45 protein-coding genes (1 of these 45 running past the window's edge) are annotated in these 57671 nt (G+C 34.9%); 25 read left to right on the plus strand and 20 right to left on the minus strand.

Annotated elements, in window-relative coordinates; all coding sequences use genetic code 11:
• Positions 1 to 16 precede the first annotated feature (16 nt).
• A complete protein-coding gene (locus ASE40_RS22140; protein WP_057118316.1) occupies positions 17 to 568 on the minus strand; it encodes a hypothetical protein in 552 nt (183 codons plus the stop codon).
• Between the two features lie 338 nt (positions 569 to 906).
• On the opposite strand from ASE40_RS22140, the gene ASE40_RS16970 reads away from it, so the two are divergent.
• Both ASE40_RS16970 and ASE40_RS16975 read left to right on the plus strand, forming a co-directional pair.
• Positions 907 to 1665, plus strand: a complete 759-nt coding sequence (locus ASE40_RS16970; protein WP_057118317.1) for a helix-turn-helix domain-containing protein — start codon at positions 907 to 909, stop codon at positions 1663 to 1665.
• Positions 1666 to 1696: 31 nt separating this feature from the next.
• Entirely contained in the window at positions 1697 to 2896 is a 1200-nt protein-coding gene (locus tag ASE40_RS16975) for an FAD-dependent oxidoreductase (RefSeq protein ID WP_057118318.1), read from the plus strand.
• A gap of 45 nt (positions 2897 to 2941) precedes the next feature.
• On the opposite strand, the gene ASE40_RS16980 is transcribed toward ASE40_RS16975, so the two are convergent.
• From ASE40_RS16980 to ASE40_RS17010, 7 genes are all read right to left on the minus strand, one after another.
• The gene (locus ASE40_RS16980) at positions 2942 to 3367 is read right to left on the minus strand and encodes an MgtC/SapB family protein (RefSeq protein WP_057119823.1); all 426 of its coding nucleotides are present in this window, start codon (positions 3365 to 3367) and stop codon (positions 2942 to 2944) included.
• Between the two features lie 16 nt (positions 3368 to 3383).
• Positions 3384 to 3797 carry a 3-hydroxyacyl-ACP dehydratase FabZ family protein gene (locus ASE40_RS16985; protein WP_057118319.1) on the minus strand — a complete coding sequence of 138 codons (414 nt, stop codon included), beginning with the start codon at positions 3795 to 3797 and terminating at the stop codon, positions 3384 to 3386.
• Between the two features lie 707 nt (positions 3798 to 4504).
• Positions 4505 to 5221, minus strand: a complete 717-nt coding sequence (locus ASE40_RS16990) for a LytR/AlgR family response regulator transcription factor (protein ID WP_057118320.1) — start codon at positions 5219 to 5221, stop codon at positions 4505 to 4507.
• Positions 5221 to 6390, minus strand: a complete 1170-nt coding sequence (locus ASE40_RS16995; protein ID WP_057118321.1) for a sensor histidine kinase — start codon at positions 6388 to 6390, stop codon at positions 5221 to 5223. Before ASE40_RS16995 ends, ASE40_RS16990 begins: the two co-directional genes overlap by 1 nt.
• 29 nt (positions 6391 to 6419) lie before the next feature.
• Positions 6420 to 7157, minus strand: a complete 738-nt coding sequence (locus ASE40_RS17000) for a type II CAAX prenyl endopeptidase Rce1 family protein (protein ID WP_057118322.1) — start codon at positions 7155 to 7157, stop codon at positions 6420 to 6422.
• Between the two features lie 332 nt (positions 7158 to 7489).
• Complete coding sequence (locus ASE40_RS17005) at positions 7490 to 7876, minus strand: DoxX family protein (RefSeq protein ID WP_057118323.1); 387 nt, start codon at positions 7874 to 7876, stop codon at positions 7490 to 7492.
• A 137-nt stretch (positions 7877 to 8013) separates the two neighbouring features.
• Positions 8014 to 9027, minus strand: a complete 1014-nt coding sequence (locus ASE40_RS17010) for a zinc-binding alcohol dehydrogenase family protein (protein ID WP_057118324.1) — start codon at positions 9025 to 9027, stop codon at positions 8014 to 8016.
• Between the two features lie 197 nt (positions 9028 to 9224).
• Between ASE40_RS17010 and ASE40_RS17015 the strand changes: the two genes are divergently transcribed.
• From ASE40_RS17015 to ASE40_RS17035, 5 genes are all read left to right on the plus strand, one after another.
• Positions 9225 to 9779 (plus strand): GNAT family N-acetyltransferase, encoded by a 555-nt coding sequence (locus tag ASE40_RS17015; RefSeq protein WP_057118325.1) that lies wholly within the window; start codon positions 9225 to 9227, stop codon positions 9777 to 9779.
• Between the two features lie 152 nt (positions 9780 to 9931).
• Positions 9932 to 10366 (plus strand): DoxX family protein, encoded by a 435-nt coding sequence (locus ASE40_RS17020; protein ID WP_057118326.1) that lies wholly within the window; start codon positions 9932 to 9934, stop codon positions 10364 to 10366.
• 442 nt (positions 10367 to 10808) lie between these two features.
• Positions 10809 to 11645: a sulfite exporter TauE/SafE family protein gene (locus ASE40_RS17025; RefSeq protein WP_057118327.1), complete on the plus strand. Its 837-nt coding sequence runs from the start codon at positions 10809 to 10811 to the stop codon at positions 11643 to 11645.
• A complete protein-coding gene (locus tag ASE40_RS17030) occupies positions 11632 to 12039 on the plus strand; it encodes a DUF1634 domain-containing protein (RefSeq protein ID WP_057118328.1) in 408 nt (135 codons plus the stop codon). Before ASE40_RS17025 ends, ASE40_RS17030 begins: the two co-directional genes overlap by 14 nt.
• Positions 12040 to 12128: 89 nt before the next feature.
• Positions 12129 to 13151 (plus strand): LLM class flavin-dependent oxidoreductase, encoded by a 1023-nt coding sequence (locus tag ASE40_RS17035; protein WP_057119824.1) that lies wholly within the window; start codon positions 12129 to 12131, stop codon positions 13149 to 13151.
• 93 nt (positions 13152 to 13244) lie between these two features.
• Here the strand turns inward: ASE40_RS17035 and ASE40_RS17040 are convergent, their stop codons facing one another.
• On the minus strand, positions 13245 to 15638 hold the full coding sequence (locus ASE40_RS17040; protein WP_057118329.1) for a TonB-dependent receptor: 2394 nt from the start codon (positions 15636 to 15638) through the stop codon (positions 13245 to 13247).
• A 239-nt stretch (positions 15639 to 15877) separates the two neighbouring features.
• Here ASE40_RS17040 and ASE40_RS17045 point away from each other — a divergent pair, with 239 nt between their 5' ends.
• The 4 genes from ASE40_RS17045 (at position 15878) to ASE40_RS17060 (ending at position 23406) form a co-directional block, all read left to right on the plus strand.
• On the plus strand, positions 15878 to 17155 hold the full coding sequence (locus ASE40_RS17045; RefSeq protein ID WP_057118330.1) for an acetyl-CoA C-acetyltransferase: 1278 nt from the start codon (positions 15878 to 15880) through the stop codon (positions 17153 to 17155).
• Positions 17156 to 17544: 389 nt separating this feature from the next.
• Positions 17545 to 20463, plus strand: coding sequence for a PQQ-dependent sugar dehydrogenase (locus ASE40_RS17050; protein WP_057118331.1), 2919 nt, complete (start codon positions 17545 to 17547; stop codon positions 20461 to 20463).
• A 77-nt stretch (positions 20464 to 20540) separates the two neighbouring features.
• Entirely contained in the window at positions 20541 to 22451 is a 1911-nt protein-coding gene (locus tag ASE40_RS17055) for a fumarate reductase/succinate dehydrogenase flavoprotein subunit (protein ID WP_057118332.1), read from the plus strand.
• A gap of 208 nt (positions 22452 to 22659) precedes the next feature.
• Positions 22660 to 23406, plus strand: coding sequence for a succinate dehydrogenase/fumarate reductase iron-sulfur subunit (locus tag ASE40_RS17060; RefSeq protein ID WP_057118333.1), 747 nt, complete (start codon positions 22660 to 22662; stop codon positions 23404 to 23406).
• Positions 23407 to 23617: 211 nt separating this feature from the next.
• Here ASE40_RS17060 and ASE40_RS17065 read toward each other — a convergent pair whose 3' ends face one another.
• Positions 23618 to 24367, minus strand: a complete 750-nt coding sequence (locus ASE40_RS17065; protein ID WP_057118334.1) for a 4-hydroxy-tetrahydrodipicolinate reductase — start codon at positions 24365 to 24367, stop codon at positions 23618 to 23620.
• Between the two features lie 372 nt (positions 24368 to 24739).
• On the opposite strand from ASE40_RS17065, the gene ASE40_RS17070 reads away from it, so the two are divergent.
• From ASE40_RS17070 to ASE40_RS17125, 12 genes are all read left to right on the plus strand, one after another.
• Positions 24740 to 25174, plus strand: a complete 435-nt coding sequence (locus tag ASE40_RS17070) for a DUF1810 domain-containing protein (protein WP_057118335.1) — start codon at positions 24740 to 24742, stop codon at positions 25172 to 25174.
• A 150-nt stretch (positions 25175 to 25324) separates the two neighbouring features.
• Positions 25325 to 25675 carry a hypothetical protein gene (locus ASE40_RS17075; protein ID WP_057118336.1) on the plus strand — a complete coding sequence of 117 codons (351 nt, stop codon included), beginning with the start codon at positions 25325 to 25327 and terminating at the stop codon, positions 25673 to 25675.
• A gap of 210 nt (positions 25676 to 25885) precedes the next feature.
• Complete coding sequence (locus ASE40_RS17080; protein WP_057118337.1) at positions 25886 to 26581, plus strand: ABC transporter ATP-binding protein; 696 nt, start codon at positions 25886 to 25888, stop codon at positions 26579 to 26581.
• 30 nt (positions 26582 to 26611) lie between these two features.
• The gene (locus tag ASE40_RS17085; protein WP_057118338.1) at positions 26612 to 28909 is read left to right on the plus strand and encodes a TonB-dependent siderophore receptor; all 2298 of its coding nucleotides are present in this window, start codon (positions 26612 to 26614) and stop codon (positions 28907 to 28909) included.
• A gap of 5 nt (positions 28910 to 28914) precedes the next feature.
• Positions 28915 to 30366, plus strand: coding sequence for an ABC transporter permease (locus ASE40_RS17090; protein WP_057118339.1), 1452 nt, complete (start codon positions 28915 to 28917; stop codon positions 30364 to 30366).
• 1 nt (position 30367) lies between these two features.
• On the plus strand, positions 30368 to 31714 hold the full coding sequence (locus ASE40_RS17095) for a DUF3526 domain-containing protein (protein WP_057118340.1): 1347 nt from the start codon (positions 30368 to 30370) through the stop codon (positions 31712 to 31714).
• 431 nt (positions 31715 to 32145) lie between these two features.
• The gene (locus tag ASE40_RS17100; RefSeq protein ID WP_057118341.1) at positions 32146 to 32745 is read left to right on the plus strand and encodes an RNA polymerase sigma-70 factor; all 600 of its coding nucleotides are present in this window, start codon (positions 32146 to 32148) and stop codon (positions 32743 to 32745) included.
• A gap of 67 nt (positions 32746 to 32812) precedes the next feature.
• Positions 32813 to 33922 carry a FecR family protein gene (locus ASE40_RS17105; protein WP_057118342.1) on the plus strand — a complete coding sequence of 370 codons (1110 nt, stop codon included), beginning with the start codon at positions 32813 to 32815 and terminating at the stop codon, positions 33920 to 33922.
• 7 nt (positions 33923 to 33929) lie between these two features.
• Entirely contained in the window at positions 33930 to 37289 is a 3360-nt protein-coding gene (locus tag ASE40_RS17110; protein ID WP_057118343.1) for a SusC/RagA family TonB-linked outer membrane protein, read from the plus strand.
• Between the two features lie 4 nt (positions 37290 to 37293).
• On the plus strand, positions 37294 to 38754 hold the full coding sequence (locus ASE40_RS17115; RefSeq protein ID WP_241774388.1) for a RagB/SusD family nutrient uptake outer membrane protein: 1461 nt from the start codon (positions 37294 to 37296) through the stop codon (positions 38752 to 38754).
• Positions 38741 to 40207 (plus strand): hypothetical protein, encoded by a 1467-nt coding sequence (locus ASE40_RS17120; protein ID WP_057118345.1) that lies wholly within the window; start codon positions 38741 to 38743, stop codon positions 40205 to 40207. Before ASE40_RS17115 ends, ASE40_RS17120 begins: the two co-directional genes overlap by 14 nt.
• Before the next feature lie 219 nt (positions 40208 to 40426).
• A complete protein-coding gene (locus ASE40_RS17125; RefSeq protein WP_082586827.1) occupies positions 40427 to 41569 on the plus strand; it encodes a cytochrome-c peroxidase in 1143 nt (380 codons plus the stop codon).
• An 86-nt stretch (positions 41570 to 41655) separates the two neighbouring features.
• On the opposite strand, the gene ASE40_RS17130 is transcribed toward ASE40_RS17125, so the two are convergent.
• The 5 genes from ASE40_RS17130 to ASE40_RS17150 all read right to left on the minus strand — a co-directional run bounded on the left by ASE40_RS17130 (position 41656) and on the right by ASE40_RS17150 (position 50011).
• Positions 41656 to 43662 (minus strand): heavy metal translocating P-type ATPase, encoded by a 2007-nt coding sequence (locus tag ASE40_RS17130; protein WP_057118346.1) that lies wholly within the window; start codon positions 43660 to 43662, stop codon positions 41656 to 41658.
• Positions 43663 to 43920: 258 nt separating this feature from the next.
• Entirely contained in the window at positions 43921 to 45168 is a 1248-nt protein-coding gene (locus tag ASE40_RS17135; protein ID WP_057118347.1) for an efflux RND transporter periplasmic adaptor subunit, read from the minus strand.
• A gap of 1 nt (position 45169) precedes the next feature.
• Positions 45170 to 46417 carry a TolC family protein gene (locus ASE40_RS17140; protein ID WP_057119827.1) on the minus strand — a complete coding sequence of 416 codons (1248 nt, stop codon included), beginning with the start codon at positions 46415 to 46417 and terminating at the stop codon, positions 45170 to 45172.
• A 37-nt stretch (positions 46418 to 46454) separates the two neighbouring features.
• Positions 46455 to 49577 (minus strand): efflux RND transporter permease subunit, encoded by a 3123-nt coding sequence (locus tag ASE40_RS17145; RefSeq protein ID WP_057118348.1) that lies wholly within the window; start codon positions 49575 to 49577, stop codon positions 46455 to 46457.
• Positions 49578 to 49687: 110 nt separating this feature from the next.
• Positions 49688 to 50011, minus strand: a complete 324-nt coding sequence (locus ASE40_RS17150) for a DUF6660 family protein (protein WP_241774389.1) — start codon at positions 50009 to 50011, stop codon at positions 49688 to 49690.
• Between the two features lie 256 nt (positions 50012 to 50267).
• Here ASE40_RS17150 and ASE40_RS17155 point away from each other — a divergent pair, with 256 nt between their 5' ends.
• Positions 50268 to 51389 carry a hypothetical protein gene (locus ASE40_RS17155; RefSeq protein ID WP_057118349.1) on the plus strand — a complete coding sequence of 374 codons (1122 nt, stop codon included), beginning with the start codon at positions 50268 to 50270 and terminating at the stop codon, positions 51387 to 51389.
• Between the two features lie 9 nt (positions 51390 to 51398).
• A complete protein-coding gene (locus tag ASE40_RS17160) occupies positions 51399 to 52157 on the plus strand; it encodes a porin family protein (protein WP_057118350.1) in 759 nt (252 codons plus the stop codon).
• Here the strand turns inward: ASE40_RS17160 and ASE40_RS17165 are convergent.
• The 5 genes in view from ASE40_RS17165 to ASE40_RS17185 are tightly spaced (at most 29 nt apart) and all read right to left on the minus strand, a layout consistent with a single transcriptional unit that may run on beyond the window.
• On the minus strand, positions 52154 to 52741 hold the full coding sequence (locus tag ASE40_RS17165; RefSeq protein WP_057118351.1) for a chemotaxis protein CheB: 588 nt from the start codon (positions 52739 to 52741) through the stop codon (positions 52154 to 52156). The two genes, ASE40_RS17160 and ASE40_RS17165, sit on opposite strands and share 4 nt — an antisense overlap.
• Positions 52723 to 53532, minus strand: coding sequence for a CheR family methyltransferase (locus tag ASE40_RS17170; RefSeq protein WP_057118352.1), 810 nt, complete (start codon positions 53530 to 53532; stop codon positions 52723 to 52725). The genes ASE40_RS17165 and ASE40_RS17170 overlap by 19 nt, the downstream gene beginning before the upstream one ends.
• Positions 53533 to 53540: 8 nt before the next feature.
• Positions 53541 to 53906: a response regulator gene (locus tag ASE40_RS17175; RefSeq protein WP_057118353.1), complete on the minus strand. Its 366-nt coding sequence runs from the start codon at positions 53904 to 53906 to the stop codon at positions 53541 to 53543.
• An 18-nt stretch (positions 53907 to 53924) separates the two neighbouring features.
• Complete coding sequence (locus ASE40_RS17180; protein ID WP_057118354.1) at positions 53925 to 57494, minus strand: response regulator; 3570 nt, start codon at positions 57492 to 57494, stop codon at positions 53925 to 53927.
• A 29-nt stretch (positions 57495 to 57523) separates the two neighbouring features.
• Positions 57524 to 57671, minus strand: the 3' end of a protein-coding gene (locus ASE40_RS17185; protein WP_057118355.1) for a response regulator. The gene runs 1067 nt beyond the window's last position; 148 of the gene's 1215 nt are visible here — the last part of the coding sequence; the start codon falls outside the window, past its right edge; it ends in the stop codon at positions 57524 to 57526.

A 57671-nucleotide genomic window follows, 5' to 3' on the forward strand; every position in this document is an offset into this window, starting at 1 on the left:
CACCATTAACTCAACCCTATTTTTTCTTATTCTTTTTTGCTTTAGATCTTTTCGCTTTCTTCTTCGCGATTTTTTTCGCTTTAGCTTTATCCTTTGCTTTTTTGGCTTTGTCTTTCTTTTTAGCTTTAGCTTTTAGTTTTGCTTTTTTAGCCTTTTCTTTCTTTTTATCTTTCGCTTTTTCTTTTCTTTTAGCAACTGCTGCTTTTTTCTTTTTCAGTTTTTCTTTTTTCTCAGCTAACTGTTTTTTCTCTTTTTCTTTCATCTTTTTATTCTTCTTTTTGGTTTTAGATTTATCTCCACTTTCTTCAACTGATTCTTCATCAGTTTCTGATGATACTGCATCATCTGTTATCTCTTCTTCTTTTTTCTGTTCTTCAATGACTTCAACAGTTTGTGCTGTTTTTTTTGAAGACCTTTTAGTTTTAGTTTTTGACTCGGAATCACCTTCTGTAGAAACTGATTCATTTTCTGAATTTAGAGTGGGATTTTGCTCGTTTTCATCATTAGAGATAACTGGATTAACATCTACCTCTTGATCGACTTCATTCGTAAGTACATTTTTCGTCATTATTATCTTAATTTTTAAAATTTATTTTAATCAATTTTGAATTATACTAATTTTCAATGTTACCAAACTGTTAAATTAACATTAAAAAATAATAACCAAAGATAGATTGAAAAAGAGATTCGCCAATGTTAAGTTTTTCATCCAAACCAAAAATCAAATATAAAGAACTAATAATCAATATATTACCCAATGTTAAGTTTTTTATGTATAAATTTTAAAAGATAAACAAGCTTTTACAAGCCATTAAAAGCCTGTTCTATTTATAAAATTGAAGAACAATTTGTATAATTTCGTCTTTCGATACTAAGAAAACATCTATAATCATTGTTCTTATTACAATGCACGACAAATTAGAGTACAAATCAATTCAGCCTAAACAAGATCTTTCGTATTTTGTGGATAGCTTTTGGTGCATTCGTAATGCCTCTGATAAAACTCTGGAAACAATTGGTCTGCCCGACGGCCGTATTGATCTATCTTTGCTTCAATCTCCTGAGGAATCTTTTAGAATTATGCTTCTTGGATTAGGGACGAAACAATATGAAAAAGGAAGAATTCCTGCCAACAGCCTTACCTTTGTTATCAGCTTCAAACTTCCTGCTGTCGAATATGTTTTTCATGAATCTATTTCAGATCTTTTAAATTCTGGAAAAAAATTAGAAAACAATTTCTGGGAATTCAATGAAAATGATTTAGAAGATTTTGAATTGTTCTGTGAAAAAGCCTCTCTTAAAATTGAGTCTTTATTATTAAAAGAAATAGAAACTCGAAAACAGAAACTATTCAGCCTTATCTATCAAACACATGGCGTAATGACGGTAAAAGAATTATCTGAAAAATCCAGCTGGAGCAGCCGCCAGATTAACCGTTATTTTAATACGTATTTTGGAATTTCATTAAAAGGATTCTGCTCTATCCTTCGTTTCCGTGCTTCGCTGGAACATATTGCAAAAGGAAAACTTTTTCCCGAAGAAAACTTTTCAGACCAGACGCATTTTATTAGAGAGGTCAAAAAAATTTCTGGTTCTCTTCCTAAAGAATTATTCCAAAACAAAAATGACCGATTTATACTATTATCGGCTCTTTCTTCAAAATAATTTTGCGGTATAGATTCTAAAAAATCAAACTATGCTGTTACAAGATAAACAAGCTGCCATTATTGGCGGCGGAATGGGCGGACTATTACTTGCCCGACTTTTACAAATGAAAAATGTAGATGTAAAAGTTTACGAAAGAGATCTTAATCAAGAAGTTCGAGTGCAAGGCTCTCCTTTAGATTTACATGAAGATTCTGGATTAAAAGCCATGAAACACGCGAATTTACTAGATGAATTTTATGCCAATATTCGTCCAAACGCCAGCAAAGCTCTAATTCTTGATAAAGATTTTAAATTGCACTTTGACGAACATAATATTCAAAAAACTGCTGCAACACAAATTTTAGGTACTGGCAAAAATTCACTGCAAGACATTTCAAAACCACGTCCTGAAATAGATCGCTCAGCGCTTCGAAACGTTTTATTGAACTCTCTTCAGTCAGAAACAATTAGCTGGAACAGTCAATTTAGTTGGATGAAAAGGGAAAATGATGGATGGAGACTGCATTTCAAAAACGGAACGAGCACTTATGCCGATTTAGTCATTGCTGCGGATGGCGCCAATTCTAAAGTTCGTCAGTACCTATCTTTAGAAAAACCTATTTATTCTGGAATTACCATGATCGAAGGAACCATTTACAACGCAAAAGAAAACGCACCAAACCTTTTTGAGTTTTCTAAAGGCGGAAAAGTTCTAGCTCTCGGTAACGAACAAACAATAATGTACGGCACAAAAGGAGATGGCTCGCTTATGTTTTTATTAAGCAGTAAAATTCCTGAAAATTGGATTAAAAAAAGTGATTTAAACTTTAAAGACAATCAAAAGATTTTTGAATGGTTCAATGAAGTTTATAAAGAATGGAGTCCGAAGTGGCACGAACTTTTTAAGAGTAATGAATTGTATTTTATACCGCGTCCGCAATACTATTTCCCTTTAAATCAAGCTTGGAAAACCCAAGCAAACCTAACACTGATTGGAGATGCGGCACACCGTATGCCTCCGTTTGCCGGTAAGGGAGCCAATCTCGCCATGCTTGATGCCCTGGATCTGGCAGATTTTTTAACGAATGATGAATTTATAGATATCAAAACTGCTATTTCTAGTTTTGAAAAACGAATGCTGGAAAGAGCTGCCATAGCCACGAAAGAAACTCTAGAAAATGGAGAACAAATACACTCTAAAGAAGCTTTGGGTAAATTGGTTTCAATATTCAAAGGAGCAAATTTATAATCTCTTGTACTAATACAGACTTGAAGCTTTAATTTAATTAAAAGATCACCCTTTCCTATTTTTCAACCAATTATCTATGGGTTCAATAGCAGTATTTATCAGAATAACTAAGAGCGTGCAAATTAAAGCTTCAATAAAATAACCAGATGCAGCGGTACTACCTATAGCGGCGCTGCACCAAATTGTAGCTGCAGAATTCAAGCCATGTACATTATCACCTTCTCTAAAAATAACTCCCGCACCTAGAAAACCAACTCCCATAACCACCTGAGCAGTGATACGAGTAACATCGATGTTTGGTTCTGTTTCTGCAACTTTGATAGACAAAAGCACAAAAACTGCTGCCCCAATAGCAACAAGCGTATTTGTTTTTACTCCTGTTTCTTTGTGATGCCATTGTCTTTCAAAACCAATGGCTAATCCCGCAATTGCAGCCACCACAAGCCGTGTTAAGAATTCTGTTGTACTCAAGTTATATACTTTATAATTATTGAAGTTTAACACACATCCATTCGCCTTTTAAAATCAATTTCCCATCTGAAAACGCCTCTCCAGATTGTTTTATGATTTTTTCACTTACACGAATGTTTTTTACTACAAATTTAACGAGTTTTCCAAATTCAACACCTGCAAAAAATTCTATATGATCCATACTAACTAAACCAAAAACACCATCAGCAAGACCTAACAGCTTTACACCTGCACCTCCGCATTGTGCCATTGCCTCTATTAAAATAGTTCCAGGAACAAAATTAAAGTCTGGAAAACTCCCTTGAAGCCAGTTGTCTTTCTGGGTAAAAGTATTTAATCCGATAATTGTTTCAGGTGTGTAAGATATAATTTCATCAACAAATAAAAATGGGGCTCTGTGTGGAATTAGATCTTCAATATTTCGACTCATAATTTGTAATTTTCAACAATTTACGAATCTGATCTGAAATAGACAATTTTTTAAATTATATCTCCTTTTAATACCAGTTAAAATCGCTGGCAAAACTTCCAAAAAAAACAGAAAAATCTAATTGAATTTTAGCAGTAATTGAATTTAAATTAACAATTTTGGCACCAAAAGAGAATTAACATCAGCGTTAGCATCGGTATTTTTAATATTAAACTTTTAAATTAAATAATTATTATTTAATATTTAATAATTAGATACTTAAACAAACATTATAGATAAAATTTATAGCGGAAAATCATTTATAAAAAGTGATTTTTCTATTATAAGTTCATTTTTTGATCTTAGAAAAAGAAACTAATCTACGGCATTAATCCAAGCTATTCCCTCCCCATCATTCAGCAATAAATTACAGTAATAAATTATACAATAAACCTTCTGTCAGTTTTAAAAACCACTTCAAAACTAAAAAAATGCTTGTTTAATAATTTTTACATGCTAAAAGAATATAAACTTCGTAATCAGCTCCAATGCTAAACCTTCTATTGGCATATATTTTAAAACAAAATATCTTATTAAATTTAAAAACCAAAAATCTAATTACCAATAAATTAAATAAACTTATTTAAACAAAAACATTACAATAAATTTAATTTAGATAAATCAACATTTTTTGCGTTATGTAAGATATAAATATATGTCTAGCTGCTTTACTTTATGGTTTTAATTCCCAATAATTGATATAGATCGTCTTTTTTATTCAGAGCAGTCGAAATTGTTTTTCCGTCGATTAACTCCACTACATTTCCGTTGAGGCTTCTTACAGCTTCGAGATTTAAAATAAAAGAACGCTGTACGCGAAAGAAGGCTGGAAGCTTCAAAACGTCTTCCATTGCTTTTAATGTTCCTAAGGTGATGTAAGAAGCGCCATTAATTACAAATTTTAAATAATCGCCCTGCGCCTCTACATAAAGAATTTCATTGAGCAGAATCTTGATCAGTTTTCCTTCTGATTTTATAAAAATACGATCAGAATTGATTTGATGCACTGAGGTTGTTTTCTTTAACGAAAGATATTCTTTTGCACGATTGACCGCTTTTAAAAAACGATCAAAACGAACGGGTTTTACCAAATAATCTGCTGCGCCGGTTTCAAATCCGTCTAAAGCAAAATTGCGATGTGCCGTTATAAATATAAGGACTGGTGGATTTGTAAGCGATCGTACCAATTCTAAACCTGTGAATTTGGGCATTTCGATATCACTAAAAATAATATCAATAGTATTTTCCTCCAGATATATTAAGGCTTTAGAAGCTTCGCCAAATGAAGCCTGCAGCTCCAAAAATGGAATTTCGCTTATAAAAGATTCTATAATATCTCTCGCAATTGGTTCGTCATCAACGACAATGCATTTTAAGTTTTCCATTACTTTCTTAAAACTATTTTTAGATCGACTTTAAAAGACGAATCTTGTTTTTTAATTTCTAATTTATAATGGTTCGAATATAGGAGCTCTAATCGTTTACGGGAATTCTCTACTCCTATTCCACCAAAATTATTAACCGCAGGACTTTCTTCAAAATCATTTTCTAAAGAAAACCAAAAGGTATTGTTTTCAATTTTTATATCCAGCTTTACAAATGCCTTTTTAGTGCTTTTTAAGCCATATTTAAAAGCATTTTCAATGAAAGTAAAAGTCAAAAGCGGTGCGATAAAAAGTCCTGCTGTTTGGTCTTCTCCTTCAATATTTACCTGAATATCTTTATCATCTGCATAACGCATTTTTTCTAAAGCGATGTAATTTTTTATAAAATCCAATTCTTTTTCCAAACGAACGATATCTGTATTAGATTCATACAAAGTATAACTCATAATATCAGACAAATTCAGAATTAATTCTGGAGCGAGATTGTCTTTTCTAACTGTAAGTCCATACAAATTATTCAACGTATTAAACAAAAAATGCGGATTAAGCTGTGCTTTCAAAAAATCTTTTTCAATTTGAATATTCTGAATTTCTAAAGCTGTTTTTTCTTTCTGAATTTGAAATTTTTTATTGTAAAGCCTTGTAATTTCAACTAAAATTTTAGCAAAACAAAAAGGCGAAAGAAGCGAAATAATAATGATTGTCTGCGAAAGCATTCTTTTTAATGAAACTGCCTCCAAAAAGGTCTGTTCTGCGCTCATTTTAATTACTCCTTTTAATTCCCCAAAAGTAATTTCCAGACCTAAGGTATAATAAAACAAGGAGAAAAAGTATGTTGCTGCCATCCAGACAAAAATCGAAAGCGGAAAAAGTATTAATAAAAGAATTATAATTCTGGTTTTGTTTCCCGAAAAAATTTTGGGGAGCAGTAGATAAAATAGCATATAAAATACAATGATATTTACTGCTGCCATTCGGAAAGTTAGAAGAATGGCATCAAAATAAACCAAATGATATCCAATTACATAACTCAAAAAAAGTAAAATAGAAAACCCCAGCCACATGCAAATGTGCATTAAAACCCGATTTCTTTTAGTAAAAAACTGATCAAAGTTTAAAGACACAAGTTTGTCTAAAAAATATCCTGAAGTTGTTGTGGTATTTGGCATAATTGTAAAGCAGTTTCAAATATAACTTTTTATAAAATTCTAATAACTGCATTGATTAAATTAATTATGTTGTGGCCAAGGATTGAAAAGATTAAATTCCCTGAAAAAATCCTAAGAACTGCTAAACTAAAAGAAGAGATTAAAGTAAGATACACAATTGTAATGATGTCAAACTTTAAATGAAAATCCTGATCTAAAACCGCGCCGTGCGAAACGCCAAATAAAATGGTAATAATTATAAATGACCAGCCCAATTCGACACCACGGTAATTCCATTTTGGAGCAAAAGCCTTATTTAAAAGCCATAGCGATATTCCTCTAAGAGCAATTTCTTCTGTTAATCCAGGCATTGTCGCTTGAAAAATAAAAGTTTCTAAATCGAATGTTCCTCCTTTTGGAAACAATATCAGTTTAAAAACTATGTCAAATAATGTAAAGCCAATAAACATCAGTAAACCAAATTTTAAAGTGGTTTTTGGATTGGTTTGAGCAGTAAATCCGATTTTGATTCTTTCTTCTTTTGAAACTGAAAACAGTATAATTAAAGATAAAACTAAACTCAAAATTTTTCCTGACCAATTGAACTTTAATCCAAGGAAATCTAATGGCAACAGCTCTTTTCCGTAATGCTGCAATAGCATATCGCTAAGAAAATAAAGAACAAAAAACGCTAAGTATTTATAATTTGTTTTTTCTGTTTTGAAATGTGCAATAACAACAAAAGGAGAAATTAATAATATCCAGAGAAGCGGTGATAATGGTGACATAATTTTGATTTTTAAGGTTTTAATTTTAATCAAAAGTATATCGAGAGTATATCAACTAAAAGTCTGATCGGTAGAAATAGTACTTTTCTCCGTGAAAACATTCTTTCATACGATAAGAGATAATGGTTGATGGTTGATGGTTGGTGGTTGGTGGTTGATGGTTGGTGGTTGATGGTTGGTGGTTCGTAGTTTGGGGTTCGTAGTTTGGGGTTCGTAGTTCGTGGTTTGTGGTTGATAGTGATCTTTAATTTTTTAATTCATAATTTTTAATTTTTAATTCACAAAAAAAGCCCTAAACTTTAATTTAGAGCTTTTTATATATTTGTTTGAGTTTAGTCCCAATTATTGGTTTTCGAAACGGCGTATTTGCCAGCCCCAGTAAAAAATAATGCGATTGCTCCTAAAAGATAAAGCATTAATAGTTCATTAGCATAACCTCCATGATCACTTATAGAGAAAATATCTTGTGCATGTGCAACTGCAATGGCTGTTATACAATTGATGGCAAAAATAACCGCTGCAATTCTAGTTCTAAATCCTACTAAGATAGCAATCGGAGCTAAAACTTCACCAATATAAACAGCATATGCAAATGTTCCCATGTTTTCTACAAGGAAAGAAATTCCATGAAGGATTTTTGAAACTCCGTGAAAAAGCATTAATCCACCGATGCTGATACGTAATACTAATAATCCTAAGTCTGTGTTTTTTGAAATCATAACAATTTAGTTTTGGTTTAAAATTTACCTGCATTTTTGACTTGCAAGACAACTAAAATACAAAATTTTGTTAGGTTTCAAATTTATTATTTAAAACATTCTACATAACTATCTCCAGCTATCTTAGTGCTTATTTTTTAAAATTTAATGGCAATTTTTCCAATCGTTTTACCCGATTCTAAAAGCTGATGCGCTTTCTTAAAATTGTCAGCATTTAATCCATTTAGGGTTAAATTTAAAGTTGTTTTTAGCACGCCTTCATCTAATAAATCAGCAACTTTATTTAAAATATGATGCTGTTCGATCATGTCTTCTGTTTGGTACATCGAGCGTGTATACATTAGTTCCCAAGAAAAAGAGGCACTTTTACTTTTCAATTTGTTTAACACAACAGGATCACTGCTTCCAGTAATCGAAGCGATATGTCCTTGTGGTTTGATCAATTCTACCATTGTATCCCAATAGGCGTTGGTGTCTACAAAGTCTAAAATAAAATCTACATTTTCAAAACCAGCTTCACGGACAGAAGAAACCAAGTCTTTGTGATTTACTACAAAATCGGCGCCCTGCTGTTTGCACCAGTCAATTGTTTCTGGACGAGACGCTGTTGCAATAACGGTTAAACCTGCAATTTTCTTGGCCAGTTGAATTGCAATCGAACCTACTCCTCCTGCTCCTCCAATGATTAAAATTGATTTCCCTTTGTCTTTTTCTTCGCTGATTCTAATTCTGTCAAATAAAATTTCCCAAGCTGTTAAAGCTGTCAGCGGAATTACAGCCGCTTCCTCGATACTTAGTGATTGTGGCTTTTTGCCAACAATTCTTTCGTCGATTATTTGATATTCCGCATTACTGCCTTGTTTGGTAATATCTCCTGCGTAATATACTAGATCTCCGATTTCAAATAGTGTAACTTTTTCTCCAACTGCCTGTACAATACCAACAGCATCCCAGCCAATAATTTTGGGTGTTTCTAGAACTGTATCTTTTGCACTGCTCTGACGAATTTTAAAATCTACTGGATTTACCGAAACTGCATCGATTTTTATTAATAAATCGCGATCACCAGGTATTGGCTTTGACGCTTCAAATTCGATAAAACTTTCTTGATTTTCTATGGGTAGCGATGACTTGAATCCAATTGCTTTCATGAAGTAATTTTTTTTAATTAAAGTATAATACAAAGATAGGTCTAGTTAAAAATGTATAATTGGTATATTTTGATACAATATCGGTAAAATTTCTGCAATAAGGATTTTGTTTCACTCAAATTTGGGAACAGAAAAGAAGACTATGCTTCTATGTCTTTAAATAAAGCCTTAAATTTGCTTATTAAAATTCTTTCAAAATGAATATCAGAAAAGCCGAAAAATCAGATGCAGAAAATATTGCTCCAATTTTATTATTAGCAATGGAGGATATCATTTATAAGTTTATTGCAAAAGAAGATTACGCTTCCGCGAAAGATTTTCTGCTGCACTTTATTGAAAGGGAAAACAATCAGTATTCTTATCAAAATTGTTACGTAGCAGAAGAGCATAATGAAATCATTGGCGCGGTAAATGTTTATGATGGTACAGATTTAGAAATATTAAGAATTCCAATAATTGAATACGTTAGAAATCATTATAACCCGATATTTGATCCAGAGTTTGAAACCCGCGCAGGAGAATTCTACATTGATTCGCTAGGCGTTAATCCGAATCATCAAGGAAAAGGAATTGGTTCTAAAATACTTCAGTTTCTAATTAAAGAATATGTTTATTCCAAACAACAAACATTGGGTTTATTGGTTGAAGAAGATAATCCGCTGGCAAAGAACCTTTATTTAAAACTCGGTTTTAAGATCGTGGGAGAAAAAACTTTAGTTGGCAAGAGGCTTGAGCATCTTCAAATAAGTTAGGATAGAGTAACCTCTATCCTTTTTTTATGCATTTTAACGATTATTTCGAACAATTTGACGTTGATTCTGCCGTTATTAAAAATAACCAGGCGATCTTTTTTTAATTTTTAAAAGAAATTCGTTGAATGATATTGAAATAAATTAGTAATAGAATGAAAAACATAACCCTATTAGAAGCAGGTTTAATTTTAAGAATAGTTTTAGCAATCACAATGCTTTCAGCCGTAGCTGATCGATTTGGACTTTGGGGCGCACCTGGCTCCAATGCAGTAGCCTGGGGAAATTGGGACAACTTCGTTATGTATACCCAGACCTTAAATCCTTATGCCAACAAAGCGACAGCAGAAATTTTAGGCATTGCGGCCACTTTCTTCGAAGTCATATTAAGTCTCTTATTAATTTTTGGTTTTAAAACCCGAATTGCGGCTTTAGGAACTGCTTTTTTACTGTTTTTCTTTGGTTTTGCTATGGCTGTTTCGGTTTCGGTAAAAGCACCTTTCGATTATTCGGTTTGGACAAGCGCTGCCGCAGCTTTACTGCTGGCTAATATTGGTAAAACATCTTACGCAGTTGATAATAGAATTTAGAGTTAATGGTTGATGGTTAATGGTTAATGGTTAATGGTTAATGGTTAATAGTTAATGGTTAATAGTTAATAGTTAATGGTTAATGGTTAATGGTTAATAGTTAATGGTTAATAGTTAATGGTTGATGGTCAATTTATTAATTGTTGATGATTGCCAATCCAAATAAAACTAAAAACCATACACTCAAACTAAGGACTTAACACTATAAACTATAAACTATAAACTATAAACTATAAACTATCAACTATCAACCATAAACTATCAACTATCAACCATAAACTATAAACTATAAACTAACAACTATAAACCATCAACCATCAACCACCAACCATAAACCATCAACTATAAACTAAAAAAAACATTTTTAAGGTATATTTAAGGTCATAATCCTGTTTCGAACAAATATGTATTCGTAAATTAGCAGATACAAAAACATATCTTAATGACAATACTTACCTTTACGCTTATAATGATTCTTGGCGCTTTTCTAGCGGGCTTTATCGGTTCATTATCAGGCTTGGGAGGCGGCATTATAATTATTCCGCTTCTTACTATTATTCTCGGAGTCGACATTCATTATGCTATTGGAGCCGCTTTGGTCTCCGTTATTGCGACCTCTTCAGGTTCTGCCGCAGCTTATGTAAAAGAAGGAATTACCAATATGCGAATGGGAATTTTTCTCGAAATCGCAACCACAATTGGTGCTGTTTGCGGCGCATTGCTCTCTACTGTGGCTCCTACTTCTTTTATAGCAGTTTTATTCGGTTTAACCTTAATTTTTTCGGCTGTTAATTCACTTCGAAAAAAAGAAGAACATATCGTTTTAGAATCTAGTCCGCTGGCTAAAAAGCTAAAATTAGACGGAACTTATCCTTCTCATGACGGAGAAATCGTTCACTACGGAACCAAAAATGTTTTAGGAGGTTTCAGCATGATGGGAGTTGCGGGAATGATGTCTGGTTTACTCGGAATTGGTTCTGGTGCTTTTAAAGTAATTGCAATGGATAATATTATGAGAGTTCCGTTTAAGGTTTCAACCACAACCAGTAACTTTATGATGGGTGTTACAGCAATGGCGAGTTCTGTAATTTATATTCAAAAAGGATATATTGAACCTGGGATTTGTATGCCGGTTGTAATTGGTGTTTTGTTTGGAGCGATGGCAGGTGCTAAAATATTAGTGCGCACCAATCCAAAAAAATTGAGAATCTTCTTTGCCTGTCTGATTTTCGTTTTGGCAGTAAATATGATTTATAACGGACTAAATGGAAAAATCTAATATGGTACAAGAAGAAAAATTTGGAGAAAAAGACTTTCAGTCAATCATAGGAAACTTACTTCGTTACGGTGTTTGGATTTCGTTAGCAGTAGCTTTTATGGGAGGAATTGTGTACTTAATGCACAACGGAAGCCAAATAGAAGATTATTCTGTTTTCAAGGAAAACGACCGCAATATATTTGAAGTAATCGCAGATATTTACAATGGAGCAATTCAAGGAAATGGAGAATCATTGATTTTTACAGGAATTATTTTGCTGTTCATGACACCCGTTTTACGTGTATTACTTTCGTTATTTTCATTTTTAGTAGAAAAGGATTATCTATATGTGGGGATAACATTAATTGTAATTACGATCATCATTATCAGTATTTCATTCGGATTCTCACATTAATATTCGCAATAGGCTTTAAGCTATAGGCTGTAGGACTTCCTAAAATGCTTAAAGCTTACAGCCTAAAGCTTATAGCTAAAAATAAATATATGGAAATAGGAATAGACAGTTTTGCTTCGGCAATGTATGGAGATAATAACACTTTGAGCAGTGTTGATGCGATGGAGCAATTGCTGCAAAGAATTGAGTTTGCAGATCAGGTTGGCCTTGATGTTTTCGGAATTGGAGAACATCATAAAAAAGAGTTTTTAGATTCTGCAACAGCAGTAATTTTAAGTGCGGCGGCAGCCAGAACAAAAAATATACGTTTGGCGAGTGCTGTTTCAGTTTTAAGTGCTGCAGATCCTGTACGGGTGTACCAGAGTTTTTCAACTTTGGATTTGGTTTCAAAAGGAAGAGCAGAAATTGTCGTAGGCCGTGGTTCTTCTATTGAAGCTTATCCCCTTTTTGGCTATAATCTGAATGATTATGATGCGCTTTTCAGCGAAAAATTAGATTTACTTTTACAGATTCGTGACAATGAATTTGTGACTTGGGAAGGAAAATTTCGCCCGGCAATTAATAATCTTCCTGTTTATCCGAGAGCTTTACAAGAAAAATTACCCATTTGGCTTGGAGTTGGCGGAACGCCTGAATCTTTTATTAGGGCAGGTTCGCTTGGACTTCCGCTAATGGTTGCCATTATCGGCGGACAAACACATCGTTTTAAACCTTTAATTGATTTATACCGTCAGGCTGGACAAGCTGCAGGATATAAACCAGAAGAATTAAAAGTGGGATTGCATTCGCCAGGATATATTGGCTCAACAACAGAAAGTGCTATTGCAGATTATTATCCAGGTTATGCGGAGTTATGGACGAAATTAGGAAGAGAACGCGGCTGGCCTCCAGTTACAAAAGATAAATTTGACGGATTAATTGATGACTTAGGTGTTTTAATTGTTGGAAGTCCAGAAAGAGCTGCAGAGAAAATCCTGCGCCACAGTGAAGCACTTGGAGGTGTAGATCGATTTACTTTTCAAATGGACAACGCCGGATTAACACACAAACAATTAATGAATGCCATAGAATTAATTGGAACAAAATTAATTCCTTTAATTAGAAAGGGATAGTTTTGAATTGTGAATTATGAATTATGAGTTAGAATTGAACTAATAACTTCAATCCCAACTCATAACTCATAACTTATAACTTATAACTAAATACTAGAACTTATAAGTAACCCCAACTCTAAAGTTTCTTCCAGGTTCTGCCTGCCAATAATAAGCCTCTAGCCATTTGTAGTACGAACCGCTGTATAAGTATCTGTCTAAGATATTAAATACGTTTGCTGTAACTTTAACTTTCCCTGTTTCATAAGATAAACCTCCATCAAGTTTAAAATAAGATGGCAGTTTTTGAAGACCTTCACTCCAAGTATCTGTCTGGCGGCCGTCAAGGAAAGTTCCTCCAATAGAAGCACCAAAACCTTTTAATTTTTCGTTTTGGACTGTATAATTTAACCAGGCGTTTGCTGTATGTTTAGCATATCCCGGAACTGTACTTCCAACAGTAATACTAGTTAATCTTGATTCTGTTACAATAGATTCTGTAAAAGCATAGTTGGCAATTAAATTAAGACCGTCAAAAAGTTTTCCTCTAATATCAAACTCCAAACCTTCTGCCCTTTTTTCTCCCAAGATAACTTTATAAATATCATTCGGTCCATTTGTTGGATCGGCAGTGAGCTCATTTTTCTTTATAATTCTGTAAGCAGACAAAGTAGTATTCCATGAGCCATCAAACCAGTCTTTTTTGATACCAAATTCAATGTTATTACCTGTGAGCGGTTTTATAGGATCTCCATTCTGAGTAATTCCAGATTGAGGTGTAAAGGCTTGATCATATAGCCCATAAACCGCAAAATCATCAGTAATAGAATAACTTAAACCTGCTCGAGGTGTAATGTGGCTGTCTTCTTGAGGTACATCATAGGCGCTAGTCTGGCTAATCCAAGTGTATCTTGCAGCAAGAGTCAATCTTAATTTATTTTGAAAAAAACCAAGTTCATCCTGAATATATCCAGCTGCATATTCTGAACCATAAAGTCCTCCTGCTCTCTGGCTTAAAGGAGTTTCATGATCGAAAGCAGGATAACCGTTAGAAGGTGTGCCATAATTTGGATTATATACATTGAAAGGACTTGCAGCAGTATCTAAATCATGAGATTGTCCCCAATCTGCCATGTAATCTTTACTTCCTAAATCTATTCCTCCTAATATTTTGTGCGAAACGCTACCTGTATTGAATTTTCCATTAACGAAAATCTGTCCTAAATACATATTACTTTCTGCATCCCAAATACCAACATTTCTAATAATATTCCCTGCTCCAAGCGCATTTTCGTCAGAACCAACAGTACTTGGCCATGAGCTATAACCTTGTTGAATGTATTTAAAATAAGATGTCTGAGCCGTTAACTTCCAGTTATCATCAAATTTATGTTCAAACTGCAAATACCCGCTGTGATCTTGTATGTTGGTATCTGGTAAACCTGGCGCTGTCATAGTGAAATCACGCGGCAGTGTAGCATAACCACCAGCTTTAGGTCCAAAAACATAATAAGAGCCAACTTCTGTCATGTTTGCATATTGAAAATTGTATTCAAATGTCAATTTTGTTTTGTCATCAAATTGGTACGAAATTACTGGAGCAATTACGTAACGGTCATTATGCTCAAACGGACGGAATGAACCTTTCTTTTGTGCAGCTCCATTAAAACGGTATAATAATTTTCCTTTTTTATCTAATTTTCCGTCAAGGTCTACACTTACTCTGTAAAAATCATAGCTTCCAACCAAAGCACTAACTTCTCCTTTTGTAACGCCTGTTGGTTTTTTAGTCACTACATTATAAAGTCCGCTTGGATCTCCGCTAGAAAGCATAAATCCAGCTGGTCCTTTCACGAATTCGATATGATCTACAAAACTCATATCTTCTGTCAACGGTCCCCAGAAAGAAGAAACAACATTAAATCCGTTTCTAAATGCCTGAATTTGTGAACCTCTCATGGTAATATTGGTATACAAATCTCCCCAATGTTCCAAACGCACAGCACCGCTCACGTTACGGATTACTCCATCACTCATACTTGTAATCTGCTGATCTTTTAAAGTTTGAGCACTTACAATTTGTATGTTTTGCGGAATTTCAAGCACTGGTGTCTGAAGACGCAAAGACATTGATGGTTTATCCTGTTTATATTTGTTTTTCGTAATTACAACTTCCTGAAGATCTTCTTGACTTTCGTTTAACGAAAAGTTTTTAGTCGTAGTTTGTTTTGCTGTCACTACAATATTGGCTTCCACTGGAGCAATTCCCACCGCACGAACTACAATAGTATAATTTCCTGGTTTTACTCTCGTAATTTCATATTGTCCTGAAACAGTCGTAACATCAGAATATTTAGTCCCTTTTAGTGTTACAGCTATATTTTCGGCAGCAGTGTTACCGCTTAAAGAAATTTTACCTGCTACTTTTCCAAAGTCCTGTCCCATCATAGTTATAGAACATAATAGAAGCGCAAAAATGTAAACTCCTTTATTAAAAATTATTTTCATTTTGGTTTGATTTTAAATTGCTGGGCAAAAGTAATTTCAAATATTCGGTTTTCCAAATTATTTTTATCCGTTCTAAATAAATATAACAATTTACAAAAAATCAGCAGTAAAACTAGATTCAAACATCCTTATTAAGTTATTTCCTGATAAATTAATCTAGGTTAAGTATTTATAACAGAATCTCTTTTTATCTTTATGATTCCAAATTCAACACAAAATTCACTTAATAAAATATTGACATGAAGCCAGATACAATAAGAAAAGTAGCCATTGTAGGTTACAATAGAATACCTTTTGCAAGAGCCAATACGGCTTATTCGAATGTTGGCAATAAAGAAATGATGAGCGCAGCACTCACTGGTCTTATTGATAAATACGGGCTGAAAGGAAAATTATTAGGCGAAGTTGCTGGCGGAGCGGTTATTAAACATACCTATGACAATAATTTGATCCGCGAATGTGTGATGCAGACTAGTCTTGATCCTGCAACTCCTGCGTGCGATTTACAGCAGGCATGTGACACTGGAATTGAAAGCGCAGTTTATATCGCTAATAAAATTGCCCTGGGACAAATTGAATCTGGAATTGCAGGTGGTGTCGATTCTATTAGTGATATGCCGATTGCTGTCAGCGAAAAGCTTAGAAAAATATTATTAGATGCTAGAAAAGCAAAATCATTGGGAGAAAAAATCAAATTATTTCTAAAACTTCGCCCAAAAGATTTCAGTCCGTTAGTTCCTAAAAATGAAGAATCGCAAACTGGACTTTCAATGGGCGGGCATACCGAAATCACTGCCAAACATTATAAAATCTCAAGAGAAGATCAAGATCAATTTGCTTTAAAAAGTCACTTGAATATGGCAAAAGCTTATGATGAAGGATTTTTTAATGATATGATTACGCCTTTCAACGGATTAGAAAAAGATAACAATTTACGCAAAGACAGCACAATTGAAAAATTAGCCAAGCTAAATCCAGCTTTCGATAAAGTAAACGGCACTTTGACGGCAGGAAATTCTACGCCTTTAACAGATGGGGCTTCTTGTATTCTTCTATCAAGCGAAGAATGGGCAAAAGAACAAGGGCTTCCTATTTTAGCTTACATTACGTTTGCAGAAATTGCTGCTATCGAATACGTTAAAAATCAGCAGAATCTTTTATTAGCTCCACTATTTGCTGCTTCCAGAATGCTCGAAAAAGCAGGATTAAATCTTCAGGACTTTGATTATTATGAAATTCACGAAGCTTTTGCTGCACAGGTTTTAGCTACTTTAAAAATTTGGGAAAGCCCAGAACTCAGCGAATCGATTGGTCTAAAAAAAGCTTTAGGAGCTATAGATCGAAATAAATTAAACGTAAAAGGAAGCAGTCTTGCCGCGGCGCACCCGTTTGCCGCAACTGGCGGCAGAATTATTGGCGTAATGGCAAAATTGCTTAACGAAAAAGGTTCTGGAAGAGGTTTTGTCTCTATTTGTGCAGCCGGCGGACAAGGAGTTACTATGATAATTGAGAAATAAATAAATAAATAAATAAATGAATATTTATAAAAAGCATTAAGAGAAATTGATGATAGATAAAATAAACCCGACAGGTTTTTAAAACCTGTCGGGTTTAATATGTAAAAAAGAATCTTACTAAATTTTTAAAAAGCAAATTCTTCAACAGAAGATAAGGCTTTCGCCAATACATTTTCTGTGAAATCAGGAATTGTAGTTCCTTCTGTGGAACCTTTTGGCTAAAAACTAAAACACTACAAAAACTTTACAGCAAATTTGTCATCGCAGCGTTTCTCGTGTTTTGACATTATGATACTCAATATGTAAAAAACATAACATTTGAAGATCAATATATTGTACAGAAAAAGATTAAATTTGAAATCCCCAAATCATCTAAATTCTGAATAATTATGAGAAAAAATCTACCCTTTAGTATCAAAAAGCGATTGTTCAATTATTTCTTATCAATTTTTGCTTTATTACTTTCGCTGCAATCCTATTCACAATATATTACCCAAAACCTAGCTCCTACAGCGGTCATTAAAGAAGGGCTCGCACTGGAACAATCTTCTGATGGAAGAATTTTTATTGCAGAAAGAGGCGGAATTGTCAAAGTATTTCAAAACAATGCTGTCTCGACTGTTTTTACCGTAACTACTGTAACTGACAGTGAACAAGGTTTACTTGGATTAACCCTGCATCCAAACTTTACCACAAATGGTTACATTTATGTATTCTACGCCATTAACGACGGCGGTGTAATCCGACATCGTATTGAGAGAGTCAAAATCGATAATGCTAATCAAGTAGTCAGCAGACAGGAAATTCTACTTTTAGAACCTATTGGCGGTGGATTTCATAATGGTGGTGATTTAAAGTTCTTTAACGGATTTCTATATGTAACCGTTGGAGATAGTCAGCAAAATACAAACTCACAAGATCTTGATACTTATAAAGGAAAAATTCTTCGGCTAACAGAAGACGGTCTGCCCGCGCCTGGAAATCCGTATTATGGAACCGGTTCTGTACAAAGACAAAGCATCTGGGTTTATGGATTTAGAAATCCTTGGAGGTTAGTTGCCAATACAACAGCCAATAAATTATTTGTACTGGATGTTGGAACTTCATGGGAAGAAGTAAACGAAATCAGCAATCCAGCAATTCGCAATTATGCTTGGGGACACCCACAAGGTGGCGATGGAAAACAAACAGAAACCAATTTATTTACCAATCCGATATTTTCTTATGCAACCGGAAGTATTGGAAACGCTTTGACTAACGGATTATTATACAACCCAGCTACGCCTCGTTATCCTGATCTTCAGGGAAAATTTATTATAAAAGATTTTCTTCAAAATGCCATTCGATCTTTCGATCCTAATATTCCAGATCCAGTTTCAACTGAGTTTTATACTTCACCACACCAGCAGGCACTCGGAATGATGTTAGGCAACGATGGTTATATTTATTATTGCGCTTACGGAAATAATGGTTCGCTAATTAAACTTGATTATATAGAAACTGCTGCGCCAACAATAGTAAATCATCCTGTTTCTCAAAGTATTATGCAGACTACTCCTGTAACTTTTACGGTTTCTGCAAGCGGCGTTGGGCTTTCCTATCAATGGCAGTTTAATAATGTAAATATTTCGGGAGCAAATGCTGCTTCTTATACCATTTCGAATGTTACAACAGCAAATGCAGGTGCTTATAGAGTGATAGTTAGCAATACTGCAGGCAATGTAACCAGTAATCCTGCAACGTTAACAGTAACACCATTTAGTAATGCTCCAACAGTTACGATTGTTTCTCCTTTACCAACTTTAAAATGGAATGCCGATGATGTAGTTCATTTTGAAGCAACAGCAACAGATATTGAAGATGGAACATTACCAGCAAGTGCATTTTCATGGAATATTGATCTTTTCCACGAAGATATTCCAGGAGCTGGGCATTCACATCCTGGTGCAAGTCCGCAAGGCGTAAAATCTGGTGATTTTACAGCATCTAATCAAGGCGAAAAAACACCAAATGTTTGGTATCGCTTTACAGTAAAAGTAACCGACAGCAATGGCTTAACAGCATCAACCTTTGTAGACATTAAACCAAATTTAGTCGATGTAACTGTAACAAGCTCTCCTGCTCTATTGGCTTTAGAATTCAACCAAAAACCAGTTACAGCACCATCAACAAAACAAGTTGTAGCCAATGCCTCTTTGCAGACATTAAATGCTCCAACTCCGCAATATGTTGGAAACATTAGATATGACTTTGATCATTGGGATCATGGCGGAGCGGCTAATCAAACCTTCAAAGCACCTGCAATAGGAACCGCAGTTTACACAGCTGTTTATACGGCAACAACACTTCCAAACGCACCTTATTTAGGAATAATAGCTCAAATTCCAAGCATTATCGAAGCTGAAAATTATGACGTTGGTCCAAGTGCTTATTTTGACAGCAATGGCGGCGGTGACACAGCTTACAGAGCTGGCGATGGCGTAGGAACTGAAGCTTGTAGCGAAGGCGGATTTAATCTTGCGTATGTGGCTAAAAATGAATGGCTCAAATACACTGCAAGAGTAAATACAACAGGAAATTATAATATCAATCTAAGAGTCGCATCGCCTTATAATACCCGAAAATTACATCTTGAAGTCGATGGTGTAAATGTAACTGGAACGGTAAATATTCCAAATACTACTGGCTTTCAGGCTTGGCAGACAGTTACCATTCCAAACATTCCTTTAACGCAGGGGGCGCGTGTGATTACTTTATTTTTTGAAGAAGGCGACATCAACGTTAATAAAATGGAATTTGTAATAACGGGAAGCACAACTGCACCAATTGCAGATTTTGAAGTTAATACCCAAATGGGATGCCTTAATACTGCCGTTACTTTTACTTCTGTTTCGGTTGGAACTGTTGATAATTATGTGTGGAATTTTGGTGAAAATGCGACACCCGCAACTGCAACAGGAATTGGTCCTCACAGCGTAATTTATTCAACCGAAGGAACAAAAACCGTTTCATTAACGGTTAGCAATACCATTGGAAACAATAAAAAAGAAATTGCTTACATGGTGCATAATTGCAGTCTTAGCGTTGAAAATCCAAATGGAGAATCCAATAAAATCATTGTTTTTCCAAATCCTTCAAATGGAATATTCCACTTATCTAAAGAATTAGAATGGACTGTTTATTCGCCTTTAGGAACTAAGGTAAAACAAGGAAAAGGAAATTTAATTTCTATTTCAGAACATCCAACGGGAATCTATTTTGTAAAAACAAATGCTGCTTCTAAAGCAATTTCTATCAGTAAACAATAAAATCAGCCTTAAAAATTCATTTTTTTGTAGTAAATTACAGCTTCTAAAAGACAAGTTCATTTTAAACCGTAAAAAAAATGATAGACTCAAAAATACCAGAAGGTCCACTTGCAGAAAAATGGAATAATTACAAGGCAAAAGCAAAGCTTGTAAATCCTGCAAATAGAAAAAAACTGAATGTTATTGTAGTCGGAACTGGACTTGCAGGCGCTTCATGTGCTGCATCGCTGGCTGAACAAGGGTATAATGTAAAGTCTTTTTGTTTTCAGGATTCCCCTAGACGTGCGCATTCTGTCGCCGCACAAGGTGGTGTAAATGCGGCTAAAAACTACAAAAATGACGGTGACAGTACTTTTAGAATGTTTTATGATACCATTAAAGGCGGAGATTTTAGATCCCGAGAAGCCAATGTGTATCGTTTAGCAGAATGTTCTGCTGCTCTCATCGATCATGCAGTCGCTCAGGGCGTTCCATTTGCAAGAGAATATGCTGGTTATTTGAATAATAGATCCTTTGGAGGCGTTCAAGTTTCGCGGACTTTTTATGCCAGAGGTCAAACGGGACAGCAGCTTTTGCTGGGTGCTTATCAAGCATTAGAACGACAGGCTTCTTTGGGAAAAGTAGCTTTGTACACACGCCATGAAATGTTAGAATTAGTGGTGATTGAAGGCAAAGCCAAAGGTATAATTGCCCGAAATCTTGAAACAGGAATTTTAGAACGCCATGCTGCAGACGTAGTAGTTTTAGCTTCTGGAGGTTACGGAAAAGTATATTATTTGTCTACTTTGGCAATGGGCTGCAATAGTTCAGCAATTTGGCGCGCACATAAAAAAGGCGCTTTTATGGCAGGTGTAAGCTGGATTCAGTTTCATCCTACTTCATTGCCTCAGCACGGAGCAAATCAGTCCAAATTGACTTTGATGTCAGAATCGCTTCGAAATGACGGGCGAATCTGGGTTCCTAAAAAGGCTGCCGATGACCGTGATCCAAATGTAATTCCAGAAGAAGAACGAGATTATTATTTAGAACGCCGATATCCTTCATTTGGAAACCTGGCTCCAAGAGATATTTCGTCAAGAGCTGCAAAAGAAAGAATCGATGCAGGTCATGGCGTGGGACCTATGAAAAATGCGATTTATCTCGATTTTTCTGATGCCATTAATGCACAGGGAAAAGATAAAATAGAAGCCAAATACAGCAATCTTTTTGCGATGTATGAAAAAATTACCGGCATTAATGCATACAAAGAACCCATGCTGATTTCGCCGGCGGCGCATTTTACAATGGGCGGACTTTGGGTTGATTATGAATTAATGACCACCATTCCTGGATTATTTGCTTTAGGCGAAGCGAACTTTGCAGATCACGGTGCTAATCGTCTTGGAGCAAATTCGTTACTTCAAGCCTGTGTGGACGGCTATTTTATTGCGCCTTACACGATTCCGAACTATTTGGCTGGCGAATTAAACGCGCCAAAATTTGACATCTCCCATCCTGCTTTTGATGAAGCGGAAAAAAGCGTTAGAAGACAATTAGATCGTTTTTTACATACCAACGGAACGCTTTCTGCAGATTACTTTCATAAAAAAATCGGACGTTTATTATACGAGAAATGCGGACTTTCGAGAAGCAGGGAAAAACTTGAAGAAGCGATAATTGAAATTAGAGAACTCAAATCTTCTTTTGAAAAAGATCTTCGAATTACCGGCGATAATACTTTAAACAGCGAATTGGAAAAAGCAGGACGAATCGCCGATTATATTGAATTGGCTGAATTAATGTGTTACGATGCCTTACAACGTGAAGAATCCTGCGGCGCACATTTTAGGGAAGAATACCAAACTCCAGATGGCGAAGCTGTTCGCAATGATGAAGATTTCTGTTACGTTTCGGCTTGGGAATGGAAAGGAAATAATCAAGAGCCTGAGTTACACAAAGAACCTTTGGTATTTGAATCGGTTGAACTAGCTGTGAGAAGCTATAAATAATTTTGAATTGTGAATTGTGAGTTGTAAGTTGTGAGTTGTGAAATTGTAACTGCAACCGAGACTGAAAACTGAGACTGAAAACTGAGACTGAGACTGAAAACTGAGACTGAAAACCGAGACTGAAAACCGAGACTGAAAACCGAGACTGAAAACTGAGACTGAAAACCGAGACTGAAAACTGAGACTGAAAACTAAAAAACAAAAAAACATGAAGCTGTATCTTAAAATTTGGCGTCAATTTGATACTTCATCAAAAGGAGAAATGACAGATTATGAAATTGATGAAGTATCTGAACATATGTCTTTTTTAGAAATGCTGGATCTTTTAAACGAATATCTTATTCAGCAAGGTGAGCGTGTTATCGAATTTGATCACGACTGTCGTGAAGGTATCTGCGGTCAGTGTGGTGTGATGATTAACGGACGAGCTCATGGTCCTTTAAAAAATACTACAACCTGCCAGCTTCACATGAGAAGTTTTAAAGATGGCGATACCATTTATATTGAACCTTTTCGCGCCAAAGCATTTCCTGTTTTAAGAGACTTAAAAATAGACCGAAAAGCTTTTGACTCTATTATAGCAGCTGGAGGTTTTATTAGCGCATCTACAGGTCAGGCGCCTGAGGCTAACAGTATTCCGATTTCTTATGAAACTGCAGAAGAAGCTTTTGATGCCGCTGCTTGTATTGGATGCGGGGCATGTGTGGCTTCATGCAAAAATGCCAGCGCCGCTTTATTTGTAGGTGCCAAAATAACACACTTAGCTTTGCTTCCACAAGGAAAAGTAGAGGCTTCTAAACGTGCCATTACAATGGTAAAGAAAATGGATGAAGAAGGCTTTGGAGCTTGCTCTGATACACGAGCCTGTGAAATCGAATGCCCACAGGGAATTTCGGTGCTTTCAATTGCTAAAATGAATCTGGAATATATGAAAGCTATAGCTTTTAGGAAATAAATTTATCAATTTATTATTTAAAATAAAAAGTATTAATTGTCATTTCGATCCCGAGGCTTCGGGAGAGAAATCTCCGCAAAGTGACTCCGCAAAGTTAATCCAATCTTTGTAGAGCTTCTAACGGAGATTTCTCTCCCGAAGCCTCGGGATCGAAATGACAAAAATGGGATAAGACTTTGTGCCTTAATGTCTTTGTGGCAAACCAAAAATCTTAAACCGCAAAATAAGGTGTCAAGATATCTTCAAAATTGTACAATCCGTTTTCTTTTTCTTTGATGTTTTCTGCTACGAAAATTACTCCGTTTCCAAAAGCTTCCCTAGAAATTGATTCGTGTATAATTCGAACCGTTTGAAAAGGAAAACCAAAAATTACTTCATGTTTTCCAACTATACCTCCAGCTCTCACAGAATTGATGTTCTCTTTATCAACATCGAGCGCTTCTGCAATTTTAATGGCAGTTCCCGAAGTTCCTTCTTTAGCTTTAAAATGTTCTTCATTTACTTCAATATCAACCCACGGCGCAATTTTCTTCAAAAATTTAGCGGCAAATAATAAATAGTTAACGCCGAGAGTAATATTCGGCGACCAAAAAACAGTTGTTTTTTGACCTAACTTTTTTAGAAACTGCAATTCCTTGTCTTTATAATGTGAAATTGCCGAAATTATTTTGATGTTCTTTTTTGCTGCAGCTTCACCATACGTGTAAATTCCCTGATGAGAAGAGAAATCTATAATGACATCTACTGGATGGCTTTCCAGCAATTCTTCAATAGGAGTTTTGGAACTAGAATAGATTAAGCCGGGTTCGTCTGACTGCACTCCAAAAAATTCAGGCACCGATCTGTGTTCTAAAGTTGTACTTTGTCTTAAAACCCATTCTAAGCAGAATTTTTTATTTTCTAATAATATTGAAGCTACTGATTTTCCAGTTTTTCCGAATCCGATTAATCCTATTTTCATAAGCATTTGTTTTTAGATGAGCGAAAGGCTCGTTAGAAAAAATTGATATTGTAAAGTGGTAAATATCAATTCGAATTTTAATTCATAAAAACAGTTTTCAAACTGTCATTTGAGTAAAAATAGGAAAATCATAACAGAACTGCCAACGAAATTTATATTTTATAACAAAAAACGAAGTTGTTAGTCGGTTTTTTATTACTAATGAATTTTTTTTGATGAGATAATTTGAAGTAATTTTTCTCACTGAAAACTATCTTTTTTAAGCTAATTTCATACATAAAAAATACCTTAAAAAAAGGATTTGGTAATATACAACTAAACATATTTTCAGTAGATTTACAGCCTGGTACCCCAAGTTAATATCAGTAAATAATGGCTTACAATAAAAATGAATTAGTCCGATTTTTAGATGCTCAGAACAAATTGTATTTAACAGCTCTAGACGAAATAAAAAAAGGCAAAAAAGAATCTCCATGGATGTGGTTTATCTTTCCACAAATAAAAGGAATGGGTTCAAGTGATACTTCTAAATTTTATGAAATTAAAAATGCCGACGAAGCAATTGCTTTTCTTGAACATCCAATTTTAGGTAAACATTTGGTTGAAATTACAGCCGAATTAATCAAAAAAGAAAAAGAAAAGGTAAACGATATATTCGGAAGTACTGATGCCGAAAGACTGCAATCCTCCATGACACTTTTTGCAAGTGTCCAAAATTCAGAACCTATCTTTCAAGAAGTTCTGCATAAATATTTTGATGGATCGTCTGATTTTCATACACTTCAGCTGTTGTACAATAACCTGTAAATTGGTTGTATTTAAAGGCTTTGACTTTAAATTTGTATAAAAAATAACAGCTTTTTGGAATATTTAAAAATAAGATATCTATATTTGCAACATTGTTGCAATTACTTATTTCAGTATTAGATACTTAGTTTTGCACAGAAATACCACTGAATGAAAAGGAGAATCGTAGTTGTAAATTTCATAGCATCTTTTGCAGTATTGTGCGCAATGCTGTTTCAAACTGTGCACTCTTATGAACATTTCTTTAGACAACTTTCAGAAAAACCTTGTCAGCATCATTCAAGTGCCAATCAGAAACAAATAACACACAGTCATTCTACTGATACAAATTGTCATGTTTGTCATTTTTCTTTCAGCACATTTATTCCAAATGCTTTTCAGGCTGTAATTTTTCAAAAAACATATGTAGAAACTAAACTGGTATTTACTTATACCAAATCAGTTTCAACATTATTCAAAGGAAGCTTATTTGCTTTACGAGCACCTCCTGCTCTATTTTAGTTTACTAGTTTTATTTTATCGCGTCAAATCTTTGTTTTCAAATTAAAGATTAGTGCAAAGAGATCTTATTTGCTCCTTTCTCTATCTGCGCTTTCGCGAATAAACCGCTGTAAATTTCCCCTCATTTAATACTATTCAGAATTCTAGCCTATTCCTATAGCTTAGAATGCTGTCATTTTCAAAATATATCCAAATCCAAATAATATAATTATGCTTACAGCCGAAAATCTAACCAAAAAATATGGTGATTACACTGCTTTAAATGCTTTAAACTTAACTATTAAAGAAGGTGAAATATTTGCTCTTTTAGGGCAGAATGGCGCCGGAAAGACAACTACTATTAATTTATTTCTAGGGTTTATAGAACCTTCAGAAGGATCTTTAACTATCAATAATATTCCCGTTACATTAAACGCAAAAACTACTAAAGAATTTGTCGCCTATATTCCAGAAACTGTAATGCTTTATCCGAATTTAACGGGTATAGAAAATCTTAAATTTTTCTCCTCGCTGGCAGGTTTCAAATATTCAAAAGGTGAACTGGAATATTTTTTAAACAAAGCTGGACTTCAGACCAAAGCACACGACCAAAATCTCGGCGGCTATTCTAAAGGAATGCGTCAAAAAGTCGGAATTGCAATTGCAATTGCTAAAAAAGCTAAAGTGCTTTTATTGGACGAACCCACAAGTGGTTTAGATCCAAAAGCTTCTAATGAGTTTTCTCAAATTTTAAAAGAGCTTTCTACAGATGGAACGGCAATTTTGATGGCAACTCACGACATTTTCAGAGCGCGCGAAGTGGCGTCTCATATCGGAATTATGAAGCAGGGAAATCTAGTTACCGTAATTGAAGCATCAAAAATCTCTGCAAACGAATTGGAAGATTTGTATTTACAAACTGTTTAAAAGGAAAAACCGATTTCCATCTCGATAAAAATGAAACATTTACTTTCCTTACTATTTTTAGTAAGCACTTTTTCTATTGTCCATTCGCAAAGCAATCAAAAAGTTAGAGACAGCATCATTAAGGATTCTCTTGAACTGGAAACCAAGCGAAACGAATTGCAGACTGTTGAGATTGTAGGACGCTCAACGCGAAAATACAATAGCGACTACTCTTTTTCGGCAACCAAAACTGCTGCCTTAAATAAAGATATTCCGCAGTCTATTTCGACTATTACCAAAGAATTAATTGCCGATAAAGGAGCAATTTATCTTGCTGATGTAGTAAAAATGGCCAGCGGTGTAATTCCTGCCAGTTATTACAATCAATATACGATTCGCGGTATAAGTCAAAATGAAGAAGGACAGATTATAAACGGAATGCGAACCAGACAATACTATTTTTTACAACCTTTAACTAGTAATATTGAAAGAGTTGAAATAATCAAAGGTCCGTCGAGTGCTACATTTTCTTCTGTCGATCCTGGCGGAAGTATTAATATGGTGACCAAGAAACCTTTGGCAGTAGACCGAAAGGAAGTTAGCCTAACTGTTGGTAGCTTTAGTACTTTACGAGGAACACTTGATTTTACAGGTCCGTTAAACGAATCTAAAACACTTTTGTATCGTGTCAACGGAGCGTATCAGGAAGCCAAATCATTTCGGGATTTAGTCAATAATAAGTCCTTTTTGATTTCTCCTTCTTTCAGTTATATTCCGAATGAAAAAACAGCTATCAATACTGAGCTGATTTTAAGCGACATGACTGGAGTTCTAGACCGCGGACAACCGATTTTTGGAGCTGTTGCAGGTAAAACCAATTTACATACAACGCCAATAAGTCTCAATCTAGGTGCCTCTGGAGATTATTTTAAATCGAAAGAAATGATTTTGATGACCAATTTTGCTCATAAATTCACATCAAAAATTGGTTTCAATGCTTCGTATATGAAACAAACCTGGACAGAAAACCTGCAAGAACATCGTACCACCAATGGTTTTGCTGTAGACATGAACAATCAGCCAGTTACGAGTCTTGCCATGATGCAGTTTGTGCAGCGCCAGCAATATTGGGATATCGATAATCTAAGCGCTTATTTAAATTTTGATTTTAAAACAGGCAAACTCAATCATAAACTATTAACTGGTTACGATTTAAGCAGCTGGAACAAGAACATCGGCGGCGGGCAAAATGCTGCGAGAGGTTATTTATTAAATGACGGAACTGTGGCGAGTACTTTTGTTCCTGCAAATGCATCAAATTATCAAACTGTAACTGTAAACGGTATCGTGCTACCCAAACCAAACGTCAATTTCTTTGATTTAAACAATCCTTCTTACGCTTTAAGAAATACGCAGGATTATGTTTTAAATGTTCGTACAGCGCTTCCGTCTGCACTTACAACAACAAACGCAATTTACATTCAAGATCAGATTCAATGGAAAAAATTTACTTTTTTATTGGGAATAAGAAACGAATGGTTCGAAGATATTACCAATTATGAAACCAACAACGAGATAAAGGTTAAAAAATCTGCATTACTGCCTAGAATTGGCGTTACGTATGCTGTTAATAATGCTATTAATCTATACACCACTTACTTGGAGGGTTATCAGCCTCAGTCCAATACAACTACTTTAATGCCTCAGACAGGAAGTTTACCTGCGGGAAGTCTCTTCAAACCTTTGGAAAGTGATTTAAAAGAGGTTGGTCTAAAAGCTGTTTTCTTCAATAATACCGTAAGTTTTAATGCTGCTGTTTACGAAATCAATCAGCGTAATATATTAATGAACGCCAATGATCCTGCTAACCCAGATTTATTGGTAACGAGAGGTTCTGAAAGAAGCCGTGGTTTTGAATGTGATTTGGCTGGATATATTACTCCAGACTGGCAGATTAATGCTTCATACAGTTACATTGATGCCGAAATTACAAATGATGCTAATGCCTCATTAATTGGACAGCGAAAGCAGAATACGCCAAAAAACAGCGCCAATCTTTGGACACGCTATAATTTTGCTTCTGACTCTGCTCTGGATGATTTCGGAATTGGTTTAGGAATGCAGTATCAAAGCAGTAAAGTGCCTTGGTTTACAAGAGATTTTACTCTTCCAGATTTCACCATTTTTGATGCTGCTCTTTATTACAAACCAAATAATAGTAATATGCAGATTGCTGTAAACGCAGGCAATCTTTTGAATAAAACCTATTGGCTGGGCGCGCAGAATTACCTGCGTTTGTTTCCGGGAAGTCCCAGAAACGTGAGCCTAACCGTAACTTATAAATTTTAATTTATATGAAATTACTTCACACAGAACTCCTTATAGCCAGACATTTTAAAAACTCGATTTTTAAAAATCAGGCAGTTTATATTATTACCATTTTTATTGGAATTTTGCTCTTATATGTCGCATTCACGGGCTGGGACAATTATAAGAGTCAAAACGAAACCAGCGAAAAATATCAGCATGAATCTCGAGAAGACTGGTTGAAAAATCCAGATAAGAATCCGCATAGAATGGCGCATTATGGAAACTTTGCTTTTAGAAAAAGCACCCCATTGAGCGTTTTCGAATTTGGAATGGAACCTTTTTTTGGAAATGCAATTTTCTTGGAAGCCCACAAACAAAATACAGCCAATTTCTCTGAAGCTGGATTTTCGAACAGTATGCTCCGTTTTGGCGAAATCAGTATTGCAATGGTGCTTCAGGTTTTGTTACCGCTGCTTATTTTTTTCCTCGGATTTAATGCTGTTGCATACGAACGTGAAAACGGAACTTTAAAAATCCTTTTAACGCAGGGAATCAGTTGGAAACAGCTTCTTATTGGAAAAACGTTAGGAATTGCAAGTGTCATTATGATGCTTTTTGTTCCAACTATTATTGTTTTGGTTTTGGTCTGGCTTTTTCTACAAGACTTCGTCGTTACGACAGACGAGACCGTAAAAATGCTTTTATTTGTTCTTTTTCATTTGGCTTATCTCCTTTTCATCTGTGTTATTGCGGTTTTAATTTCGGCAGTAAGCAAAACATCTAAAAAAGCTTTGATCACACTTATTGGAATTTGGCTTCTTTTTACCATTATTCTGCCAAGAACAACGCAGGCAATTGGGGCATATATTTACGAAGCGCCTTCTAAGATCCAATTTAACAGCGATATCGAAAAAGATATTTTGAAGCAGGGAGACAGCCATAATCCGAATGATCCGCATTATAAAGCCATAAAAGATTCACTGCTTCGCGCTTACAAAGTCGATTCTGTGCAAAAACTTCCCTTTAATTACTCTGGTTATATTATGACAGAAGGAGAAAAAATTAGTTCCAGAATTTACAATGAGCATTTAGCCGAGCTTTTAAAAATTTACAAAAAGCAGAATAGCTTTTCAAAGGCAGTTTCCTTTTTGAATCCGTATATCGCGATGAAAAACTTATCGATGGGTTTATCCAATACTGATTACGAATCGTATGTAGATTTTCAAAAACAAGCCGAAGATTATCGTTATGCAATGGCGCAGAAAATGAATGGACTTCAGATTAAATACATCAGCAATAAAAAACCTGGACCAAATGATAAACCGCTTACGATTGGTAAAGAACATTGGGCCGATGTAGAAGAATTTCACTACGAACCTAAAAAAATCGGAACGGTTCTTAAAAACGAAATTATCTCGATTATTTCAATTATTCTCTGGATTTCACTGCTTTTCATTTTAGTTCGAATTGCATCCAAAAAACTTAAAGCCATTTAATATGTTAGTATTATTATATAAAAATTTCATTCGGTCAAAAGGAACCAAAATAGGGCTGCTTTTCTTGTTGTGCATTGGTTTTATAAGTCTTTTAATTGGAAAACAATTTCAGGAAAAACAGCAGAGTAATATTGAAGAAGCTGCTGTTTATCAGAAAGAACATATCGCCAGAAATGCCGCATTTCATAAAGATGAAATCGGACTTTTATTGTATTACATCAAATTCTCCTTAGTCAATAAAACGCTGCCTATAAACAGTTTAGCAATCGGACAACGCGATGTAAATCCTTCAATTCAAAGTGTTACGATTCGCGGTTTAGAAGGTCAGAAATACGATTCAGAACTCAATAACCCGAATAATCTTCTGGCAGGAAATATCGATTTCAGTTTTGTGATGATTTATCTTTTTCCGCTTTTAATAATTTCCTTTTCGTACAATCTTATTTCAGAAGAAAAAGAAAGCGGAACTTGGAAAATTGTAGCAACGCAAAGTCAGAATACATTCATTTACATTCTACAGTTATTTTACGTTAGAATTTTGAGTTTAATCGCATTGTTTACTATTTTACTTTTGACAGCTGTTTTATTCTTGAATATTCCACTGGATCAGACTTTTATCCTCTTTTACGGACTAGGGATTCTGTATATTTTATTTTGGTTTTCGGTATGCTTTTTTATTGTTTCACTTCAAAAAAATTCTAATTTTAATGCTGTTTTATTATTGACGGTCTGGTTGTTTTTAATAATCATTGTTCCTGCTGGAATTAATGCTTACATCGTTAATCAATACAAAGTTCCAGAAGCTTTAGAACTGACTTTGAAACAGCGAAATGCATATCACGAAAAATGGGACATGGATAAAAATGAGACTGTGGAGAAATTTTACAAACATTACCCGCAGTTTAAAAGTTATGTTTTACCAGAAAAAGAATTCAGCTGGCTTTGGTACTACGCGATGCAGCAAATGGGCGACGATGAGTCGGCAGCAGAATCCGGCGAATTGGAAACCAAATTACAGCAGCGAAACCTTGCCAGTCAGAGAATTGCACAATTTATACCCACGCTTCATACGCAGCTGCAGCTAAACGAAATCGCCCACGCCGATTTAGGAAATCAGCTTTTATTTTTGAAAGAAACGAAGCATTTTCATGAAAAAATGAGATTGTATTTTTATCCAAAAATATTCTCAGAAGCTCCCGTAAATGCTGAAAAATGGGATAAGTTTAAAGTCGAAACGTTTAATGATCCAACTAAAATAAGTTTCGTAAAAGCGTTTTTACCATTACTGCTTTTCAATTTAGTTTTGATTGGTTTTGGATGGAGGAATTTTAAACGTGAAGCAATTTAATTTTTTTAACCGCATAATTTCACCGCAAAGAACGCTAAGATTTACGCAATCCCGAAGCCTCGGGACGCTAAGTTTTTAGCTTTGGATAGGTAAAACGTTTTAAACCACAGAGAACACAGAGGTTTTACACAGAGTTCGCAAAGGTCTTACAAAGCTTTGCGAACTTTGTGTTTTAATAAAACTCAGCATGTCAAAAAATCTTTGCGCTCTTTGCGTTAAAAATATCAGCCTATCAAACAATTTTGCATTAGAAAAACACAAGCAAATTCTTGTTTCTAAACCTATTCTGAATAAAATTTCTGCAAACAATCAATAATTTTATTTTATTTAGAATTAATATAAATAAACTTTTATATTTGCCGCTTTCTGAGCAAATCTGAGTAGTTTTTAAAATTTACTTAATATTGCTTATCCTAAGTAAATTTCGTTTCATGAACCACAATAACAGTTTCGAATTAAATCTCTTCAAATCCTTTAAGGAAGGAGACGAAACTGCATTTAAGTTTTTTTACGATAAATATTTTAGGAGAATCCAATCTTTCAGCGTTCAGTTTATTTACGATCAGGACGAAGCTGAAAACCTTGCTCAAGAAGCCTTACTACACTTATGGCAAAATAGAGAAAACGTAGAATCTATTAACGGCATTCAAGCTTTCTTATTTACCTACGCCAAATCAAAATGTCTGAATTTAATCCGTCACAATAAAGTGAAGGACAAATTTAAGAATGACCTGCTTAACCACAAAGAACGAGAATTGGATATTGAGGTTTTAAATTCAATTCAGTTCGACACACTAGAATTAACAGAATTGGAGCGCATTATTCAGGAATCGATTAACGAATTACCGCCCAAAACCCGCGAAGTTTTTATAAAAAAACGCTTTGAGAATAAAAAAAATGCAGAAATAGCCGAAGAAATGAATGTTAGCTTAAAAGCTGTAGAAGCCCATATGACAAAGGCTTTGAAGATTTTAAAAACAAAATTATCCGACTATTTATTTCTAATTTTTATCCTTATTTATAATAATTAAGAATAAAAGGTAGGGTATTTTAATTCTGAGGTGTACTAACTATAGCGACAAGTTTAAAAACGCATTTATGACATCGGAACTAATTTATAAATACTTATCTAATGAAGCTTCAGAACAAGAAGTTCAAGAACTTTTTGATTGGATTGATGCTTCAGAAGAAAACAAAAGTCAATTTATAACTTTAAAAAAGACTTGGACTTTAACAGCAATTAGTGGAACTATTTCACCTAATACTGCTTCCGTAATGGCATTGAAACCAAAAAACAATGCAAGAAAGTATTTTAGATACGCGGCCGTTCTTGTCGTTTTAATTGGTTTAGCAGGGCTTGCTTTTTATTTTAATGAAAGAACAACAGCTTCTAAAGAAATTGTTCTGGAATTAAGCGATGGAAGTTTTGAATATTTCACTCAGAAAAATGAGAATAATTTAGTCAATAGTAAAGGCGAATTAATCGCTCGAAAATTTTCAGACCGAATTATTTATTTCGGAAAAGTTCTTGATAAGGAAGTTTCTTACCATACCCTTACAGTTCCTTATGGCAAAAGATTTAAGCTTACACTTTCAGATGGTACGTTTGTGAGTTTGAATTCTGGAACTACTTTGCGTTATCCGGAGCAATTTGGAATAAATGGAAAAAGAAATGTTTATTTAACTGGTGAAGCCTTTTTTGAGGTTGCCAAAGACAAACAGCATCCATTTATAGTGCATTCTGATGAAGTTGATATTGAAGTTCTCGGAACAAAATTTAATGTGAGTGCATATCCTGAAGACAAAACTGTGAGTAGTGTTTTGGTTGAAGGAAGTATTCAAATGTCTGAAAAAGACAATCCTTTAAATGCCGTTTTGCTTAAGCCGTCCCAAATGGCAGTGTGGCAGAATGAGTCGCAAAAAATCATAACACAAACAGTTGACACAGCTGTTTATGAAGCTTGGACTCAAGGCGAACTTGTATTTCAAAATACCCCATTTTCTACTATTGCAAAAATTATCGAACGTACTTATGACGTTGAAATTATCAACGAAAATACTGTTTTGGCCAAACAGAGTTTTACAGGTTCAATAAAAATCAGTGAGTCTAGTGTCGCCAATATTTTAGAGCTTCTAAAACGTGACACGCCATTCAATTATTCTATTAAACAAAACACCATAACCATAACACCAATTTTCCATAACTAAATAAAACATGACATTTACGATACATTCCAATTTAAGAAAAATTCTATTTTTCTTAGGCTTCCTATTATCCTGTTTTTCAGCTTTTTCTCAAAATAAAACCATTACATTACATGTAAAAAACAAACCTATAAGCCTAATTATCAAATCGATTGAACAGCAGACCGATTATAGGATTATTTACAATGCCCGAAAAATTGATGCGGAACAATTAGCCGATATTAATGTTGATAACGCATCTTTGGAAAACACTTTGACTAAGTTATTTGACGGAAAAAATATCTCTTTTTATATTCAGAAAAAGCAGGTTTTACTGACCAGTGCAAGTTCTACAAATGATTCTGGCACACCGCAGGAAACCGAACGATTCATCAGCGGAACGGTTTATAATGCCACAGACAAACAACCGCTTCCAGGTGCAACTATACGTATAAAAGGAACTGGAATGGGTGCTATAACTGACTCTAACGGGAAATTTGTTTATCAGTTAAAAGGAAATAACATCCAGAATCTTATACTTGAAGTTGGATTTTTAGGAATGGAAACGCAGTCAAAACTAGCAGGAAATAATAAAGATTTTGTTTTCTATCTTCAGGAAACTACAGACGAATTAAATCCTGTTGTTATTACTTCATCTTATGGAACTACAAAATTAAAAGAGGAAATTGTAGGAAGTATTTCGACTTTAAATGCCAAAGATATTGCGGTAGAACAAGCTTCAGAAAGCATCGATAAAATGATTACAGGGCAAATTGCCGGTGTAATGGTTGAAAATACTTCTGGTATTGGTGGTCCAGTAAAAATTAATATTCGAGGTCAGGGAACATTATCATCTTTAACAGGAGCAAAAACGGGAACTTCTACTCAGCCTTTAATAATTGTAGATGGTGTGGTAATGAGCGAGGAATTTGGAATAGACAGTGATGTTTTTGATGGAAAAGGAGATTCTGCAGAAAATTTAGCCAATCCGCTGATGAAAATTGCTCCAGAAAATATCGAAACCATATCGGTTTTAAAAGATGCTGCAGCAGTTGGTATTTATGGTGCAGATGGTGCTAATGGAGTAATTTTAATTACTACTAAAAAAGGGAAAAAAGGGAAAACACAATTCGGTTTTTCTAACCAGCTTGGTGTTTCATCAGCTATTAACCGAATAAAATATCTAAGTGGCGAGCAATTTACAGATCTTAGAAATGAGTACATGAAAAATACCACTACGGGCTATGTTCCTGTTGCTTATAACGGTGTTAATACAGATTGGTTTGATGTTTTAAACAGATCAGGAATTTATAATAAATATAATTTTAATGTTTCTGGTGCTACTTCAAAATTTTCATACCGTACTAATGTAAGTTACTTAAAAATTGACGAACCTCAATTAGGAAATGAAACCAAACAACTAAATGCAGGAATCAATTTAGGATACAATTCGGGTAAATGGAGTGCTAATTTAATGCTTAACCCAAGTTATGTTCAAAAAGATGCTCCAAATATCTTCGCTGCTTTTGCTTATTTGCCTACTCTTGCCGTTTACAATAATGACGGTTCTTACGCAGATTTAGGAGTGAGCGGTATGACGAGAGGAAATCCGCTGGCAGCTATTGAACAAAATAAAAATGAAACACAGACATATGGTCTTTTAGGAAGTTTGAATTTATCGTATCAGCTTAGTAAAGCAGTTAAATTTTCTACACTTTTTGGAATGGACTACACTGATAAAGAGCAAGATCGTTACTTTTCTGCTGCAAACGAAAGTGGTCAGTTTAATGGCTCTTTTACGCTAGACGGAATTCTTTATCCAGCATGGGGACGTAGACTTTTAAATCAAAGAAATTCAACTAAATGGAACTGGCAGGGACAAGTTTTATTTAATAAACAATTGTCTGAAAACCACGAAATTGATGGTATTGCAGGTTTTGAATTGTCTGAAGACAGAACAGATTTTAATTATAAATCTGGAGTTGGATTCGTGAATCCAGATCAGATTAATAAAGTGACCGATGCGGTTAGAGACGATAATTTAGCAACGCCTTTAGTTGACGAATCTAAAAGCGGTCAGACTTATCGAAATGAAATCAGTTATAATTCTAGAGTTTCCTTTTTATCTCAGGTAAATTACAACTATAAAAAACGTTATTATGTTCTAGCCAATTTAAGACGCGACGAGAGCTCGGTTTTTGGAGATGATACTAATGTTGCCCTCAACGGAGGTGCTGGTTTAAGCTGGATTACCAGTAATGAGAACTTTTTACAATCAAACACTTGGATTGATTTCTTGAAATTTAAAGCAAGTTACGGTTCTACAGGTAACTCAAGAATTGGTTCATACAGATCAAAAGGTTTATATAATATTAGTCAAAACGGTTATAATGGCAACTCTGGAGCAACTACGGGAGCCGCGCCAAACGGCAATTTAAGCTGGGAGAAAAATACAAAGTTTAATGTTGGTTTTGACTTTAATATTTTTAAAAGAATCGAATTAACACTTGAATATTATTATGATAATAAAAGTGATCTAATTACGACTAGAGATATTCCTACAGAAACTGGATATAATTCTGTTCAATTAAATGCCTCTAGTATGTACAACAAAGGTTTCGAACTTACAACCAGAATTAAATGGATCAAAAGCGAGCCATTTAAATGGACTACGACATTTAATATTTCTACAGTAGAGAGCAAAGTAACAGATCTAAAAGGTTTAGGAAGTGACTATGCATTAGCAAACGTCGCTTTAGCTCAAAAAATTGGTTACAGCACTACCACTTTGTGGGGGGTAAAATGGGTTGGAGTTGATCCCGCAACTGGAAGAGATCTTGTCGAAAAGAATGGACAAATTTACGATACAAAAACATACAATGATACTCATACCGTTGCAGACTGGGTGCCGATTGGAGATACTCAGGCAGATGCATATGGAGGTTTTTACAACAACTTCACATTTTACAATAATCTGACATTATCGGTTAGAGGAGATTTTCAACTTGGAGGAGATGTTTTTATTTCTGATGTTTACATCGATAAATATTCCAATACTCTAAATAGAAATCTTTCTGTAAATGCGGCAGACCACTGGAAAAATCCTGGAGATATTGTTTCGCAATCAGCAGTTACCTCTGCTCCTCTTCTTTCAAACTTGAGTAAATATGTTTATGACGGAACTTATGTTAGAATCAGCAACATTAATTTGAGTTATAATGTACCCCTGAAAAATACTTTTCTGGATTCGCTTGCTGTTTTTGCAGATGCTTCAAATGTGGCATATTGGTATAAAGCAAAAAGTCCGAAAGGAATGAACGGAATACGTGAATATAGTTTTATTTATCCTCAGGCAATAACAATTTCTCTGGGACTTAATGCAAAATTTTAAAGAAATGAAATATTCAAAATACATCACATTCTTTTTTCTGATTTTCTCATTACAAAGCTGTAGTGATTTTTTGGAGCAAGAACCCGGAACACAAACTTCTATTGATGAGCTTTTGCAGAATAAGCAAGGTGTAATTACTGCCTTAACAGGTCTTTATACAGAACTTGAAGCCAATGTAAGAGACGAACGTTTTGCTGTTTATGCAGATTTGCAGGGAGGAAATATCAAATTTACACCAACAGCTTCGGGAACAAACAGAGGGCAAATATCGCCAGCTGCAAACCTAGAGCAGGTTTATTCTTTTGATGATTTAGCACTGACTAGTAATTTTAAATCTTTTTACGACGGAAGTTATGATATTATCAATCAAGCCAATTTAATTTTAGAATATACGCCTGCTCTAAAAGACGCTACCGAAGAAGAGAAAAAACAAATTATGGCAGAAGCCATGACAATAAGAGCTTATGCACATTTTCTTTTAGCCATTGTTTACAGTCAGGATTATAATTATACTCCAGATGCTTCTCATTTAGGAATTGTTTACAACACAAAATCAATTAAAGCAGGAATACAATATCCAGCCAGAGAAACTGCTGCTAATACTTACAATTTAATTATAAACGATTTAAAAGAGGCTATTAGTAATTACTCTTCAAGTTCGTTACTTAACGGACCTGCATATTCTTACTTTAATGTTAACAGTACTAAGGCTTTACTGGCGAGAGTATATTTACAAAAAAACGACTGGACAAACGCTTATGAAACTGCGAATGATGTCATTACAAATTCTGAAGTTAAACTAGTAGAAAAAGACAATTATCTTGCAGAATGGGCAAAAACAGATCTTCCTGTATCTGAAATTTTATTAGAATTTTCGATTCCAAAAGATTCTGAGGGTGTTGCTGGTAGTTCTATGGCAAGCTATTTTGGATATACATCGGCAACAAGCTATAATAAATATGTCGCATCTGATGATTTGGTTAATCTCTATGAAAATTCGGATTTAAGAAAACAATTATTCCTGACACAACCGTTGCAGACTTTAGTAAATGGCGTTTTAGCTCCCGTAAATTATAATTTCACTAGAAAATTCCAAAATAATGCGGGTTATGTTGCATTCAGATTGAGTGAGATGTATTTAATACGTGCCGAAGCTGCTTATGAAACCAACAGAGCCGATATCGCTATGGCAGATATCAACATTATCCGCGCCCGTGCAAATGCTGCATTATTAACTAGTACGGTGAATCTTAAAGAAAATATTTTATTAGAAAGAAGAAAAGAACTTTGCTTTGAAGGTCATTTATTTTTTGATCTTGTTCGCAATCATAAGAATATTTCAAGAAATGACGGCTGTATTTCAACTAGCTGCAGCGTGACATATCCTTCTTTAAAATTTGTGCTGCCAATACCAACATTCAACACTAATCTTAACCCTAACTTACAACAAAATGACTCGTATTAAGATATTAAGCATATTGTTTACAGCAGTATTATTTACTTCCTGCTCAAAAGACGATTATAAATTAGGTTCTGAAATTGATCCGTTTTTAAGATTCAATTTCTTGGTAAAAAGCGATAATACACCTGTAGAATATCCAACTGTAAACGGAAGTTTAGCTCCTGTGTCTAATTACGTAAATACTTCAGTAAAAACATTGAAAGTGCCAGTTGCATTAACAACTCGTAACTTAAAAAATACGGTTACTGCCAATTTTAGCGCTGTTTCATCAACAAATGACAGCGAAAGTTTTACGGTAAATCCTGTAAATCAATTAATTTTTCAAGGAAGTAAAGTAACAGATACGATCGCAGTTTCTTTTGACAAAAGATGGACTGCTAACCAAAGTATTACTTTAAAATTAGAAACCGTTTCAGATCCAGAAATTCATATCGGAAATTTAAATTCAACCTATCCAAATGATACTTTTAAAATTGATTTAGGAACAATTGCAACCAATTACACCTTTCCTGTTAACCAATATGTGATCAAAGGAGAAATTGGCGAAACTATTGACTTTAAAGTAAATTTCCCTAACGGATTTTTCCCTTCTGAAATAGAAAATGCATCTATTTTCAAATTCCAAAATGGTTTTGAATATTCATTAACGCATGACGATTTTGGTGACAACAGAAGTTCCATCAATTATCATTTAACACTGCTTGAAGATATTCAAAATGATGATGCCCGTTATGAATCAAAAATTACATTAGTAAATATTCCAAATTATAACGCCACCGGAAGTATTAATCTTACTATTGTAAAACCTATAAAATCGCCAAGAGATGTTCAGGCGTATCCCGCATCAAAATTTACAGATCCAACCAATGCCTTTTATTTGACATACGGCGAACATTGGTTCAATAATAATGGAAACTGTACATGGCAGACTTTTAACGCTTTAACTTTTCCGGTTATTGTAACAAAAGATAACGAAAATGCTATTTTATACAGCGATAAAGGGACAGCAAATCCAAATGACGATGTTTACCACGACGCTTTCAAAATAGGATTTAATGTTTCAACTGGGACTAATACAGTTAATTCTTTTGGCTTAAAAAGGTGGTTTTCAAATGAAAGTAATTCGGCTGCAGTTTCTCCTGGATTTAATATCACCTCAGCGTTAGAGTTTTTCCCAGCAAACGGAAACAGCAAAACAGAAGGAACAGTTCTCGTAATTCCGCAGGATATTACTATCGGATCGAGTGCCACAAATACACATGTTATAGCTATTTCCGGAGATGGAACTTACAAAGAAATCAGCAATGGTTTATACGAAATTTCATTTGAACTAAAACTAACAAATGATAAACTTTTTGGAGGAACTGTTTCTACGCAATACAGAATGTACAATAACAGAGTTTATACCAAACCAACTCCTTTAAGTATTGAATGCCCGAAAGAAGTTACGCTTTAATGGTTGGTGGTTGGTGGTTGGTGGTTGATGATTGATGGTTAATGGTTAATGGTTGATGGTAATTGAGCTTTGTCAAAGTTTAAAACTTTGACAAAGCTTTTGGCGGGTAAAAAAAGTTTCAAGTTTCAGGCTTCAGGTTTCAGGTTGCTGCAGAACGTGAAACCTGAAACCTGAAACAAAAAAAAACAAAAAAACAAAAACATAAAAAAACAAAGCAAATTGAAAAAACTAATCTTCCCTCTCCTATTCCTGCTGGGTTTGTCGGCTTATAAAAGCGTTGAAGAACCAGATTATATTGATGTTCAGGAATTACGAAAAATTTATTCTGGCGGTGATGCTTCAAAATGGCCTGCTGCGGAATTGCATGAAAGTATCGATAAAACTAAATTTCAGGATATTGGAGTACTTCCTGCGGTTCCTTATCCAGCTTATAATCCGTATTCTAAGGAAAAAGAAAGTTTGGGAAAGATCTTGTTTTTTGATCCGAGGTTATCGCGAAGCGGACAAATTGCTTGCGCTTCCTGTCATAATCCGGAATTGGGCTGGACGGATAATTTGACGCGTTCTTTCGGGCATGATCGCCAAACGGGAAAACGTAATTCGATGACAATTTTAAACTCGGCGTATGCCACATCCTTATTTTGGGACGGACGCGCTAATAGTTTAGAAGATCAGGCGCAGTTTCCTGTTTCAGATCCGCTAGAAATGAATGAAAAACTAACGATTGCCGTAGATAAAATTGCCAAGATTAAAGGTTATAATCAACTGTTTGCTGCCGCTTTTGGAGATAAAAAAGTGACTTTAGAGCGAATTCAGTACGCAATTGCGACTTTCGAAAGATCAATTAATAGTCCGAAAAGTAAATTTGATCATTTTGTGAGCGGAAAATCAGAGGCTTATACTGATTCACAGGTTAAAGGAATGCATTTGTTCAGAACTAAGGCACAATGCATCAATTGTCATAATACACCTTATTTCAGCGATAATCAGTTTCATAATGACGGTCAGACTTTATTTGGAACGAAAAATGAAGATTTCGGGCGTTATAATGTGACGAAAGATGTAAAAGATATTGGCAAATTCAGAACGCCAACGCTTCGCGAAGTGGTAAACACAAAACCGTGGATGCATCACGGGCATTTTCCAACTCTTTTAGATGTGGTAGAATTGTATAATGGAGGAAATCCTTCTCCCGTTCAGAAAAAATATCTGGGAACTCCAAGAGATTCGCTAATTCCGAAAGTAGATCCTGCACTTAAGAAACTAAATTTAAGCAAAGAAGAAATAAGTGATCTTTTAGCTTTTATTGAAACTTTGAGTACGCCAACCAGAAGAATTATGGTACCAGAAATGCCTAAATAATTTAGTTAGTTTGTAAATTGCACTAAATCTGTAAATCTAATCAGCCCATTTTCTTTTGAAAATGGGCTTTTATTTTTTGGTACAAATTAAAACTTCATCTTCTGAATTCTAACAGCATTCAAAATTGCTAGTAAAGCTACTCCAACATCAGCAAAAACAGCTTCCCACATTGTTGCCAGTCCGCCCGCGCCGAGAATTAAAACAAAAGCTTTTACGACGAAAGCTAAAGTGATATTCTGCCAGACGATTTTTTTGGTTTGCTTCCCAATGTTTATGGCCATTGCAATTTTACTCGGTTTATCATCCTGAATGACAATATCAGCAGTTTCAATTGCGGCGTCGCTTCCTAAACCTCCCATTGCAATTCCCACTGTGCTTAAAGCGATTACGGGTGCATCATTTACGCCATCGCCCACAAAAGCAATAGTTTCGTTTCTGGCTTTAATTTCGTTGACTTTGTTGACTTTATCTTCTGGAAGCAAATCCCCAAAAGCTTTTACAATTCCGAGTTTATCAGCTACAAATTGAACCACATTTGTTTTATCGCCGCTCAGCATGGTTAGTTTAACCCCTAAAGTTTTTAGTTTGGTAACCGTTTCTTGGGCATCAACTTTGATTTCGTCGGCAATGGTTAAATAACCTGCAAATTTCTGGTCGTAAGCAATTGCAATTGTAGTGTACACTATTGATGTCGGATCAATGTCGTAAGCAATAGAAAACTTATCCAGAAGCTTAAAATTCCCTACATGCAGTTCTTTTCCATTATATGAAGCTTTTAAACCGTGTCCCGAGATTTCTTCAATATCTTTCAATTCAACTGAAGTATCAATTTGTCCCGCATAATTATGAATTGCAGTTGCAACGGGATGTGTACTTCGGCTTTCTAAAGCATTGACCATCTTCAGGATTTCTTCTTTATCAAATTCAGGTTTTATAATGACTTCCTGCACTTTAAAAACACCTTCGGTCATAGTTCCGGTTTTATCAACAACAACATTCTGAATCGTCGAAATACTGTCTAGAAAATTACTGCCTTTAAACAGAATTCCGTTTTTACTGGCAGCACCGATTCCTCCAAAATAACCCAACGGAATACTGATTACCAAAGCACAAGGACAAGAAATTACCAAAAAGACCAAAGCTCTGTACAGCCAATCGCTGAAAACATAATTATCTACGAAAAGCATGGGAAGCAGACAAATAGCAATCGCCAGATATACTACAATTGGTGTATAAATTTTTGCAAATTTTCTAATGAATAATTCCGCAGGAGCTTTCTTTGTTGCTGCATTCTGCACCAATTCAAGAATTTTAGACAATTTGCTGTCGTTATAAGCAGTTGTTACTTTTACTTCTGCAATAGTGTTTCCATTTATCATTCCTGCCAGAACAGTTTCGCCTTTCTTTTTAGTGTCGGGTTTGCTTTCTCCTGTTAAAGCCGCTGTATTGAACGAAGCCGAATCTGATAATAATTCGCCGTCTAATCCTAGTTTTTCTCCTGCTTTAAGCTGAATAACAGCGCCAATTTGAACGTCTTTGGCTTTGACTTTTACTGACACATTATTTTCTAAAACATGAACCTCATCAGGACGTTGGTCTAATAAACTTTTAATACTAGATTTAGCCCGATTAACTGCCATTCCTTGAAAGGTTTCTCCAATCGTATAAAATAACATCACGGCAACACCTTCTGGATATTCTCCTATAGCAAACGCACCAATTGTGGCAATACACATTAAGAAAAATTCTGAAAAAACATCTCCTTTTACGATACTTTCATAAGCTTCTTTCAAAACAGGAAGCCCAACTGGAAGATAAGCAATGGCGTACCAAATAGTTCTCACATATCCTGTAAACCAACTTTGTGGAAAGTAATTATCAAAGGCAATTCCGATCAATAATATAACGAATGAAACTATGGCAGGTAAAAACAATTTAAACCAGCTGCCTTCTACATTATGTTCATGATCGTGTCCGTCGTGGTCGTGGTCGTGCCCATCATTATCAGAATGCTCGGGTTCGTCATGCGAACAACAGCATGTAGTTTTGGGTTTACTTTTTATATTTTTAACTTCTTTATCTTGATGTATCATGGGAAAGTTTCAAGTTTATTTGTTTCGGGCTGCAAGTTTAACCTTTGAATAAATTAATGTTCTAAATTTAAGCATTTTGTTTGTTGCCACAAAGGCGCTAAGGCACTAAGTTTTTTATTTTGAATTGCCTACAGCTTTAGCAGAAGGCAATTCAATTATTAAAAGAAAATTGGAGACACTGCGACTTTGCTATCAAATTTCAGCATTAAAAGCCTTAGAACCTCAGCACCTTAGAACCTCAGCACCTTCAAAAAAAAATCAATGTTCATGCTCTCCACCGCCCTTCATGGCAGAAAGCAGATAAAAAGCCCCTTTAGTAACTATTTTTGCTTCTGAATCAATTTTATCTACAAATTTTACTTCTGTAAAACCTAAATCTGTTGTTCCTGGCATTACTTCAACTGCTTTAAAATGAATTTCTTTTTCATGAGATTCTTCTTTTTCGCCTTCGGTATGCTTGTGTTTTTCTTCAGTATGCGATTCTTCTTGTACAAAAACAAAATACTTATCTGCATTTCGAACTACAGCATCTTTTGGTAATGCAGGAACGGTTGCATTTGTAATATTGATATTGGCAGAAACATACATTCCAGGAATCAAACCTTTGGCATCGGCTGGATCGATTTTGGCGTGAACGGCAACGGTTTTACTTTCGTTAGAAAAAGATTTATTGATTCCGAAGATCTTTCCTTTAATGGATTTATTCGATTGATTCGTTAATACAAAATCGATTACCTGACCAATCGAAATAGAACCCAAATCTTTCTCGTAAACATTCAAATCTAAATGCATCTGGCTATTGTCAACCACTTCAAAAAGCGAAACTCCTGTATCAGCAAAAGCGCCTTTCGCAATATTGATTTTTCCAACGTAACCATTTATCGGAGCTACAATTGGAACTAGAGACGAACTTCCTTTTGTGGAAACATTCAAAGCTTCTAATTTGTTTTTGGCTGCCTGCGCACGCGCTCTTTCGGCTGCTAATTTTGCTTTTACTTCCTGAAATACCTTTCTCGGATTTACGTTTTCATCACTCAAGGTTTTCTGGCGGTTATATTCTAACTGTAGATATTCGACATTGGCAGAAGCCGAATGATAATCTTCCTGCATCTCAATTACTTCCAAATTCTGAATGGTTGCTAAAACTTTTCCTTTGTTGACGAATGTTCCTTCCAAAACATAAATATCTTTTACCGTTCCGCCAATTAAAGTCGAAACTTCAGCGGAATTTTGCGGTGGAACTGTCGTGTAGCCATTGGCTTTGATGATTTTATTCAGGTTTCTGTTTTCTACAAATCCTGTTTCAATACCTACAGTTTTATATTGAGATTCGGTTAAAGCAACTTCCGTTTGTGATTTTTCTTCTTCGTGTATTTCCTCTGTCTTTTTTTCATTACAAGAATTTAAAATTCCGCAGTAAGCTATAAGCAGTAAGCTATAGGCTAATTTTCTTTGCGGACTCTGTGATAAAATCTCTGCGATCTTTGCGGTTAAATTTATTTTCATTTTAATTGTTTTTGATAGTTGGAAATTGGAGTTCGATTGCGCTTTGATTATAGCTGTGAGTCGCTTCTGCAAATTGTTTTTTAATATCAATCGCCTGATTTAAAAAACTGATATACGACCAATAACTCATATCGCCATTGGCATAACTTTTTTGGGCTGTGTCAATAATCTGATTCGCATATTGCAAACCTTCATTTTGATAATAGGCTACGTTCTTTTGCTGTTTTAGGAAATTATTCTGTAATTCTTCTTTTTGCAGATTTAAAATCATTTTGTTTTTGTCTAAAGCCATTTGAGACTGCGAAATACTGATTTCAGCAGCTTTCGCTTTTGTCGTATTCACAACTCCAAACAACGGAATCTGCAATCCTGCGGTAAAACCTTGAAAAAGCGATTCAGTATTAATAGTCTGCGCAAAATATCCTAAACCGATTTTTGGAGTTCGCAGTGCTTTAAAAGTTCCAGCTTCTTTCTGATAAACCGAAATTTGCTGTTGATAGAAATCGGTCATCAGAAGTTCTGCTTTCGAGGTTTCTTGATTTTCTACGAAAGTATATTGCAAAGCTGTATTTTCATCTGGAATAATGTTTTCATTGGTCTGAACAAAAAACTGAAGCTGTTTCTGGTAAATAGCCAAGTCGTATTCTAGCTGTGCTTTTTGGGTTTCGATTTCTTTTACTTTCGCTTTCGCACTTATAACTTCGATATTACCGCTTTCTCCAGTTTTAAAACGGAGCTCGGCATTCTTTAAAAATTTGGTGTAGATCTCATTTAATTCTGAGTTTAATTTCTGAATTGAAACGCCATACAAATATTGATAATATGCCAGAGTTACTGCTTTTTCGACTTCATAAGAAGATAAAGCTTTTCGTTTTTCAGCCAATTTTGCGAGTTCTTCCTGTAATTGCCTATTGGCTTTGGTAATGTTTCCCAACGGAAAAAACTGCTGTACAGAAACATTATGATCAAAATCAACGCTATTGAATTGTCCGCCTTGATACTGCACTTGTAACGGATCTGGCTGAAAAGCCGTTTTCTTTAAAACGGTTTGTTTTTCTATTTCTTTATCAGCAATTTTTAAGTCGATGTTGTTTGATTTGGCAAGTTCTATTGCTTTTTCTAAAGATATTTTGGTTTGCGCTGATATTAGCGTGCTTGCTAACAGGAATGCAATTAACCGCAAAGATCGCAAGGGATGCGCGAAGTTCGCAAAGGTTGTTTTTCTTAGATTGTATGGTAATTTTTTCATTTCTTTAAAATTTTTCTTTGTGTGCTTTGCGTAAACCTTAGTGTTCTTTGCGTTTAAAACCACTTTCCAGCATTAAATACAAAATCGGCAAAACGATTAATGTCAATATTGTTGCTGAGAATAAGCCGCCGATTACTACTGTTGCTAAAGGTTTCTGCACTTCTGCCCCGCCGCTTGTCGATAATGCCATTGGCAGAAATCCTAAAGAAGCTACAGCAGCTGTCATCAAAACTGGACGTAATCTTGTTTTGGTTCCGATAAAAACTCTTTGAAGCGGATCTAAAATTCCCTCTGATTTCAATTGATTGAAATACGAAATCAATACGATTCCGTTCAGCACTGCGATTCCGAACAAGGCAATAAAACCAATTCCGGCAGAAATACTAAAAGGCATTCCTCTCAGCGAAAGCGCAAAAACACCTCCTATTGCAGACAACGGAATTGCGGTAAAAATTAAAAGGGCTTGTTTGATACTTTTGAATGTAAAATAAAGCAATACCAAAATCAGCCCTAATGCAATTGGCAAAGCAACAGAAAGCCTTTGTGTGGCTTCGATTAAATTCTCAAACTGTCCGCCATACGTTACGTAATATCCTACTGGAAGCTTGAAGTTTTTATCGAGTTTTGCTTGAATTTCTTCAACTACACTTTTAATATCTCTTCCGCGAACATTCAATCCAACTGTAATTCTTCTTTTTCCGTCTTCGCGGATGACCTGCACTGGTCCTTGTTCATATTCAACTGAAGCGACTTGAGAAAGCGGTACCTGCTGGCCGTTTGGAAGCGGAATAAACAAATTGCTGACATCTGTAATATCGGCTCGGTTGTTTTCATCCATTCTCACCACGACATCAAATCTTTTACTTTCGTCGTAGATTTTTCCAGCACTTTCTCCTGCAAAAGAAGAACGAATGATTTGATTGATATCTGAAATATTGAGTCCGTAGAGTGCAATTTTGTCATAATCGTATTTAACGGTAATCTGAGGCAGTCCTGTAACTTTATCGGCCTTTAAATCTCCTATTCCCTCAATACTTTTTATTTTCGAAATTAATTCTGCCGCTTTCGCGTCTAGGATCTCTAAATCGTCGCCAAAAATCTTGATGGCGATATCAGATCGGCTTCCGGTCATTAATTCGTTAAAACGCATTTGAATGGGCTGAGAAATTTCAATATTCGCTCCGGGAATCACTTCCATTTCTTCTTTCATCGCATTTGCCAATTCTTCCCAATTACGATATTTGCTCCTCCATTCTTTTTTGTCTTTCAAAACAATAATCAAATCACCGCTTTCAATCGGCATAGGGTCGGTTGGGATTTCACCGCTTCCAATTTTGGTTACGATAGTTTTTATTTCAGGAAATCTTGCTTTTAGTAGCTGTTCATATTTGGTTGCAGTTTCTACCATCTGCGTCAGCGAACTTCCTGTCATAATCGTAGCATTTATTGCTAGATCACCTTCTTCAATTGTCGGGATAAATTCGCCTCCCATATTTTGGAAAATAATAAATGCTAAAGCAAATAATGCCAGTGCAGTTGTAAGAACAACTCTTTTAAATTTTAAAGCCTTATTAAGTAAAGGCGTATAACGATTTTCGAGCCACGCAATCATTCTATCACTAAAATTGGATTTGTGCTCTGTTTTTTTAGACAGAAATAAAGCACTCATCATCGGGATGTAAGTCAACGAAAGTATAAAAGCTCCAATAATGGCAAAACTAACCGTTATTGCCATTGGTTTAAACATCTTTCCTTCAGTTCCAATCAAGGCTAGAATAGGTAGATAAACAATCAAAATAATGATTTCTCCAAAAGCAGCGCTATTCCTGATTTTTGAAGCCGAATTATACACTTCATCATCCATTTCTTCCTGCGTCAATTCCTTTTTATTTTTGATTTTCTGAAGATGATGCATGGTTGCTTCTACAATAATAACGGCACCATCGACAATGATTCCGAAATCTATTGCCCCCAAACTCATTAAATTTCCGCTTACGCCAAAGGCATTCATTAAAATCACCGCAAATAACATTGCCAGCGGAATTACAGATGCTACAATAAGTCCTGCGCGAAGATTTCCTAAAAATAAAATCAGTACAAAAATTACGATTAAAGCACCTTCTAGCAAATTCTTTGCAACTGTTTTAATAGAATTATCAACGAGTTTTCCTCGGTCGATAAAGGCTTCTGCAACAACTCCTTCGGGAAGACTTTCATTAATTTGAGCCATTTTGTCGTGAATCCTGTTGACAACAGCGCTTGAGTTTTCTCCTTTTAACATTAATACCAAACCCGAAACGATTTCGCCTTTTCCGTCTTTTGTAGAAGCGCCATAGCGCAATGCAACACCTTCGCGAACCTGTGCCACATTACGTACCAAAACTGGTGAACCGTTTCGGTTTTTCACTACAACATTTTCAAGGTCTTTAACACCTTTTGCCATTCCAACGCCACGGATGAAATAAGTATATTGATCTTTCTCAATATAAGCCCCGCCGGTATTTTGATTATTCTTTTCTAATGCCTCAAAAATTTCAGTAATCGTAACTCCTAAACTATTCAGCATGTTAGGATTAACGGCAATTTCGTATTGTTTTAGTTTTCCGCCCCAGGCACTTACTTCAGCAACACCACGGACTCCCTGCAATTGCGGAATAATAATCCAATCCTGAATGGTTCTTAATTCGACGGCGCTGTATTTGTTTTCATACCCTTTTTTAGCGTAAACATCATATTGGTAAATTTCTCCTAAACCAGTTGAAATTGGTGCTAATTCTGGAGAATCTACATAATCTGGAATATTTTCTTCGGCTTGTTTTAAACGCTGGAAAATTTGTTCGCGTGCCCAGTAAATATCAACATCGTCTTCAAAAACAACGGTTACAACAGATAGTCCAAAACGGGAAATACTGCGGAGTTCGATAATATCTGGAACGGTTTTGACAGCTCGTTCTAACGGATACGTAATTAACTGCTCCACTTCCTGACTTGCCAAAGTTGGGGCTGTTGTAATAATCTGCACTTGATTATTGGTTACATCGGGCAAAGCATCTAGCGGTAAATTTTTAAGTGAATAGCTTCCCCAAGCTATTAAAACAAGGGTAAATAATAGTATAACGAATTTGTTTCGTATACTAAATTGAATGATTTTATCTAGCATTTGAATAATAAAATAATGACATGAGAAATGAGACAAGAATATGTCTTATAAACCTGTGGTAAGTCCACAACTCTCTAACCCGAATTCCGAATTTTCGGATACAGGCATCACTATGCTATTTGAGGGGGCTGCCATATGCTTCCGTAGAAATTAGAAGCAAAAACAGAACGATAATTGGGTAAAGGAATAGAAATAAGATTGTATGCGGCAGGAAATTCAAGACTTAAAACTGATTGATAGCTTAAAACTTGTGCACTGCAGCAATTGCAGGTGCAAAATGGAGAGCACAAATCATTGTGTTTGTCATGAGAATGATTATCCTCAGATGAAAACTGAGCTGTTTTATGCATAGCGCTATTTACTTCCATATCTGCGCAGGGCATATTTGAAAGTGCCATCAAATAAATTGACATTACAATTGCTATCCATCTCATGAGTGTAAAAATAATACTTTATTTAATTCCGTTTTGAAAAAAAACATAATCAATTGACTTTTAATCATATTTCTTTAAATTTTATTTTCGGCAAAAGAAAATTTAGTTAACTTTAACATGAAATAACATATTTTTTATTCAAAAATCTACGCCAAAAACAAACAAAAGTAAAATTACAGCCCAAATTATATTTTAAGAATACACAAGTCATATTTTATTTTACGCAGTTTTATTAATTATCTAATACCTCTAATAAATGAAATGTAAAAGATTAATATCAGCCTTTTTCTTATTATCAAGTATTCAATTCTTTGGTCAGGTTTATACCGACAAAATCGTAGGAGAGAAAAACCAACAGCTTAAAGACAGTCTTAAAGTAGTGGAATATCCTTATTCTTTACCAATTTGGGGTCAGAAGGTGGCCCAAAAAGGTTATAATTTACCTTACTCTGCCGGATTATCTGTAAATTACTTTTGGCAGGATTCTGAAATCGTCATAAAAAATCTGGAGGTTGGGTTCAATAACGGTCCACTTTACAACTTAGACGAAATTGTTCGCTTTGATAAATCTTCTGTAGAAGCAGGTGCTATAACTATTAGACCAGATATTTGGCTGCTTCCTTTCTTAAATATTTACGGAATATTTGGTAAAGCAAAACCAACAACTAAAATCAATGCTGGAATTTGGATTCCTGACGCTGATAATAACTGGTCTCAGATTGCAAGTTTTAATACAAAAGCAAATTTTGACGCTACCACATTTGGAATTGGTATGACTCCAACCATTGGTATTGGCGGAGGCTGGCTGGCACTGGATATGAATATGTCCTGGAGCGATGTGGATGCGCTGGACAAACCGGCTTTCTCTTACATATTTGGTCCAAGATTAGGTAAAACTTTTAAACTTCGTAAACCCGAAAGAAATATCGCTGTATGGGTTGGCGGTTTTAGAGTTCATATTGAAGGAGGAACAAAAGGAAATATAGCTTTATCGGATATTTTTGATCTTAGCAATGCTCAGACCAAAGTTGATGACGGTTTGACAAAAGTATCTGAAAACCAAACAAAAGTGGATAATTGGTGGAATGGCTTAACTCCGGCCCAACAGGCAAATCCAGTAAATGTTGCTAAACATAATACCGCAAACCGTGCATTAGAAAGAGCAGGTACTTTTTTAACTACTCTAGACGGAGCTTTAAGTACTGCAGATTCTTCGACAATTCAATATTCACTCCAAAAGTCACCAAAAGATATGTGGAATTTTATTGTTGGAACGCAGTTTCAGTATAACAAACATATAATGCTTAGACTTGAAACAGGATTTTTAGGAAGTCGTACACAGGTTTTAGGAGGTCTTCAATACCGTTTTGGACTTTAATCTTAGAATATGAAAAAAGGTTTATTATTGCTTTTTATGCTTTTCTCCATTGCTCAAGCGCGGTCTCAAGTTTTAATTTCCTTAATTTTTGGAGATAAACTAAATTCGCCTTTTTTAGAATTTGGTCTAGAAGGCGGAATCAACCTTTCTGATATTTCTGGGCTCGAAAGTTCTGGAACTAATCCTGGTTTTAATCTGGGTTTTTATTTTGATTTTAGATCGAAAAAAAATCCCGCATGGATGATTAATACTGGTGTTATTGTTAAATCGCCAATGGGTGCGCACCACCTTCCTGTTTACTCTTTAGATGATGTTAACTTGGATAATACTTTTGAAGGCGGAAGTGTCAATCGTGAAATACGCTATTTTAATGTGCCAATTTTAATTAAATACCAATTTAAGAACAGGATCTATGTCAAAACCGGACCTCAATTTGGACTTCTAGCTTCGGCTTTTGATGAATTTACCAACGAGATTAATAAAAACGATGTTACTTATAAGAAAAAAATCAGAGACGAGATTCGTGTTATAGATGCTGGAATAGCTTTGGGAACCGGCTATCATATGAATGTTGGCAACGGATTAAATATAACAATTCAATATTACTACGGATTGGTTCCTGTTATGAAAGGTGACGGACCAAATGTCTACAACAGATCTTTGTACCTGACAGCTGGAATCCCTATTGGAAAAGGAAAAGCAGCACAAAGAAGAGCAGAAAAAAATGCCGAAATGAATAAGGTTATACTGCCGGAAGACAAAAACTAAAGTTTATTTATTTGTTTTATGAATTCTAAGATTTCTTCGGTACTTAAAACAAAATCTGGCGTTGTGTGTAAAATGGCGTTGTTAGGCATAAAAGGCATATCTGCAGACAACGGGTTTTGAATCACAATTTTACCGCCCGCCGCCTGAATGGCTTTTAATCCAACAGTTCCATCAGAATTTGAACCAGAAAGCAGTATTCCGATTAAATCTGGGCCATATATTTCGGCTGCAGATTCAAAAGAAACATCAATACTTGGTCTGCTGTAATTTATTTTTTCTGAAGTGTCTAACGAAAGGGTTTCGTCTTTTTCAAACAACAAATGATAATTTGAAGGTGCAATGTAAATGAATCCAGTTCTTAATTTTACCTTGTCCTCTACTTCTTTTACTTTTATTTTGGATCTCAAAGCAATTAAATCTTCCAAGGTTTGCTCGTCTGTACTTTTTCTATGTACAACGATTACCAAGGCAAAAGAAATAGAATCTTCGATAAATGGCAAAATCTGTAATAGTGCTTGTAAACTTCCAGCAGAACCTCCAATTATAACTACTTTATAATGATTTATTATTTTATTTTCCTCCATATTTTCTCTTTATCAAATTGTTTGTATTTGGTTTGAGAGATAGAATATTTGATTGTTTCTTTTGTCCCGAGTGCCAGAAAACCTAGTGGAGCCAGACTATCATCAAAAAGGCTTATAACTCTTTTCTGTAGATTATTATCAAAATAAATTAAAACATTTCTGCATAAAATAAGGTCAAACTCATTAAAAGAAGTGTCTGACACTAAATTATGCTGAGAGAAAACCATTTTTTCAGAAAGGTTTTCATTAAACTTCGCAAAACCATAATTTGCAATATAATAATCCGAAAAATCTTCCTGCCCTCCAGAATCTCGATAATTATCGGCGTAGTCTTTTATCATTCTCAACGGAAAAATACCGCTTTTTGCTGTTTCTAAAACGGTTGCATTGATATCTGTTGCATACAATATTGATTTATGCAGTAAACCTGCTTCTTTCAACATAATAGCCATAGAATACACTTCTTCGCCTGTAGAACATCCTGCATGCCATATTCTTATAAACGGCTTAGTTCCTAAGAGCGGGAGAACTTCTTTTCGAAGTGCCATATAGAAAGACGGATCACGAAACATTTCTGTAACATTAACCGTTATTTCATCAATCATTCTTTTACAATACTCCGGATCTCTTCGAACTTTTGACAAAAATTCATGAAAATGTTTAAAGCCATCCAAATAAAAAACCCTGTTTACGCGTCTTTTAAGTGAGGCTCTGGAATAACTTCCAAAATCAAAACCATAATATTCGTAAATTTCATTTATAAGAGTTTCTAATTCAATATCTTCAATCATAATTTCATTTAAATTTCACCCAAGATTTGAAGTAATTTATCAACATCTACGGGTTTTGAGATGTAGGCATCAGCTCCAGCCTCTAAACATTTTTCTCTATCTCCATTCATTGCCTGGGCAGTTACTGCCACGACAAAAGTAGATTCTTGTGACGGAATTGCTTTTATCAGCGGAATTGCTTCATAACCATCCATTTCTGGCATCATCATATCCATCAAAACGGCATCTATAGAATTGTCATTTGATAATATTTTTAAAGCTTCTTCTGCGCTTAAACAAGACAAACAGTCAAAAGATTTTGCTTTTAAAGTATTCACTAAAGCAAAAATATTTCTAGAATCGTCATCTACAATTAATACTTTTTTCTTTTCCATTTACAGTATTTTTAAAGATTAGATTTTATCATATAACCAAACTCGAAGCAGTGATAACAGCTGATCTACATCGACAGGTTTTGTAATGTAATCTGAAGCTCCCGCTTTGATACATTTTTCTCTATCGCCGGTCATTGCTTTGGCTGTTACAGCTATTACTGCTAAGTTAAGAAATTTAGGGTTACTTCTTATCTTTTCTGCTGTTTCATAACCATCCATATTTGGCATCATCATATCTAATAATACAACATCTGTATCTGGATTCTCATCTAAAATTTTAATAGCCTCTTTTCCATCAAAAGCTGTAATAACATTCATTCTAAAAGCTTCTAAAGCCTTAGAAAGTGAATAGATATTACGAACATCATCATCAACAATTAATACTTTCTTTTCATATAAAATATTATTTAATGAATTCAGTTTTTTAGCACTTTCTTTTTTATCACTTCCTTCTTTTTTCTTGCTTTCTACTAGATGAAGGAAAAGCGAAACCTCATCAAGCATTCTTTGATATGAATGTGCGGTTTTTACAATAATTGAATCGGCATATTTTCTAATTTTCAATTCTTCTTTGATAGACAAACTTTTCCCTGTAAAAACAATTACCGGAAGATTTTCTAAACCTGGGTTTTTCTTCACTCCGTCTAGAATTTCGTAAGCTTGTTTATCTGGAATTCCCATATCTAGAATTACACAGTCAACATCTTCTTTGTTTAAAATAGTTAATCCTTCAGAAACATCACTTTTAATTTCGGAATTGATATTATATGTCTCTAAGAAATAAGCTAGTGCTTTGGCATGCTGAGGGTTATCTTCAATAATTAAAACTTTTTGCGATTCGTTATTGATGATATGCTCAATACGCATAAAAACTTCTGGAATTCTGTCAAAAGCAACTGGTTTGTCTAAGAAGTCTACAGCTCCTTTTAACAAACTTTCTTGTTTTAGTTTGTGAGAAGACATGATGTGTACCGAAATGTGTTTGGTATGAGAATGATTTTTCAATTCTTCTAAAACTTCCCAGCCGCTCTTAATTGGAAGTTCAATATCCAATAAAATTCCGATTGGTCGGTAAATTAAAGCAAAATTCAAGGCATAATCTCCTCTTACGGCAACAACTCCTTTATATCCTTTTTTCTGTGTGAAAGCCAATAATGATTTTGCAAAATTGATATCGTCTTCTACAATTAGAATTACTTTATCACCTTCAACAATAGAATCACGGTCGTCTTCAATTTCTGCAGGAACAACTTCACTAATATATCTTGGTTTTGGCTCTTGATCTTCTGTTTCTTCTTCTATTAATTCAGCCTCTGGAATTTTGTTGACAGAAACTTTATTAATTGCAAAACCTAATACCGGAAGGCATAGTGTAAATGTGCTTCCTTCATTTACTTTACTATGCAGAATAATTTCTCCTCTTAATAATTTGGCTAATTCTCGGCTGATTGATAATCCTAGACCAGTTCCGCCATATTTACGTTTTGTTGAACCATCGGCTTGCTGGAAAGCTTCAAAAATTAGTGGTTGTTTTTCTAACGGAATTCCGATTCCGGTATCTTTTACAATAAAGCAAATAATTTTATCATCATCACTGTCTACTTTAATTTCAAGAGAAACTGTTCCTTTTTCGGTAAACTTAATAGCGTTAGAAATAAGGTTTTTCAGGATTTGTTCTAAACGCATTTTGTCAGTTTTAATAACAATTGGTGCGTCTTTGTCTATAATCTCAAAATTAATTCCTTTTTCTTTGGCAACCAGATAGAATAAATTATGCAGGTTATCTGTAATTTCTTTTGTTGAAACCTCTAAAAATTCTAAATCCATTTTTCCGGCTTCAATCTTAGATAAATCAAGGATTTCGTCAATTAATCCCAATAAGCTGTTTCCAGAACTCTGAATTACCTGTGCAAATTCGATTTCTTCTTTGTTCATTGTTTTGTTGTTATTTTCAGACAACAAGCGGCTCAACAATAAAATAGAATTTAGAGGAGTTCTTAATTCGTGCGACATATTGGCCAAAAACTCCGATTTGTAACGTGTCGTTAATTCTAAAGCTTCTGATTTTTTCTGAATTTCAGTATTTTTTTCTTCCAATAAAACACTTCTTTCAGATAATTCTTCATTGGTTTGTTCTAATTCTTCCTGCTGCACGCGAAGTTCTTCTTCAGAAGCTTGTAATTTTTCAGTCTGTGCTTCCAATTCTGCATTAATAGCTTCCAATTCGCTATGCTGAATTTGAAGTTCTTCAGACTGCGATTTGGTTTCTTCCAAGAGTTCCATAACTCTTTTTCGATTCTGAGTTGCTTTTAAAGCGATTCCAATATTATTAGAAACCAAATTTAAGAATTCCAATTGCAGTAAAGAAAAACCATAAATACTGGCTAATTCTACTGCTCCTTCTACTTTAAAATCCATTAATGGAACAGCAACAACATGCGTTGGCTTAATTTCACCTAAAGCATAATTGATCTGAATATCTTCTGGAGATAAAGATTTTAATTCCAGCATTTTGCCTGAAACGATGGCCTGGCCAATTAAACCTTCTCCTTTTTTAATTCTTTCGCGATTTTTACTCGGAATATAACTGTAACCACCCGTAACTGTTAATTCCTCGCCATCAATAACATACAAAACCCCAGCACTGCTGTTGGTATATTGGCATAAAAATTCGATGACATCTTTTGATAGTTTCTGAATCGTTTTTTCGCCCAGCATTTTATCATTTAATGATGCAATACCAGACTGCAGCCACTCTTTCTGAGATAATAATTCGAAAGAACCTTTTAACGAGTCTTTCATTTCGTGAAGTGATGCACCTAATGCTCCTAAAGTATCCGATTTTCTATCATCTATCTGAACATCATAATTTCCATTAGAAATTTGTGTAGCAATACTGCTTATAACTTCAAGTCTTTCAGCCGTTTCAATATCTTTACGCTCTAATTCTTTCTGCAGTAACGCTCTTTCATTATGGTCTCTTAAAATTCTTGCAAAAAATACAACAGTAATAATCATTGCAATTATAAATGCTGTAATAATTAAAATAAAACTATAGTTTCCGTATCGTTCAGAATTTCCGATTCGTTCTCTTAGAAGGGCCTGCTCCGTATTTTCTACGCTTTTAAATTTACTGCGAAGTTCATCCATCATCTTTTTACCTTCTTCAAGATCAAAAGTGGCATTTTTACCTCCAAGCTGTTTTTTCACAACTTGGTTGTGGAGATATTTAAAAAAGTTAGAACGAAGCGGTTTTAATTCGTTCAATCTTTTTTGCTGTGTGGGATTGTCGACAGTTAATTCATCCAGCTTTTCAAAATAAACAGCAGATTCTTTTTCTGCGTCATAATGTTCCTGCAGGAAATCTTTGTTTCCGGTTATTAAATAGCCGCGCATACTGGTTTGGGCATCTGTAATAACAGATGAAGCGGTATTTAGGTTATAAATAACATCCTGTGTATGATTAACCCAGGCATTACTGTCGAGAAGACTTTTAATACTTAAAAAAGATGCAGTCGAACTAATCATTAAAATCAGCAGGGAAATTGACGAACTGATTAGTAAATTTCTTTTAAAATTACTGTCCATAGAGATTCTGTACTATTTTGTTTATTTGGTTATTTACTAGTTAAAGGAAGTATAATTATAAAACTTGCCCCCTCGCCTTGTTTACTTTTAGCGGTAATTAATCCGTTATGCTTTTCAATAATTTTCTTGGCGATTGCCAGTCCAATTCCAGTTCCTTCGTAGGTTTGGCGGTCATTT

It is taken from the genome of Flavobacterium sp. Root935, from assembly GCF_001429295.1.
Lineage (GTDB): Bacteria > Bacteroidota > Bacteroidia > Flavobacteriales > Flavobacteriaceae > Flavobacterium.

Bases quoted from the DNA above. Each gene is read 5' to 3' on its own strand.
- ASE40_RS22140 (WP_057118316.1), bottom strand. From the start codon at position 568: ATGACGAAAAATGTACTTACGAATGAAGTCGATCAAGAGGTAGATGTT.
- ASE40_RS16970 (WP_057118317.1), top strand. From the start codon at position 907: ATGCACGACAAATTAGAGTACAAATCAATTCAGCCTAAACAAGATCTT.
- ASE40_RS16975 (WP_057118318.1), top strand. From the start codon at position 1,697: ATGCTGTTACAAGATAAACAAGCTGCCATTATTGGCGGCGGAATGGGC.
- ASE40_RS16985 (WP_057118319.1), bottom strand. From the start codon at position 3,797: ATGAGTCGAAATATTGAAGATCTAATTCCACACAGAGCCCCATTTTTA.
- ASE40_RS16990 (WP_057118320.1), bottom strand. From the start codon at position 5,221: ATGGAAAACTTAAAATGCATTGTCGTTGATGACGAACCAATTGCGAGA.
- ASE40_RS16995 (WP_057118321.1), bottom strand. From the start codon at position 6,390: ATGCCAAATACCACAACAACTTCAGGATATTTTTTAGACAAACTTGTG.
- ASE40_RS17000 (WP_057118322.1), bottom strand. From the start codon at position 7,157: ATGTCACCATTATCACCGCTTCTCTGGATATTATTAATTTCTCCTTTT.
- ASE40_RS17005 (WP_057118323.1), bottom strand. From the start codon at position 7,876: ATGATTTCAAAAAACACAGACTTAGGATTATTAGTATTACGTATCAGC.
- ASE40_RS17010 (WP_057118324.1), bottom strand. From the start codon at position 9,027: ATGAAAGCAATTGGATTCAAGTCATCGCTACCCATAGAAAATCAAGAA.
- ASE40_RS17015 (WP_057118325.1), top strand. From the start codon at position 9,225: ATGAATATCAGAAAAGCCGAAAAATCAGATGCAGAAAATATTGCTCCA.
- ASE40_RS17020 (WP_057118326.1), top strand. From the start codon at position 9,932: ATGAAAAACATAACCCTATTAGAAGCAGGTTTAATTTTAAGAATAGTT.
- ASE40_RS17025 (WP_057118327.1), top strand. From the start codon at position 10,809: ATGACAATACTTACCTTTACGCTTATAATGATTCTTGGCGCTTTTCTA.
- ASE40_RS17030 (WP_057118328.1), top strand. From the start codon at position 11,632: ATGGAAAAATCTAATATGGTACAAGAAGAAAAATTTGGAGAAAAAGAC.
- ASE40_RS17035 (WP_057119824.1), top strand. From the start codon at position 12,129: ATGGAAATAGGAATAGACAGTTTTGCTTCGGCAATGTATGGAGATAAT.
- ASE40_RS17040 (WP_057118329.1), bottom strand. From the start codon at position 15,638: ATGAAAATAATTTTTAATAAAGGAGTTTACATTTTTGCGCTTCTATTA.
- ASE40_RS17045 (WP_057118330.1), top strand. From the start codon at position 15,878: ATGAAGCCAGATACAATAAGAAAAGTAGCCATTGTAGGTTACAATAGA.
- ASE40_RS17050 (WP_057118331.1), top strand. From the start codon at position 17,545: ATGAGAAAAAATCTACCCTTTAGTATCAAAAAGCGATTGTTCAATTAT.
- ASE40_RS17055 (WP_057118332.1), top strand. From the start codon at position 20,541: ATGATAGACTCAAAAATACCAGAAGGTCCACTTGCAGAAAAATGGAAT.
- ASE40_RS17060 (WP_057118333.1), top strand. From the start codon at position 22,660: ATGAAGCTGTATCTTAAAATTTGGCGTCAATTTGATACTTCATCAAAA.
- ASE40_RS17065 (WP_057118334.1), bottom strand. From the start codon at position 24,367: ATGAAAATAGGATTAATCGGATTCGGAAAAACTGGAAAATCAGTAGCT.
- ASE40_RS17070 (WP_057118335.1), top strand. From the start codon at position 24,740: ATGGCTTACAATAAAAATGAATTAGTCCGATTTTTAGATGCTCAGAAC.
- ASE40_RS17075 (WP_057118336.1), top strand. From the start codon at position 25,325: ATGAAAAGGAGAATCGTAGTTGTAAATTTCATAGCATCTTTTGCAGTA.
- ASE40_RS17080 (WP_057118337.1), top strand. From the start codon at position 25,886: ATGCTTACAGCCGAAAATCTAACCAAAAAATATGGTGATTACACTGCT.
- ASE40_RS17085 (WP_057118338.1), top strand. From the start codon at position 26,612: ATGAAACATTTACTTTCCTTACTATTTTTAGTAAGCACTTTTTCTATT.
- ASE40_RS17090 (WP_057118339.1), top strand. From the start codon at position 28,915: ATGAAATTACTTCACACAGAACTCCTTATAGCCAGACATTTTAAAAAC.
- ASE40_RS17095 (WP_057118340.1), top strand. From the start codon at position 30,368: ATGTTAGTATTATTATATAAAAATTTCATTCGGTCAAAAGGAACCAAA.
- ASE40_RS17100 (WP_057118341.1), top strand. From the start codon at position 32,146: ATGAACCACAATAACAGTTTCGAATTAAATCTCTTCAAATCCTTTAAG.
- ASE40_RS17105 (WP_057118342.1), top strand. From the start codon at position 32,813: ATGACATCGGAACTAATTTATAAATACTTATCTAATGAAGCTTCAGAA.
- ASE40_RS17110 (WP_057118343.1), top strand. From the start codon at position 33,930: ATGACATTTACGATACATTCCAATTTAAGAAAAATTCTATTTTTCTTA.
- ASE40_RS17115 (WP_241774388.1), top strand. From the start codon at position 37,294: ATGAAATATTCAAAATACATCACATTCTTTTTTCTGATTTTCTCATTA.
- ASE40_RS17120 (WP_057118345.1), top strand. From the start codon at position 38,741: ATGACTCGTATTAAGATATTAAGCATATTGTTTACAGCAGTATTATTT.
- ASE40_RS17130 (WP_057118346.1), bottom strand. From the start codon at position 43,662: ATGATACATCAAGATAAAGAAGTTAAAAATATAAAAAGTAAACCCAAA.
- ASE40_RS17135 (WP_057118347.1), bottom strand. From the start codon at position 45,168: ATGAAAATAAATTTAACCGCAAAGATCGCAGAGATTTTATCACAGAGT.
- ASE40_RS17140 (WP_057119827.1), bottom strand. From the start codon at position 46,417: ATGAAAAAATTACCATACAATCTAAGAAAAACAACCTTTGCGAACTTC.
- ASE40_RS17145 (WP_057118348.1), bottom strand. From the start codon at position 49,577: ATGCTAGATAAAATCATTCAATTTAGTATACGAAACAAATTCGTTATA.
- ASE40_RS17150 (WP_241774389.1), bottom strand. From the start codon at position 50,011: ATGAGATGGATAGCAATTGTAATGTCAATTTATTTGATGGCACTTTCA.
- ASE40_RS17155 (WP_057118349.1), top strand. From the start codon at position 50,268: ATGAAATGTAAAAGATTAATATCAGCCTTTTTCTTATTATCAAGTATT.
- ASE40_RS17160 (WP_057118350.1), top strand. From the start codon at position 51,399: ATGAAAAAAGGTTTATTATTGCTTTTTATGCTTTTCTCCATTGCTCAA.
- ASE40_RS17165 (WP_057118351.1), bottom strand. From the start codon at position 52,741: ATGGAGGAAAATAAAATAATAAATCATTATAAAGTAGTTATAATTGGA.
- ASE40_RS17170 (WP_057118352.1), bottom strand. From the start codon at position 53,532: ATGATTGAAGATATTGAATTAGAAACTCTTATAAATGAAATTTACGAA.
- ASE40_RS17175 (WP_057118353.1), bottom strand. From the start codon at position 53,906: ATGGAAAAGAAAAAAGTATTAATTGTAGATGACGATTCTAGAAATATT.
- ASE40_RS17180 (WP_057118354.1), bottom strand. From the start codon at position 57,494: ATGGACAGTAATTTTAAAAGAAATTTACTAATCAGTTCGTCAATTTCC.